Source organism: Enterobacter sp. BWH52 (genome assembly GCF_001037565.1).
Classification (GTDB): Bacteria; Pseudomonadota; Gammaproteobacteria; order Enterobacterales; family Enterobacteriaceae; genus Enterobacter; species Enterobacter hormaechei_C.
This window is the reverse complement of the sequence record NZ_KQ089854.1, coordinates 4,100,556-4,158,226: the sequence shown is the minus strand read 5'-3', so window position 1 is coordinate 4,158,226 and position 57,671 is coordinate 4,100,556. Positions and strand designations below refer to the sequence as shown.

At 55.2% G+C, this 57,671-nt stretch carries 50 protein-coding genes (1 of these 50 only partly in view); 25 read left to right on the top strand and 25 right to left on the bottom strand.

What is annotated here, in order from left to right:
* The 3 genes from SK47_RS19585 to SK47_RS19575 all read right to left on the bottom strand — a co-directional run.
* Positions 1-176, bottom strand: the 5' portion of a protein-coding gene (locus tag SK47_RS19585; RefSeq protein WP_003860364.1) for a lipoprotein. Its footprint begins 46 nt before the window's first position; only the first 176 of its 222 coding nucleotides appear in the window; its start codon is at positions 174-176; its stop codon lies off the left edge, out of view.
* A 248-nt stretch (positions 177-424) separates the two neighbouring features.
* Positions 425-3,538 carry an efflux RND transporter permease subunit gene (locus SK47_RS19580; protein ID WP_023314926.1) on the bottom strand — a complete coding sequence of 1,038 codons (3,114 nt, stop codon included), beginning with the start codon at positions 3,536-3,538 and terminating at the stop codon, positions 425-427.
* A 4-nt stretch (positions 3,539-3,542) separates the two neighbouring features.
* A complete protein-coding gene (locus SK47_RS19575) occupies positions 3,543-4,688 on the bottom strand; it encodes an efflux RND transporter periplasmic adaptor subunit (RefSeq protein WP_048244959.1) in 1,146 nt (381 codons plus the stop codon).
* 398 nt (positions 4,689-5,086) lie between these two features.
* Between SK47_RS19575 and envR the strand changes: the two genes are divergently transcribed.
* The gene (gene envR, locus SK47_RS19570) at positions 5,087-5,734 is read left to right on the top strand and encodes an acrEF/envCD operon transcriptional regulator (protein ID WP_023314924.1); all 648 of its coding nucleotides are present in this window, start codon (positions 5,087-5,089) and stop codon (positions 5,732-5,734) included.
* Here the strand turns inward: envR and SK47_RS19565 are convergent.
* From SK47_RS19565 to SK47_RS19500, 14 genes are all read right to left on the bottom strand, one after another.
* Positions 5,729-7,813 (bottom strand): putative bifunctional diguanylate cyclase/phosphodiesterase, encoded by a 2,085-nt coding sequence (locus SK47_RS19565; RefSeq protein WP_045337062.1) that lies wholly within the window; start codon positions 7,811-7,813, stop codon positions 5,729-5,731. The genes envR and SK47_RS19565 overlap by 6 nt on opposite strands.
* Positions 7,814-7,953: 140 nt before the next feature.
* The gene (locus SK47_RS19560; protein ID WP_003860373.1) at positions 7,954-8,118 is read right to left on the bottom strand and encodes a DUF2556 family protein; all 165 of its coding nucleotides are present in this window, start codon (positions 8,116-8,118) and stop codon (positions 7,954-7,956) included.
* Between the two features lie 178 nt (positions 8,119-8,296).
* Positions 8,297-8,593, bottom strand: coding sequence for a DNA-binding transcriptional regulator Fis (gene fis / locus SK47_RS19555; RefSeq protein ID WP_000462905.1), 297 nt, complete (start codon positions 8,591-8,593; stop codon positions 8,297-8,299).
* A gap of 23 nt (positions 8,594-8,616) precedes the next feature.
* Positions 8,617-9,582, bottom strand: a complete 966-nt coding sequence (dusB, locus tag SK47_RS19550; protein WP_048244958.1) for a tRNA dihydrouridine synthase DusB — start codon at positions 9,580-9,582, stop codon at positions 8,617-8,619.
* 329 nt (positions 9,583-9,911) lie between these two features.
* A complete protein-coding gene (locus tag SK47_RS19545; protein ID WP_048244956.1) occupies positions 9,912-10,652 on the bottom strand; it encodes a carbonic anhydrase in 741 nt (246 codons plus the stop codon).
* Between the two features lie 137 nt (positions 10,653-10,789).
* Positions 10,790-11,671 (bottom strand): 50S ribosomal protein L11 methyltransferase, encoded by an 882-nt coding sequence (gene prmA, locus SK47_RS19540; protein WP_017382703.1) that lies wholly within the window; start codon positions 11,669-11,671, stop codon positions 10,790-10,792.
* Positions 11,672-11,682: 11 nt separating this feature from the next.
* The gene (gene panF, locus SK47_RS19535) at positions 11,683-13,134 is read right to left on the bottom strand and encodes a sodium/pantothenate symporter (RefSeq protein WP_023323805.1); all 1,452 of its coding nucleotides are present in this window, start codon (positions 13,132-13,134) and stop codon (positions 11,683-11,685) included.
* Positions 13,124-13,366, bottom strand: coding sequence for a YhdT family protein (locus SK47_RS19530; RefSeq protein WP_032660528.1), 243 nt, complete (start codon positions 13,364-13,366; stop codon positions 13,124-13,126). Before SK47_RS19530 ends, panF begins: the two co-directional genes overlap by 11 nt.
* 108 nt (positions 13,367-13,474) lie before the next feature.
* Positions 13,475-14,824 carry an acetyl-CoA carboxylase biotin carboxylase subunit gene (gene accC, locus SK47_RS19525; protein WP_003860388.1) on the bottom strand — a complete coding sequence of 450 codons (1,350 nt, stop codon included), beginning with the start codon at positions 14,822-14,824 and terminating at the stop codon, positions 13,475-13,477.
* 10 nt (positions 14,825-14,834) lie between these two features.
* A complete protein-coding gene (gene accB, locus SK47_RS19520) occupies positions 14,835-15,299 on the bottom strand; it encodes an acetyl-CoA carboxylase biotin carboxyl carrier protein (RefSeq protein WP_003860389.1) in 465 nt (154 codons plus the stop codon).
* A 21-nt stretch (positions 15,300-15,320) separates the two neighbouring features.
* Positions 15,321-15,773 carry a type II 3-dehydroquinate dehydratase gene (aroQ, locus tag SK47_RS19515; RefSeq protein WP_003860391.1) on the bottom strand — a complete coding sequence of 151 codons (453 nt, stop codon included), beginning with the start codon at positions 15,771-15,773 and terminating at the stop codon, positions 15,321-15,323.
* Positions 15,774-16,007: 234 nt separating this feature from the next.
* Positions 16,008-16,607 carry a protein-methionine-sulfoxide reductase heme-binding subunit MsrQ gene (gene msrQ, locus SK47_RS19510; protein ID WP_003860393.1) on the bottom strand — a complete coding sequence of 200 codons (600 nt, stop codon included), beginning with the start codon at positions 16,605-16,607 and terminating at the stop codon, positions 16,008-16,010.
* Positions 16,608-17,609, bottom strand: a complete 1,002-nt coding sequence (msrP, locus tag SK47_RS19505) for a protein-methionine-sulfoxide reductase catalytic subunit MsrP (protein ID WP_003860395.1) — start codon at positions 17,607-17,609, stop codon at positions 16,608-16,610.
* Between the two features lie 77 nt (positions 17,610-17,686).
* A complete protein-coding gene (locus SK47_RS19500; protein WP_048244954.1) occupies positions 17,687-18,661 on the bottom strand; it encodes an acrylyl-CoA reductase (NADPH) in 975 nt (324 codons plus the stop codon).
* A gap of 183 nt (positions 18,662-18,844) precedes the next feature.
* Between SK47_RS19500 and csrD the strand changes: the two genes are divergently transcribed.
* From csrD to tldD, 8 genes are all read left to right on the top strand, one after another.
* Positions 18,845-20,785, top strand: a complete 1,941-nt coding sequence (gene csrD, locus SK47_RS19495; RefSeq protein WP_032665687.1) for an RNase E specificity factor CsrD — start codon at positions 18,845-18,847, stop codon at positions 20,783-20,785.
* A 282-nt stretch (positions 20,786-21,067) separates the two neighbouring features.
* Complete coding sequence (mreB, locus tag SK47_RS19490) at positions 21,068-22,111, top strand: rod shape-determining protein MreB (RefSeq protein WP_000913396.1); 1,044 nt, start codon at positions 21,068-21,070, stop codon at positions 22,109-22,111.
* Positions 22,112-22,173: 62 nt separating this feature from the next.
* Complete coding sequence (mreC, locus tag SK47_RS19485) at positions 22,174-23,190, top strand: rod shape-determining protein MreC (RefSeq protein ID WP_003860400.1); 1,017 nt, start codon at positions 22,174-22,176, stop codon at positions 23,188-23,190.
* Positions 23,190-23,678 carry a rod shape-determining protein MreD gene (mreD, locus tag SK47_RS19480; protein WP_048244952.1) on the top strand — a complete coding sequence of 163 codons (489 nt, stop codon included), beginning with the start codon at positions 23,190-23,192 and terminating at the stop codon, positions 23,676-23,678. The genes mreC and mreD overlap by 1 nt, the downstream gene beginning before the upstream one ends.
* Positions 23,679-23,687: 9 nt before the next feature.
* Positions 23,688-24,281: a Maf family protein gene (locus SK47_RS19475; protein WP_003860403.1), complete on the top strand. Its 594-nt coding sequence runs from the start codon at positions 23,688-23,690 to the stop codon at positions 24,279-24,281.
* The gene (gene rng, locus SK47_RS19470; RefSeq protein WP_003860405.1) at positions 24,271-25,740 is read left to right on the top strand and encodes a ribonuclease G; all 1,470 of its coding nucleotides are present in this window, start codon (positions 24,271-24,273) and stop codon (positions 25,738-25,740) included. The genes SK47_RS19475 and rng overlap by 11 nt, the downstream gene beginning before the upstream one ends.
* A gap of 42 nt (positions 25,741-25,782) precedes the next feature.
* Positions 25,783-29,589: an AsmA2 domain-containing protein YhdP gene (yhdP, locus tag SK47_RS19465; RefSeq protein ID WP_048244949.1), complete on the top strand. Its 3,807-nt coding sequence runs from the start codon at positions 25,783-25,785 to the stop codon at positions 29,587-29,589.
* 83 nt (positions 29,590-29,672) lie between these two features.
* On the top strand, positions 29,673-31,118 hold the full coding sequence (gene tldD / locus SK47_RS19460; protein WP_003860414.1) for a metalloprotease TldD: 1,446 nt from the start codon (positions 29,673-29,675) through the stop codon (positions 31,116-31,118).
* A gap of 49 nt (positions 31,119-31,167) precedes the next feature.
* Here the strand turns inward: tldD and aaeR are convergent, their stop codons facing one another.
* Positions 31,168-32,094 (bottom strand): HTH-type transcriptional activator AaeR, encoded by a 927-nt coding sequence (aaeR, locus tag SK47_RS19455; RefSeq protein ID WP_003860415.1) that lies wholly within the window; start codon positions 32,092-32,094, stop codon positions 31,168-31,170.
* A 179-nt stretch (positions 32,095-32,273) separates the two neighbouring features.
* Between aaeR and aaeX the strand changes: the two genes are divergently transcribed.
* The 5 genes from aaeX (at position 32,274) to SK47_RS19430 (ending at position 37,249) form a co-directional block, all read left to right on the top strand.
* Entirely contained in the window at positions 32,274-32,477 is a 204-nt protein-coding gene (gene aaeX, locus SK47_RS19450) for a p-hydroxybenzoic acid efflux pump operon protein AaeX (RefSeq protein ID WP_003860416.1), read from the top strand.
* Between the two features lie 7 nt (positions 32,478-32,484).
* A complete protein-coding gene (gene aaeA / locus SK47_RS19445; RefSeq protein WP_003860417.1) occupies positions 32,485-33,417 on the top strand; it encodes a p-hydroxybenzoic acid efflux pump subunit AaeA in 933 nt (310 codons plus the stop codon).
* Positions 33,418-33,422: 5 nt separating this feature from the next.
* A complete protein-coding gene (gene aaeB, locus SK47_RS19440; protein ID WP_003860418.1) occupies positions 33,423-35,390 on the top strand; it encodes a p-hydroxybenzoic acid efflux pump subunit AaeB in 1,968 nt (655 codons plus the stop codon).
* Between the two features lie 86 nt (positions 35,391-35,476).
* Entirely contained in the window at positions 35,477-36,931 is a 1,455-nt protein-coding gene (locus SK47_RS19435) for an NAD-dependent succinate-semialdehyde dehydrogenase (RefSeq protein ID WP_048244948.1), read from the top strand.
* Between the two features lie 45 nt (positions 36,932-36,976).
* The gene (locus tag SK47_RS19430; RefSeq protein ID WP_048244946.1) at positions 36,977-37,249 is read left to right on the top strand and encodes a barstar family protein; all 273 of its coding nucleotides are present in this window, start codon (positions 36,977-36,979) and stop codon (positions 37,247-37,249) included.
* 59 nt (positions 37,250-37,308) lie between these two features.
* Here SK47_RS19430 and yhcN read toward each other — a convergent pair whose 3' ends face one another.
* Both yhcN and argR read right to left on the bottom strand, forming a co-directional pair.
* Positions 37,309-37,572 (bottom strand): peroxide/acid stress response protein YhcN, encoded by a 264-nt coding sequence (yhcN, locus tag SK47_RS19425; RefSeq protein ID WP_003860426.1) that lies wholly within the window; start codon positions 37,570-37,572, stop codon positions 37,309-37,311.
* A gap of 378 nt (positions 37,573-37,950) precedes the next feature.
* Complete coding sequence (gene argR / locus SK47_RS19420; RefSeq protein ID WP_003860428.1) at positions 37,951-38,421, bottom strand: transcriptional regulator ArgR; 471 nt, start codon at positions 38,419-38,421, stop codon at positions 37,951-37,953.
* A gap of 397 nt (positions 38,422-38,818) precedes the next feature.
* Between argR and mdh the strand changes: the two genes are divergently transcribed.
* The gene (gene mdh / locus SK47_RS19415) at positions 38,819-39,757 is read left to right on the top strand and encodes a malate dehydrogenase (protein ID WP_003860429.1); all 939 of its coding nucleotides are present in this window, start codon (positions 38,819-38,821) and stop codon (positions 39,755-39,757) included.
* 51 nt (positions 39,758-39,808) lie between these two features.
* Here the strand turns inward: mdh and degS are convergent, their stop codons facing one another.
* From degS to zapG, 3 genes are all read right to left on the bottom strand, one after another.
* Complete coding sequence (degS, locus tag SK47_RS19410) at positions 39,809-40,876, bottom strand: outer membrane-stress sensor serine endopeptidase DegS (RefSeq protein ID WP_003860430.1); 1,068 nt, start codon at positions 40,874-40,876, stop codon at positions 39,809-39,811.
* A 92-nt stretch (positions 40,877-40,968) separates the two neighbouring features.
* A complete protein-coding gene (gene degQ / locus SK47_RS19405; RefSeq protein WP_003860431.1) occupies positions 40,969-42,336 on the bottom strand; it encodes a serine endoprotease DegQ in 1,368 nt (455 codons plus the stop codon).
* A gap of 170 nt (positions 42,337-42,506) precedes the next feature.
* Entirely contained in the window at positions 42,507-42,905 is a 399-nt protein-coding gene (gene zapG, locus SK47_RS19400; protein ID WP_003860432.1) for a Z-ring associated protein ZapG, read from the bottom strand.
* Between the two features lie 189 nt (positions 42,906-43,094).
* On the opposite strand from zapG, the gene zapE reads away from it, so the two are divergent.
* The 10 genes from zapE (at position 43,095) to nanQ (ending at position 51,680) form a co-directional block, all read left to right on the top strand.
* The gene (gene zapE / locus SK47_RS19395; protein WP_048244944.1) at positions 43,095-44,219 is read left to right on the top strand and encodes a cell division protein ZapE; all 1,125 of its coding nucleotides are present in this window, start codon (positions 43,095-43,097) and stop codon (positions 44,217-44,219) included.
* Positions 44,220-44,511: 292 nt separating this feature from the next.
* Entirely contained in the window at positions 44,512-44,940 is a 429-nt protein-coding gene (gene rplM, locus SK47_RS19390; protein WP_003860434.1) for a 50S ribosomal protein L13, read from the top strand.
* Positions 44,941-44,955: 15 nt separating this feature from the next.
* A complete protein-coding gene (gene rpsI / locus SK47_RS19385) occupies positions 44,956-45,348 on the top strand; it encodes a 30S ribosomal protein S9 (protein ID WP_003860436.1) in 393 nt (130 codons plus the stop codon).
* Between the two features lie 306 nt (positions 45,349-45,654).
* On the top strand, positions 45,655-46,293 hold the full coding sequence (gene sspA, locus SK47_RS19380; RefSeq protein WP_003860438.1) for a stringent starvation protein SspA: 639 nt from the start codon (positions 45,655-45,657) through the stop codon (positions 46,291-46,293).
* 5 nt (positions 46,294-46,298) lie between these two features.
* Complete coding sequence (gene sspB / locus SK47_RS19375; protein WP_026080566.1) at positions 46,299-46,796, top strand: ClpXP protease specificity-enhancing factor; 498 nt, start codon at positions 46,299-46,301, stop codon at positions 46,794-46,796.
* 102 nt (positions 46,797-46,898) lie between these two features.
* Positions 46,899-47,681 carry a transcriptional regulator NanR gene (gene nanR / locus SK47_RS19370; RefSeq protein WP_022651924.1) on the top strand — a complete coding sequence of 261 codons (783 nt, stop codon included), beginning with the start codon at positions 46,899-46,901 and terminating at the stop codon, positions 47,679-47,681.
* A 122-nt stretch (positions 47,682-47,803) separates the two neighbouring features.
* Positions 47,804-48,697: an N-acetylneuraminate lyase gene (nanA, locus tag SK47_RS19365; RefSeq protein WP_022651923.1), complete on the top strand. Its 894-nt coding sequence runs from the start codon at positions 47,804-47,806 to the stop codon at positions 48,695-48,697.
* 112 nt (positions 48,698-48,809) lie between these two features.
* Positions 48,810-50,300, top strand: a complete 1,491-nt coding sequence (locus tag SK47_RS19360; RefSeq protein WP_022651922.1) for an MFS transporter — start codon at positions 48,810-48,812, stop codon at positions 50,298-50,300.
* Positions 50,301-50,346: 46 nt separating this feature from the next.
* Positions 50,347-51,216, top strand: coding sequence for an N-acetylmannosamine kinase (locus tag SK47_RS19355; protein ID WP_032645685.1), 870 nt, complete (start codon positions 50,347-50,349; stop codon positions 51,214-51,216).
* A complete protein-coding gene (gene nanQ, locus SK47_RS19350; RefSeq protein WP_032660510.1) occupies positions 51,213-51,680 on the top strand; it encodes an N-acetylneuraminate anomerase in 468 nt (155 codons plus the stop codon). Before SK47_RS19355 ends, nanQ begins: the two co-directional genes overlap by 4 nt.
* Positions 51,681-51,714: 34 nt before the next feature.
* Here the strand turns inward: nanQ and gltD are convergent, their stop codons facing one another.
* Both gltD and gltB read right to left on the bottom strand, forming a co-directional pair.
* A complete protein-coding gene (gene gltD / locus SK47_RS19345; protein WP_017382721.1) occupies positions 51,715-53,133 on the bottom strand; it encodes a glutamate synthase subunit GltD in 1,419 nt (472 codons plus the stop codon).
* A gap of 9 nt (positions 53,134-53,142) precedes the next feature.
* Entirely contained in the window at positions 53,143-57,603 is a 4,461-nt protein-coding gene (gene gltB / locus SK47_RS19340) for a glutamate synthase large subunit (RefSeq protein WP_048244942.1), read from the bottom strand.
* Positions 57,604-57,671 lie beyond the last annotated feature (68 nt).

Below are 57,671 nucleotides of genomic sequence, written 5' to 3'. Positions count from 1 at the left end.
GCGGCGCCACCAGCAATCGCACCTGCTGTTTCCCAGTTATCCTGGGTAGTGCCCTTCATACAGGTATTGGTGTGAACCAGTCGCCCCTGATCGTCGTATACCGGTACACATGGGGAATCGTGCGCGCAACCAGCAAGCAGCGCAGCGAGAAGTGCAACGGAAAGGAATCTTTTCATGATGTTACCTCAATATGATCGCCTATTCGCTAAAGAGCCGATGCGGCAATTAACGAATCGATGATTATTTTACCACCGCACTAATACCATGCAGCACGTGGAATAATCTCAATTTGTGTGGATTGTAAAAATTATGAAGAAAAAAGCGCGGGCAGTAATTATTAATGGAGGAAATGTGAAGAGGGGATGTGTTTTTACATTGTTTTCAGGAAATAAAAAAGGCACCAGAGGTGCCTTTATGATTTTCATTAATCCTTGTGCTTTGTAAATCGTCTCCGGACAACCACAAAGAAAACAGGAACAAAGAATATGGCCAACAGGGTGGCTGAGAGCATCCCGCCCATCACGCCCGTCCCGACCGCATTTTGTGCACCACTACCTGCACCGCTGCTGATGACCAGAGGCATAACACCAAGGATGAATGCCAGGGAAGTCATCAGGATAGGACGCAGACGCATACGCGAGGCTTCAAGCGTGGCTTCGATAATCCCTTTGCCTTCTTTATCCATGAGATCTTTGGCGAACTCAACGATCAGTATGGCGTTCTTGGCTGATAAACCAATTGTTGTAAGCAGACCAACCTGGAAGTAAACGTCATTGTTCAGCCCTCGCATTGATGCAGCCAGAAGCGCACCGATCACCCCCAGAGGCACAACCAGCATGACCGAGAATGGAATTGACCAGCTTTCATAGAGAGCCGCCAGACACAGGAACACCACAATAAGTGAAATGGCGTACAGCGCCGGAGCCTGATTCCCGGAAAGTCGTTCCTGATAAGACATCCCCGTCCAGTCGTAGCCGATGCCGGACGGCAGTTTTGACGCAAGGTTTTCCATCAGCGCCATTGCCTCACCGGTACTTTTGCCTGGTGCAGACTCACCGAGGATCTCCATTGATGGCATCCCATTGTAACGTTCCAGACGCGGTGAACCGTACACCCAGTGAGAGCTGCTAAAGGCAGAGAAAGGCACCATTTCGCCGTTAGCGCTACGCACATACAGGCCGTTAATGTCTCCGGGTAGCATACGGAAGCGAGCATCAGCCTGGACATAAACTTTTTTCACCCGTCCGTGATCGATAAAGTCGTTCACATAGGTGCCACCCAGGGCTGTTGAAATAGTCTGATTGACGTCAGACACGCTCACACCCAGCGCCTGTGCCTTCTCCTGATCGACGTCCAGCTTGAACTGTGGCGTATCTTCCAGTCCGTTAGGACGCACGCGGACCAGTAAGTCAGGATGTTCTCTCACCATGCCCAGCAGCTGGTTACGCGCCTGCGTTAACTGCGTATGTCCCAGGTTTGCCTGGTCTATCAGTTCAAAGTCAAAGCCTGTTGCGGTACCCAGTTCAATAATGGCAGGCAGGTTAAACGGAAATACAAGGCCGTCTTTGATCTGGCTGAACGCTTTCGTCGCGCGGCTGACAATCGCCTCAACGCCGTTTTCCTTGCCCGGACGCTCTTCCCATGGCTTCAGGCTGACGAAAGCGATACCGGAGTTCTGACCCTGTCCGCTAAAACTAAACCCGTTTACGGTAAAGACCGATTCAACGTTCGCTTTCTCTTTCGTCAGGTAATAATCCTGAACCTGATCGAGTACCTGCTGGGTACGCATCTGCGTCGCCCCTGCCGGCAACTGAACCATCGTCATAAACACACCCTGATCCTCTTCCGGCAGGAAGGAGGAAGGCAGGCGCAGGAACAGAACTGCCATGCCGCCGACGATGATGACGTAAACCAGCAGATAGCGGCCGGTCTTACGTAAAATGCCGCTCACGCTGTTGCTGTAGTGCTCCACACTCTTATCAAAGAGCGCGTTAAACCAGCCGAAGAAACCACCTTTCTTTTCATGATGTTCGCTGGAAACCGGTTTGAGCAGCGTTGCACAAAGAGCAGGCGTTAATATCAACGCCACCAGTACCGACAAGGCCATCGCGGAGACAATGGTCAGCGAGAACTGGCGATAGATAGCCCCGGTTGAACCACCAAAGAATGCCATCGGAATAAATACCGCCGAAAGCACCATGGCAATGCCCACCAGAGCGCCCTGGATTTGCTCCATTGACTTCTGCGTCGCCTCTTTTGGCGGCAGCTTGTCCTCAACCATGACGCGTTCTACGTTCTCGACTACCACGATGGCGTCATCGACGAGAAGACCTATCGCCAATACCATCCCGAACATCGTCAGGGTGTTAATGGAGAACCCGAACGCAGCCAGTACCGCAAAGGTGCCCAGTAACACCACGGGAACGGCGATAGTGGGAATAAGCGTTGCCCGCAGGTTTTGCAGGAACAGGTACATCACCAGGAACACGAGAACAATCGCTTCAAACAGCGTCTTCACCACTTCATGGATGGAGATCTTCACGAAAGGTGTGGTGTCGTACGGATACACGACTTTCAGACCCTGAGGGAAGAAGGGCTGCAACTGCGCCAGTTTACTCTTGATGGCGGCAGCGGTATCCAGCGCGTTTGCGCCAGTCGCCAGCTTGATCCCCAGCCCCGTTGCTGCCTGGCCATTGATTTTGGTGACCATGTTGTAGTTTTCGCCACCCAGCTCAATGCGTGCCACATCTTTCAGGTGGACCATTGAACCGTCCTGGTTCACCTTCAGCGTCACACGACCAAACTCCTCCGGCGATTTCAAGCGTGTTTGAGCAATAATTGAGGCGTTCAGTTGCTGCCCTGGTACGGACGGCGTTCCTCCCAACTGGCCCGCAGCAATCTGGTCGTTCTGTGTTTTCAGCTGGTTAATGATATCCAGCGGCGTGAGCTGATATTTGTTCATCGCGTTGCTGTCCAGCCAGATGCGCATTGCATACTGGGCACCGAACAGTTGCACGTCACCGACGCCGGAAGTACGGCTGATCGCATCTTTTACGTTAGAAGCGACATAGTCGGAGATATCATCCTGCGTGAGATTTTTATTGTCCGACACAAAGCCTGCAACCAGCAGGAAGCTGCTGCTGGATTTCTCCACGCCAATCCCCTGCTGCTGCACTTCTTGCGGCAGCAGCGGCATGGCGAGCTGGAGTTTGTTCTGAACCTGCACCTGCGCGATATCAGGATCCGTACCCGACTCGAACGTCAGCGTAATGGTGACGTTACCGGCGGAATCACTGGTGGACGACATGTACATCAAATTATCGATACCGTTCATGTTCTGTTCGATAACCTGAGTTACGGTGTCCTGTACCGTCTGGGCATCAGCGCCAGGGTAGGTTGCTGTCACCGCCACCGCTGGCGGCGCAATGGTCGGATATTGCGCCACCGGCAGTTTTAAAATGGCCAGCCCGCCCGCAATCATCAGAATGATGGCGAGCACCCAGGCGAAAACAGGCCGTTGAATAAAGAAATTAGCCATGTCGTTATTCCTTAACTGGCTGGAGTCCGGCGGTATCAGGAGTAGCCACGACGGTAACGCCAGGGCGAACTTTTTGCAGGCCGCTGATAATGACGCGGTCGCCGTTTTTCAGGCCTTCCGTGATCAGCCAGCGATCGCCAATCGCCTGCGGTGCAACGACAGTGCGCGATTCCACCTGGTTTTTATCGTTTACCACAAGCACAGTGGCATCCCCGCGCGGTGTACGGGTTACCCCCTGCTGGGGAACAAGAATGGCATCAGGTTGTGTACCTTCGTCAATGCGTGCACGGACAAACATACCCGGTAACAGCATATGCTGAGGGTTAGGGAAGAGGGCGCGAAGGGTGATTGAGCCGGTACTTTCATCTACCGTGACATCAGAGAACTGGAGCGTTCCTTTCAGTGGATAAGGCTGGCCATTTTCCATCAGCAACTCGACGCTGCTGGTGTCTCCCTTTTGCAGGCTCGTCTGCTGCTTCAGACGCATAAAATCGCTGCTGGATTGCGTCACATCGACATAAATGGGATCGAGCTGCTGAACCGTCGCCAGTGCAGTCGACTGACCATTAGTAACCAACGCCCCTTCGGTGACGCTGGATTTACCTATACGCCCGTTGATTGGGGATGTGACTTTGGTATAAGCCAGGTTGATCCGCGCGCTTTCAACGCCAGCCTTCGCGGCAACGACGCTCGCATCCGCCTGCTGGGCGGTTGCCACCGCCTGATCGTACTCCTGCTTGCTCACATATTGCGTACCGACCAGCGGAACGTAACGTTTCACCGTCAGATGAGCGATATTGGCCGCCGCCTGTGCTTTTACCAGTTCACCTTTCGCATTGTCGTAGGCTGCCTGATACGTGGCCGGATCGATCTGATAAAGGGATTCACCCGCTTTGACGTCGCTGCCTTCGGTAAAATTACGGTGCAGAATGATACCACTTACCTGGGGACGAACCTCCGCAACACGATACGCGTCAGTTCTGCCAGGCAATTCTGTCTTTACGGCCAGTGGCGCGCTTTTAACAATATGAACACTGACCTGAGGAGCTTGCGCATGCTGCTGTGGGTTTTCTTGCCCATCGCACCCGGTGAGCAGCGCGGCACAGACAATGAAACCGGATAAGGGTAAGCATCTGAAGTGATTCGTCATTACTGTTCCTTAAACTACCCCTGAACCGATATTTGTCATGAATCGGTGAAAGGGTGTGAGGCAAAAAAAGAAATGTAGCTGCGTATAATAATGAGGGTATTTAATGTTTTTTAATTTATAAGTGCTGATGGAGCTTTTAAAAAGTAAAAATCGGAATCTGACCCAGTGCATTCGGCACTCTATTTCTGTCAGGATAATCAACGAAATGCTTTTTGGTGAAAGCTATACATATGTTTTATGTATTTAATATATTCAATTTATTCACGAGGCTTATAAATTAAACGAATTGACTTTTTTTGTGCAAAACTAATACGGATTTTGGTTAATACTTTGTCTGACACGACCACGGCAATATCCTTTGATAACGTATCAATCTTGTAAGTAACGAGTAGCAGGTAATGGCGCGCAAAAAGAAAGAAGAGGCTCAAAAGACCCGCCAGCAGCTGATTGAAGCCGCTATCAGGCTATTCGCGACGCGTGGCGTGGCCAGCACCACGCTTACCGACATTGCCGATGCAGCTCAACTCACTCGCGGGGCGGTTTACTGGCATTTCTCGAGTAAAGCGGAAATATTTAACGCAATATGGGAACAGCAATTGCCGCTGCGTGAAATCATTCGTGACAGGCTAATGCTTTCCGAAAATGACGACCCTTTGTTAATGCTTCGTGAACAATTTATTGTTGCGCTGCAATATATTGCGAGCGAACCCCGACAGTATGCGCTTTTACAAATTCTGTATCATAAGTGTGAATTTCATGACGATGTGATTTCAGAATGTGAAATACGCAAGCGGATCGGTTTAAACGATGATTATCTTCGCAAGACGCTTAAGCGATGCATTGCTCATAACATTATCTCTTCGCAAACTAATATTGAACTGGCGCTGATTGTTTTCCATGCCTTTTTTAGCGGAGTCATTAAAAACTGGTTAATGGATAACACCAGTTTTAATCTGTACAAACAAGCGCCGGCGCTGGTGGATAATATTCTGGCGACACTAAATATCACCCGAGTGGCGCCAGTGGTTTACGATACAGCCTTATGACTGCGCCCGGGGTGGCGACATCTCCCCGTGCTGGCACTGTTCCATAATAGCTTGCGCGGTAATTGGTTTGCCCAGCAGATAACCCTGTAGCGTATTGCATCCCAGTTCTGTCAGGAAGGTCTGCTGCGCTGCGGTTTCGACCCCTTCCGCCACGACCTTCAGATTCAGCGTTTTTGCCAGGGCGACAATCGCCGAGACAATTGTCGCATCTTCGCTCTCTCCACTTAACTCTTTCACAAAAGCGCGATCGATTTTCAACTCGCAGGCGGGAAGCCGCTTAAGATAGAGAAGGCTTGAGTAACCTGTACCAAAATCGTCTATTGAGGCTTTTACTCCCGCATCCGTCAGCGCTGTCAGGACGCGTACGCTTTCGTCCGGATTGCTCATTGCCGTGGTTTCAGTCACCTCCAGGATCAACATGCCGGGCGGCACGCTATGGCGCGTCAGACAATCGAGAACCGTTTTAACCAGCGACGGCTGTTCGAACTGCAACGTAGAAAGATTCACCGCCATTGACCAGTCCGTGTGGCCCTGAAGATGCCATTCACGCAGCTGGCGGCAGGCCTCGTCGATTACCCAGTTTCCAATCGGAATAATCAGCCCTGTTTTCTCTGCCAGCGGTAGAAACAGGTCGGGGGAGAGTAATCCCTGTTTGGGATGCTGCCAGCGTAACAGCGCTTCGAACCCGATGACCGGCCCGGCAGGGGCGTGGAATTTAGGTTGATAAAGCAGGCGTAACTCATCACGGTCGATGGCCTGCCACAGATCATTCATCAGCTGTAGATGCGTCTGCGCCAGCGTATTCATTGACGGCTGGAAGAAGTGATAGCCGTTGCGACCCATATGTTTCGTGTGGTACATCGCAGCATCAGCGTTAAACATTAGTTCACGATCGGTTTTGCCATCGTGTGGATAGAGCGCAATGCCAATGCTCAGGGTGACCATCAGTTCGTAAGGATCGAGATGGAACGGGCTATCAATGACGCGCACCAGTGAATTTGCCAGTGAGGCAGCATCATCCGGGGTGGCGGTTTCGGCCAGCAGCACGAATTCATCCCCACCGATACGCGCCAGCGTGTACTGACCTTTCAACTGCAACAGCAAACGCTGAGTCACCGCTACCAGAAGCTTGTCACCGACATCATGACCATAGGCATCGTTGACGGTTTTAAAGCCGTCGAGATCCATAAACATCAGCGCGAAAGGGCTTCCTTCGCGATCGGCCTTGCTGATGGCCTGATCGAGGCGATCCTCAAGCAGAATACGATTGGGTAATCGCGTCAGCGTATCATGCAACGCCAGCTGTGCGAGTTCACGATTAGCTTCTGCCAGTGATGAGGCCAGCAGCGAGGTACGAGCCTGAAGGCGGGCATCGAACATCGACACCAGCAGCGTAATCCCCAGAATAGCGAGCGCGACCACGCTAACCAATATCGCCAGCCAGCTCCCGTTAATGCCATGATGGTGGACCATCGTCGACATCGGAAATTGTGCTGCTTCCATGCCAGCGTAATGCATGCCAGCGATAGCGATGCCCATGGTGATCGCCGCCCCCAGCCGCATCAACGCCATTCGTGCGGCTTCCTGACGTAAACGGAACGTCAGCCAAAGAGCGGCCAGTGAAGCGGCAAGGGCTATGACCACAGAGATAGCCACCCACGTTTTATCCCAGACAATACCCGGTGTGACCTCCAGGGCAGCCATACCGGTGTAGTGCATGGCAACAATGCCCGTTCCCATCACGACGGCGCCAGGCAGCAGCCGGCGCAAACGTAGCTGCTCGCCGCTAACGAGCCACAGGGCAAACATTGACGAGCTAATGGCGATAACCATCGAAAGCAAGGTCAGGGCCGCGTTGTAACTCATGCTCATGGAAAGATCCATCGCCAGCATACCGATGAAATGCATCGCCCACACGCCAATCCCCATCGAAACACCGCCACCTGCCAGCCAGACGCGTGCAGCGACGCCCTGGCTTCCGGCAACGCGCGCAGCCATATTCAGTGCGGTATAGGCGGCAAGAATGGCAACAACAAAGGAGATGACTACGAGGATTTGGTTGTATTGGCTAACCAGCATGGTCTGTTCACTCGTGTGAGACGTTAAGCAAGAGCGGTTGGAAAGGGGACAGACATTATCATCGTCAGGAAATGACGAAAAGTGATTTAAGCCCCTGTTTTTATTGGGTGTTAACAGGGTTTTATACAGGATGGAAGCGGTTAGTCCAGCTCTGAGCAGTTGACCAGTTTAAGCGGGTTCACGGAATTCATATTGCGACATTTATCGGTTTCAGTGCTCATCAGTTCAATCCACTGCATCAGCAGCGCATCGAAAATGAAAACAGAGACAGCAAAAACGACCAGCCACCAGTATTTACGAATCATGTGTCATTCCGCGAAAAGAGAGCCTGTAAGTTGGTGGAAATATACACGAAAAGCGGGCGTTGAAAAGTGGGGAAAGGGAAGGTTTACAAAGCGTTGACGGTTGCTCGCCCGAACGATAAAAAAGGCGCTTCCCCATGCCGAAGAGCGCCTTTTTAAACAAGCAGTTAGCTAATCGAAATTAGTTCATGCCGTATTTTTTCAGTTTCTTACGCAGGGTACCACGGTTGATGCCCATCATCAGGGCAGCGCGGGTTTGATTACCACGGGTGTATTGCATCACCATGTCCAACAGTGGCTGTTCAACTTCAGCCAGTACCAGCTCATACAGGTCATTAACATCCTGACCGTTCAGTTGAGCAAAATAGTTCTTCAGTGCCTGTTTAACCGAGTCACGCAGGGGCTTTTGAGTCACCTGATCCTGAGAGTTAACGGTAGAAACGGTCAGTACGTCAGAATTTACGCGTTGTTCGAACATAGTTCTGTCAGCTCTTTATTTCATTACGCAAGATTTTCGAAGTATGCCTCCAACGCCTCCAGCTGTTCGCTGGCATCCTCAATGGCGTTGAATGTGCGCCGAAACTGGTCATTTGGAGCGTGCTCCTGGAGATACCAGGAGACGTGTTTACGCGCAATTCGGTACCCTTTTGCCTGGCCGTAGTGGTCATGCAATTCCCGAACATGCGAACAAAGCAAGCGCTTGACCTCTGCCAGAGGCAGCGGGGCAAGCAGCTCCCCAGTGTCCAGATAATGCTGGATTTCCCGAAAGATCCAGGGTCTTCCCTGAGCGGCACGTCCTATCATCAGAGCATCAGCTCCCGTATAGTCGAGCACAGCTCTGGCTTTAAGCGGGTCAGTAATGTCGCCATTCGCGATAACCGGAATGGAAACTTTCTGCTTAACTGCCCGAATGCTGCCGTATTCAGCTTCACCGTTGAACAAACAGGCGCGAGTGCGTCCATGAATGGTCAGGGCCTGAATGCCACAGTCTTCGGCCAGTTGGGCAATCTCTACGCAGTTACGGTGTTCCGGCGACCAACCCGTGCGAATCTTCAACGTAACAGGAACGTCCACTGCGCTGACAACCGCCGTCAGGATTGACTTCACCTGGTCGGGGTATTGCAGAAGGGCTGAACCTGCAAGCTTGCGATTCACCTTTTTGGCCGGGCAACCCATATTGATATCAATAATCTGGGCGCCACTTTCCACGTTAATACGCGCGGCATCTGCCATCTCTTCAGGCACGCTTCCGGCAATTTGCACGGTGCGGATACCTGGTTCATCCACGTGCACCATCCGAAGGCGGGACTTGTCGCTTTCCCAAACCTGCGGGTTAGACGACATCATCTCGGAAACGGTTAATCCTGCTCCCATCTCGTAGCACAGCGTCCTGAACGGCCGGTCGGTAATACCTGCCATTGGGGCTGCGATCAGGCGATTTCTGAGCTGGTGGTGTCCGATGCGCATGAGTTAAGAAATGACCATACTGTGACTGCAAGGCGGCGTATATTACGCATTTTTTGCACGAGATGAAAGGCCAAACTTTGAACAATCCTCTGTTGTAGATCAAGGAATCGCCAGTCATTCTTTTGGGATAAGATTATTCGCTATTTAAATCATTGTGTTATGAATAAATGAACATTTTGTGGGCGCTTACAATTTCCCGTAACTTCTCATCATTTCTGAATAAATGGATCAATTGTTCGGGATAATCTGCTGCTATAAGCAGCAGATTATGGCGCTTCTTGGCGATCTGCGTCGCATTTCAGCACAGGATATCAACGTAAAAAATCGACTTATTCAACAACCAGACGGCCATGAAGCGGCTGAACCGGGCGGCTGTTTTCGTGGTGCAGGGTGTGAGTAAATTTTTGCAGCTGTTCAGCAGAGACGGTCAGCGGATGCTTGAGGACCAGCCACGTTACCCCTTCTGAACACGGTGGGGTGGTCAGAGAGCCGCTAAAACGCCAGTAAGTTTTATCCGCGGGCAGTAATTTATTCATATCGAGGGTTGGCTTAATCATGACGTTCTGGTCAACCTGTCCCGGCATCACGCCCCAGAGTTTATCCAGTTCAGTGTTTGCAGCGCCCTGATCGAACATAACGGCAACGACCGTCAGTTCGCCGTCAGCGTTTTTATGGACCAGATGCATTTCCATTGCGTATTTTTTACCGTGCACCGTGTTTTCGGATGGTGCATGGAAATGGAACTGCTGTAACGTCCAGCGCTGTTTATCAAGCGTGATGCTGTCGCGTGTATCGGCATTTTCACTCGCCTGGATAGTATGGCCGTTATTTGTCAGAATGACCGGGCCGTCGATATAGTGCGTTTCCAGCGGAGAGATGTGGGCTTTGACCGTGTTATCTATGTTGACCGGCGACTGATAAATTCCGCTTTTACACGTCTTGTACGCCTCGTCCAGTTCGCCCCAGTGTTCCGGTGCGCCTTCTCCTTGATAGCTCCAGTGTGATGCGTAAGCCGTAGCCGAAATCATGCTCAGCGCCAGCAGCGCTGCCTTGCCTGAAATGTGTTTCATCATATTCTTCCTGTGAATTTTATTATCCAAATCAATAATTAACATTGTGATTTGTGGGGTTATTTTATCGAAGAAAGGAAGAAGGCGGGAGAGAAAACCGAAGGGAAAAGGCGTGGTCAGACGACCACGCCAAACGCTTATTTTTTACGACCGGTGATGCGACACCACTCTTCTTTCTCGACCACCGGGTCGAGCGCAAAGAGATCGGCGTAGGCTTCACAGACGCTGTCTGCCTGGCTGGCAAGGATACCGGACAGGCCCAGCAGACCGCCTTCAACCGGCAGCACGCTGATTAACGGCGCCAGCTCGCGTAATGGGCCAGCCAGGATATTCGCGACCACCACATCGGCTTTCATCGCCTCTGGCTGTGCATCGGGCAGATACAGTTCAAGGCGATCGGAAACGCCATTACGCTCGGCGTTATCACGGCTGGCCTGAATCGCCTGCGGATCGATGTCGATCCCGATGGCTTTTGCCGCGCCCAGTTTTAGTGCTGCGATAGCAAGGATCCCGGATCCGCAACCGAAGTCGATCACGGTTTTGCCTTCCAGATCCAGGCCATCCAGCCATTGCAGGCACAGGGAGGTTGTCGGGTGGGTACCGGTGCCGAACGCCAGACCCGGATCCAGCATCACGTTGACGGCGTTTTCATCGGGCACTTCACGCCAGCTTGGGCAGATCCACAGACGCTGACCAAACTGCATCGGATGGAAGTTGTCCATCCACTCGCGTTCCCAGTCTTTGTCTTCCAGCTGTTCAATTTTATGCGCGAAACCCGCGCCCAGCAGCGGATGGTTTTCCAGAATCGCCACGACCTCTTTCATATCGGTTTCTGCATCGAACAGGCCGATAACGTCCGTATCACCCCACAGGCGCGTTTCGCCTGGCAGCGGCTCAAAGACCGGCGTGTCATGCGTGTCCTGGAAGGTGATAGAGACCGAACCGGCCTCCATCAGCGCATCACTCAGTTCTTCGGCGTTCGCGCCGGTTGTGTTCAGTTTTAATTGGATCCACGGCATGGCAAAACTCTTTATTTGTCAGTAGAAATCAGGGCAGTTTGTGGCACCGGTCGACCAAAACGGTTTCCCACCACAAACGCCAGTAAACTTAACAGTAACGAAGGCACGATCGGATGGAAGCCCAGATACTGAATTTTAAACGTAGCGAGAACGGCATACAGGACGCCCCCGACAATCATGCCGCTTAATGCACCCGCGGCATTCGCGCGTTCCCAGTACAGCCCCAGCACCAGCGGCCACAGGAAAACGGCCTCCAGCCCGCCAAAGGCGAGCAGGTTTAGCCAGATGATCATCTCCGGTGGACGCCACGCGGCCAGCAACAGTAACGCCCCCAGCACCAGGGTAATCACCGCCGACATACGCTTGAGGCGTCGCTCATTTTCGACCTGTTCAGGGCGCAAATTCAGATAGAGATCTTTAATGATCGTAGCGGAACTTTGCAGCAACTGAGCGTTGATGGTCGACATAATGGCCGCCATGGGTGCGGCGAGGAAAATCCCGGCGGCAAACGGCGGAAGCACTTTCACCATCAGGGTCGGAATGACCAGATCCGGTACGGTAAGGTCAGGGATAACCGCGCGGCCCAGCGCGCCCGCCAGGTGCATACCAAACATCAGGATCGCCACCACAATTGTCCCGATAATGATCCCGCGGTGCACCGCTTTGCTGTCTTTATATGAGATGCAGCGCACGGCAGTATGCGGCAGGCCAATCACGCCAAAGCACACCAGCACCCAGAACGAGGTCATAAAGGTTGGAGAGAGGATGTCATCCGCCCCCTGCGGCGAGACCAGTTTCGGATCGATCGCTTCCAGGGTTTCAACCGCATGGCTCAGGCCCCCTGCGGCATGCACGATACCCACCAGCAGAACGAGAGTGCCAATGAGCATCACCATCCCCTGCATCGTGTCGTTGAGTACGCTGGCGCGGAACCCGCCAAACGCGGTATACAGCGCGATACTCACACCGAAAATGACCAGGCCCGTCTCATAGGGGATACCGGCTGCCGTCTCCAGCAGACGTGCGCCGCCGATAAACTGCACCGTCATTGCGCCAATAAACGCCACCAGCAGACTCAGGCTTGCCAGCCATACCAGCAAGCGACTCTGATAGCGAGCAAACAGCATATCGTTCAGCGTTACGGCATTGTAGCGACGGGCCAGAATGGCAAACTTTTTACCCAATATGCCCAGAGAGAGCCAAATGGCAGGCAGCTGGATCATGGCCAGCAGTACCCAGCCCAGCCCGTACTTATAAGCGGCGCCCGGGCCACCGATAAACGAGCTGGCGCTGATGTAAGTAGCGGTCAGCGTCATGGCCAGCACGACGCCACCCATTGAGCGGCTCCCGAGGAAATACTCGTTCAGAAAGGTGCCGGTCGAACGTTTACGCATCGCATAAACCGACAGGCCAAACACCAGGAACAGGTAAGCGATAAGGGGCAGAATGACTTCAAGCTGCATCATCGTCCTCCAGTGAAATATCGCGATAGATGAATTTCACCATCGCCCAGCACAGCAGGATAAACACCAGCGGCAGCAGCAGGCAGGCCATTTCAAACCAGTGCGGGAGGCCGGTAATGCCAATCGCCGAATCAGGTAAGTAAGCAGTTACTAACCATGCGGCGAGATAGAGAAGGGTCAGCCACAGCGCGCAGCGCGCTTCTTTATGGGCCTGAACAAAACGTTTGTCCATTTTTTGTCCCTTGTGGATGAAGAAAGCGGGGATTGTACATGATGGGGCTTAGCGATCCCCAGAAATAAAAAAGGCCGGATAATCCGGCCTTTTAGCAACACTGATCTCTTACTTCTCGTTCAGACCGAGTTTTTTCTCCAGGTAATGGATGTTAGTCCCACCATTCTGGAAGTGCTCGTCGCTCATAATGCGCATCTGGAGATCAACGTTGGTTTTGATCCCGTCGATGATCAGCTCCTGAAGGGCGTTCTTCATGCGGGCAATGGCCACGTCACGGTTTTCGCCGTAGCAGATCAGCTTACCGATCATTGAGTCATAGTACGGCGGTACGGTGTAACCGGCGTAGATATGGGACTCCCAGCGCACACCAAAGCCACCCGGCGCGTGGAAACGCGTGATTTTACCCGGGCTTGGCAGGAAGGTGTTCGGGTCTTCGGCGTTGATACGGCACTCTACCGCATGGCCTTTAACCACAACTTCTTCCTGTTTGATGGACAGCGGCTGACCGGCTGCGATACGCAGCTGTTCTTTAATCAGGTCAACGCCGGTGATCATTTCGGTAACCGGGTGTTCAACCTGAATACGGGTGTTCATCTCAATGAAGTAGAACTCGCCGTTTTCGAACAGGAACTCAAAGGTACCCGCCCCGCGATAGCCGATATCGACACACGCTTTGGCGCAACGCTCACCGATGTAGCGACGCAGTTCCGGCGTAATGCCCGGCGCTGGCGCTTCTTCGACGACTTTCTGGTGACGACGCTGCATGGAGCAGTCACGTTCTGCCAGATAGATCGCGTTACCCTGACCGTCAGCCAGCACCTGAATTTCGATGTGGCGTGGGTTTTCCAGGTATTTTTCCATGTACACCATGTCATTGCTGAAAGCCGCTTTCGCTTCCGCTTTGGTCATGGAGATGGACTGCGCCAGTTCAGCATCGCTGCGTACAACGCGCATACCGCGACCGCCGCCGCCGCCGGACGCTTTGATGATCACCGGATAGCCAATGCGTTTAGCATGGGCGCGGTTAGCATCCATATCGTCGGTCAGCGGGCCGTCAGAGCCCGGTACGGTTGGCACGCCAGCTTTTTTCATCGCGGTGATGGCAGACACTTTGTCACCCATCAGGCGAATGGTGTCAGCTTTCGGGCCAATGAAGATAAAGCCAGAGCGTTCAACCTGCTCAGCAAAGTTGGCGTTCTCAGAGAGGAAACCATAACCCGGGTGAATCGCGACCGCGCCAGTGATTTCGGCGGCGCTGATGATCGCCGGGATGTTCAGATAGCTTTTTACGGACGGAGCCGGACCGATACAGACCGTCTCATCCGCCAGCAATACGTGTTTTAAATCGCGATCCGCGCTTGAATGCACGGCCACGGTCTTGATGCCCAGTTCTTTACAGGCACGAAGAATACGCAGTGCAATCTCGCCACGGTTGGCGATAACAATTTTATCCAGCATGTTCGCCTCGTTACTCGATGACGACCAGCGGCTCGTCAAATTCTACCGGCTGACCACTTTCGACCAGGATCGCTTTCACAGTACCTGATTTGTCTGCTTCGATCTGGTTCATCATTTTCATGGCTTCAACGATGCACAGGGTATCGCCTACGTTGACTTTCTGACCCACTTCGATGAACGCCTTCGCGTCCGGGCTCGGGGTGCGGTAGAAAGTACCAACCATTGGGGAACGTACGATGTGACCACTGATTTCTGTTGCAGCCGCAGGTGCCGCTTCTGCTGCCGCTGGCGCAACGGCTGCGGAGAGCGCAGGCTGCTGCACTGGCGCAGCATAAGCTTGCTGCATTACCGGGAAGCTAGCGGCTGGGGCTGCACGGCTGATGCGTACAGACTCTTCGCCTTCAGAAATTTCCAGTTCGGAGATGCCTGATTCTTCAACCAGCTCGATCAGTTTTTTAATCTTACGAATATCCATGAGTGGGTTCCGTACTCTTGTTTAGTGTGATTGTGACAAGCGTTTTACCGCTGTCTGTAAAGCGTATGAATAGCCGTCTGCACCCAGCCCACAAATCACGCCAGCGGCGATATCTGACAGGTAGGAGTGGTGGCGGAACGGCTCTCGGGCGTGCACGTTACTCAGGTGGATCTCGATAAACGGGATACTCACCGCGAGCAGTGCGTCGCGTATAGCAACACTGGTGTGCGTAAACGCGGCCGGATTGATCAGGATATAGTCCACAGTGTCTTTAGCCTGATGAATACGGTCGATGATTGCGTACTCCGCGTTAGACTGAAAATGGTCCAAATCCACATTCAGCGACGCTGCTTCCGTACTCAGACGGTTAACAATTTCGCTCAATGTTAGCGTGCCGTACTTCTCTGGCTCACGGGTGCCGAGCATGTTCAGGTTCGGTCCGTTTAAAACTAAAATTTGGAATTTATCAGCCATTATGCCGCTATCTCCTGCGATTTTCGGGTAAAAAACAACATATACCCTCAAAGCGCAATTGTCACCCTTTCAGAGGCCTAAAACCCCTGTCCGGAAAACCGAAGTCGCACATTATAACGATTTCGTAGCATTTGGCAGCTAAATACTGGTCTTATCAGGGAAGATTATCAACCGCTATCCGAAAAAGATTCGCGGTTGATAAATAATCTGCGGGAAAACGCACAGTTTCGTGAACTATCGCAACCACTGGCGGAACTTCTTGTAACGCCACGCTAAAAGGGCCAGGGCCAGCAGGGCGTAGATGACCGGCTGAGGGGATAAAATCTTCACCGACCACAGGTAATGAATAGGGGCGAGGATCGCGACAAGATAGACGAAGTTATGCAGTAGTTGCCAGCGTCGACCCAGTTTTCGCTGCGCATACTGCGTGGATGTCAGCGTCAGCGCCAGTAAAACCAGCCAGCTTACGATACCCAGCGTCAGATAGGGACGCGTCACTAGTTCGCTGCCAAGGAGTGCCAGGTTGTTAATGCCCAGTTCCAGCAGGGCGTAGCTGGTGAGATGCAGCGTTGCCCAGGCGAAACACCATAGCCCTAAAAGCCGACGGGTGCGTATCAATAATGGCTGTTTAGCGTAGCGCGCCAGCGGTGAGACGAGCAAGGTCGCCAGCAAAAATTTCAGAGCCATCCGACCCGTAAAATGCTGAATATCTTTCGCCGGATCGGCACTGAACTGTCCCTGGCTGGCTGCCCAGAAGAGCCAGATAAAGGGGAGCAATCCGGCTAAATGCAGGAGTACCTTCAGCCAGGTTATCTGCTTTGCCGTTAAACGCACTTAGAAGTTCTCCCGTAAGTTCAGACCACGGTAGAGGGATGCCACCTCATCCGCATAGCCGTTAAATAGCAGCGTTGGCTGGCGTTTAACATCCAGCGCGCCGCCGGAACCGATAAAACGTTCTGTTGCCTGCGACCAGCGCGGATGGTCAACGTGCGGGTTAACGTTGGCAAAAAAACCATACTCGTCAGGCGCTGCCAGGTTCCAGGTGGTGGGGGGGCGTTCACGGGTGAGCTTAATGCTGACGATCGATTTGATGCCCTTGAAACCGTATTTCCACGGTACGGTCAGGCGAATGGGCGCCCCGTTTTGCGGCGGCAGCGCTTTGCCATAAACCCCGACGGTGAGCAGCGTAAGCGGATGCATGGCTTCGTCGAGACGTAAACCTTCAACGTAGGGATACTCCAGCCCGCCGCCGATAAACCGATCCTTCTGGCCTGGCATCTCGTCCGGGGCATAGCGCGTCTGGAAAGAAACATACTTCGCGTTGCTGGTGGGCTCAACCAGCGCCAGCAGTTTATGCAAAGGGAAACCTACCCACGGCACCACCATCGACCAGGCTTCCACACAGCGCATACGGTAAATGCGTTCTTCAAGGGGGAAGCGGGTGGTGAGGTCATGATGATCCAGCGTCAGCGGTTTTGCCACCTCGCCATCTATCTTCAGCGTCCAGGGATCGGTTTTCATGCTCCCGGCGTTGGCGGCAGGATCGGCCTTATCAAGACCAAACTCATAGAAGTTGTTATAGCCGGTGACTTTATCTTCCGGCGTCAGCGTCAGTTTATTCTGCCACTGTGCCGGTTTGGTGAAGTCAAGCGGTGCGCCGGAGGGGGCTTTCGGGCGATCGTTGCCCTTAAACCAGTCGAGCAGATCGGCATGGGCCGCAGGGGTGAGCGTCAGGGCAGTGGCGCTGATGCCAAGCATTTTCAGGATCTGGCGGCGCTGTAGCATAAAGACAGATTCAGACGTTACGTCGGCTTCCGTCAGTTTTCGGGTTTTCATGGCATCCTCCGTCAGGCGTTTTTCTAAGCATGACGGAGGAGGAGGGTTAGCGCGAATATGTCACGAAAATTTGAAGATTAGGCGATTTTAACCAGCGCACGACCGTGGAACTGGTTGTCCATGATTTTATTGGCGAACTCTGGCGCCTGGCTCAGGGTGATCTCAGTGGCGCTCTGCTCATAGAATGAGGCTGGCAGATCCTGCACCAGACGTTCCCAGGCCTCAGCCCGCCGCTCGGCTGGGCTCATGACCGAATCGACACCCTGAAGACGCACGTTACGCAGAATAAATGGCATCACCGTCGTCGGCAGGGCAAAACCACCCGCCAGACCACAGGCCGCCACGCAGCCGCCGTAATTCATTTGCGCCAGCACCTTCGCCAGCACTTCGTCGCCGACGGTATCTACTGCGCCAGCCCAGACCTGTTTTTCCAGCGGGCGGGTCTCGGCGAATTCGTCGCGGCTCAGAATACGGCTTGCGCCCAGCTGACGTAGATAATCATGCGTACTTTCGCGGCCAGAGACGGCGGCGACCTGATACCCCAGCTTGTGCAGCAGCGTGACGGCCGTGCTGCCCACGCCGCCGCTGGCGCCGGTGACGACAATTTCGCCCGAGTCAGGACGAATCCCGGCCTCTTCCAGCGCCATCACGCACAGCATGGCGGTGAAGCCTGCCGTGCCGATGATCATCGCCTTACGACCGTCCAGGCCTTTCGGCATCGGGACCAGCCAGTCACCTTTGACGCGCGCCTGTGCTGCCAGTCCGCCCCAGTGGTTTTCACCTACGCCCCAGCCGGTGAGCAGCACCTGCTGTCCGGCGTGAAAACGCGGATCTTCACTGGTATGCACGCGGCCTGCAAAGTCGATTCCTGGCACCATCGGGAAATTTCGGATGATTTTACCTTTTCCCGTAATCGCCAGTGCATCCTTATAGTTCAGGCTGGACCAGTCGATATCTACGGTCACGTCGCCCTCCGGCAGGCGGTTCTCCTCAATGGCTTGCACCGAGGCAACGGTTTTGCCGTCCTGCTGTTCTAAGATCAAAGCCTGCATACAGGGTCCTCACTAGGTTTGATGATGGGAAAATATGTCCTGATGACTATACTCGCTCAATGAAACGCAGTGCCGATTTAACGCAATAAATTGCCAGATACACCAGGTTTGATAGTATGTCGCATTTAAAATGCAAGTTAGTGCTCACTTGCCCCCCCTTCAACCCACGGAGTAATCTCAAGGATGCGATTAACGACGAAGTTCTCAGCTTTTATTACCTTGCTGACGGGGCTGACCATATTTGTCACGCTAATCGGCTGCTCGCTGAGCTTTTACAATGCCATCCAGGATAAGCTGGTTAACCGGGTTGAATCGGTTGCATCGGTTATCGACACTCGCCTGATAACGTCCTCCTTCCCGGCGCTTTCGCGTGAGCTGGATGAGTTAATGGTGCCTGTGGATATAGTGCAGATCGACATTAAACAGGGGAAGCAGACCGTTTTCAGCCATACCCGCCAGGGCAGCTATCGTCCTGCCGGCACGGTAGATCAGTATCGGGACGTCACGGTTAATTCACTTAAACATCCGGGTATGACAATTCATCTGATGTACCAGGATCCGATGAGCAACTATTTACGCTCGCTTATGACCACCGCGCCCTTAACCATCGCCGTTGCTTTTATCGTACTGCTGATTTTCCTCGCCGTTCGCTGGCAGCGTCGTCAACTTTCCGGCCAGGAACTGCTGGAAACACGCTCCGTGCGGATACTGAATGGCGAGCGGGGTCCGCAGGTGCGGGGATCGGTTTATGAATGGCCATCACGCACCAGTAGCGCCCTGGACGTGCTGCTCTCCGAAATCCAGTTTGCCAGCGATCAGCGTAGCCGTATGGACACGTTGATTCGCTCTTATGCCGCGCAGGATAACAAAACGGGCCTCAACAACCGTCTCTTCTTTGATAATCAGCTGGCTACGCTTCTTGATGACCCCGAAAAGGTGGGTACGCATGGCGTGGTAATGATGATTCGCCTGCCCGACTTTGATCTGCTCCGTGATACCTGGGGTCAGCGCGTGGCGGAAGAGAACCTCTTTACGCTGATTAACCTGCTGTCCACCTTTATTATGCGCTACCCCGGCGCGTTACTGGCACGCTACCACCGCAGCGATTTTGCCGTCTTGCTGCCGCATCGCACCTTAAAGGAGTCCGAGAGTATCGCCAGCCAGCTGCTGAAAGCCGTCGATGCGCTGCCCCAGAGCAAAATGCTCGACAGAGACGATATGGTGCATATGGGCATCTGTGCCTGGCGCGGCGGTCAGTCGACGGAGCAGGTGATGGAACATGCGGAAGCGGCCACGCGTAACGCCGTATTGCAGGGGGCGAACGGCTGGGCAGTCTATGATGATACGCTGCCGGAGAAAGGGCGCGGCAACGTGCGCTGGCGAACCCTGATTGAACAGATGCTGAGCCGGGGCGGACCGCGCATCTATCAAAAACCGGCGGTCATGAAGAGTGGTCATGTCCATCATCGTGAGCTGATGTGCCGTATTTTTGATGGCACCGAAGAGGTTATCTCCGCGGAATATCTGCCCATGGTGTTGCAATTCGGATTGTCCGAAGAGTATGACCGTCAGCAAATCACCCGCCTCATTCCGTTTTTATCGTACTGGCCTGAAGAAAATCTGGCTTTACAGGTGACCGTCGAATCGCTGATCCGTCCGCGCTTCCAGCGCTGGTTACGTGACACGTTAATGCAATGCGAAAAATCGCAACGCAAACGCATTATTTTTGAACTTGCAGAGGCAGATGTAGGTCAACACATCAGCCGGTTGCGCCCGGTGGTGCGTTTAATCAATGCGCTTGGAGCTCGCGTGGCGGTAACCCAGGCGGGTCTGACGCTGGTGAGCACCAGCTGGATCAAAGAGCTGGATGTTGAATTATTGAAGCTGCATCCGGGTCTGGTAAGGAATATTGAAAAACGCACGGAAAACCAGCTGCTGGTACAAAGCCTGGTGGAAGCGTGCAAAGGAACGCAAACGCAAGTATTTGCCACAGGCGTACGTTCACGAAGTGAATGGCAGATGTTGACAGAGCGCGGCGTGACGGGCGGTCAGGGGGATTTTTTTGCCGCCTCTCAGCCGCTTGACACCAATGTGAAAAAATATTTGCAAAGATACTCTGTTTGACCTGCCGTTTACTTTGTTTTCACGTAGAATATCGCGCCTGTAGCTTTGAGTAAGACGAGCATAAAAGCCAGTGAACGACCTTTAATGGGTTACAAGTGAAAGTGAGGGACGCTGCTGTTTACTCAGCCCTGAGGGATTCAGGGGATGAATTTGTAACAAAGGAAACGTGCTGCACTAATTTCCACCGTAGCAGACGATTTTTGCGCCTTGTCGCTGCTGCGTGTGGTTGGTAAAGTAAGCGGATTTTGTTTTCCGCCCCAGCTTTCAGGATTATCCCTTAGTATGTTGAAAAAATTTCGTGGCATGTTTTCCAATGACCTGTCCATTGACCTGGGTACCGCGAATACCCTTATTTATGTAAAAGGACAAGGCATCGTATTGAATGAGCCTTCCGTTGTGGCCATTCGTCAGGATCGTGCCGGCTCGCCAAAAAGCGTGGCCGCAGTAGGTCATGATGCGAAGCAGATGCTGGGCCGTACGCCGGGCAACATCGCCGCGATCCGCCCAATGAAAGACGGCGTTATTGCTGACTTCTTCGTGACCGAAAAAATGCTTCAGCACTTCATCAAGCAGGTTCACAGCAACAGCTTCATGCGCCCAAGCCCGCGCGTGCTGGTGTGTGTGCCGGTTGGCGCGACCCAGGTTGAACGCCGTGCAATCCGTGAATCTGCTCAGGGTGCCGGTGCGCGTGAAGTCTTCCTGATTGAAGAACCGATGGCTGCGGCAATTGGTGCGGGTCTGCCGGTTTCTGAAGCAACCGGTTCTATGGTGGTGGATATCGGTGGCGGTACCACTGAAGTGGCCGTTATCTCCCTGAACGGCGTGGTGTACTCCTCTTCCGTGCGTATCGGCGGCGACCGTTTCGACGAAGCTATCATCAATTACGTTCGCCGTAACTACGGCTCTCTGATCGGTGAAGCGACCGCAGAGCGCATCAAGCACGAAATCGGTTCTGCCTACCCGGGTGATGAAGTGCGCGAGATCGAAGTTCGCGGTCGTAACCTGGCGGAAGGCGTGCCACGCGGATTCACCCTGAACTCCAACGAAATCCTGGAAGCGTTGCAGGAGCCACTGACCGGTATCGTGAGCGCGGTGATGGTTGCGCTGGAACAGTGCCCGCCAGAGCTAGCCTCCGATATTTCCGAGCGCGGTATGGTTCTGACCGGTGGTGGTGCGCTGCTGCGTAACCTCGACCGCCTGTTAATGGAAGAGACAGGTATTCCTGTCGTAGTTGCAGAAGATCCACTGACTTGCGTCGCCCGTGGTGGTGGCAAGGCGTTGGAAATGATCGACATGCACGGCGGCGACTTGTTTAGCGAAGAGTAGTCGGGTGTGAGAGGGTAGCAATTTGCTACCCTTTCTCTCTGACGCGAGAATACGCATAGCCTATGAAGCCAATTTTTAGCCGTGGCCCGTCGCTACAGTTTCGCCTGATCCTGGCGGTTCTGGTTGCGCTCGGGGTCATTATTGCCGATAGCCGCCTCGGTACGTTCAGCCAGATCCGAACGTACATGGATACCGCCGTCAGTCCTTTCTACTTTATTTCAAATGGTCCCCGTGAACTGCTCGACTCCGTGTCGCAAACGCTCTCATCGCGTGACCAGCTCGAACTCGAAAACCGTGCGTTACGCCAGGAACTGCTGCTGAAAAACAGCGAGCTGCTGATGCTGGGGCAATATAAGCAGGAAAACGCACGCCTGCGTGAACTGCTTGGCTCGCCGCTGCGCCAGGATGAACAGAAAATGGTCACCCAGGTGATCTCCACCGTAAACGATCCGTACAGCGATCAGGTGGTGATTGATAAAGGCAGCGTGAACGGCGTATACGAAGGTCAGCCTGTCATCAGCGATAAAGGCGTCGTGGGCCAGGTTGTGGCGGTTGCCAAACTGACCAGCCGCGTGCTGCTGATTTGCGATGCCACCCATGCACTGCCGATTCAGGTGCTGCGTAACGATATTCGCGTGATTGCCGCCGGTAACGGCTGCACGGACGATCTGCAACTGGAACATCTGCCCGCCAACACGGATATCCGCGTGGGCGACGTGCTAGTGACGTCCGGTCTAGGCGGTCGTTTCCCTGAGGGCTACCCGGTTGCGGTTGTCTCTTCCGTGAAGCTCGACACTCAGCGTGCCTACACCGTGATTCAGGCGCGTCCAACGGCTGGCTTGCAGCGTTTGCGCTACCTGCTGCTGCTGTGGGGCGCCGATCGTAACGGAGCTAACCCGATGACCCCGGAAGATGTGCATCGCGTGGCGAATGAACGCCTGATGCAGATGATGCCGCAGGTACTGCCTGCGCCGGATGCGATGGGACCACCTGCACCCGTACCGGCTCCGGCGACGGGGTTAACGCAGCCGCTGCCGGATGCGCCGCCACCGCCGCAAGTCTCGGGTGGAGGGCAGTAGTGGCCAGTTATCGTAGCCAGGGGCGCTGGGTAATCTGGCTCTCATTCCTCGTTGCACTGTTGCTGCAAATTATGCCCTGGCCGGACGACATTCTTGTTTTCCGGCCAAACTGGGTATTGCTCATTTTGCTCTACTGGATCCTTGCCCTGCCGCACCGCGTAAATGTCGGCACAGGTTTTGTGATGGGTGCCATACTGGATCTTATCAGTGGCTCTACGCTTGGCGTCCGCGCCTTATCCATGAGCATTATTGCGTATCTCGTCGCACTCAAATTCCAGCTCTTTCGTAACCTTGCGCTCTGGCAACAGGCGCTGGTGGTGATGTTGTTGTCGCTCGCTGCGGATATCATTGTTTTCTGGGCAGAGTTTTTAGTGATCAACGTCTCTTTCCGACCGGAAGTGTTCTGGAGTAGTGTAGTAAACGGTGTGCTCTGGCCGTGGCTGTTCCTGCTGATGCGTAAAATTCGCCAGCAGTTTGCCGTGCAATAAAAGGTTTCTATGACGTCTTTGTATCTTGCCTCCGGTTCTCCGCGTCGCCAGGAACTGCTCGCGCAGTTGGGTGTCTCCTTCGAACGCATCGTTACCGGTATTGAAGAAAAACGCGCTGAGGGTGAAAGCGCTCAGCAGTATGTCTCTCGTCTGGCGCGTGAAAAAGCGCAGGCGGGCGTGGCATGCGTGCCGCGTGACTTACCGGTGCTGGGTGCGGATACCATTGTCATTCTCAATGGTGAGGTGCTTGAGAAACCCCGCGACGCAGACCATGCGGCGCGGATGCTGCGTAACATGTCCGGACAAACCCATCAGGTGATGACGGCGGTAGCGCTGGCAGACAGCCAGTACGTTCTGGATTGCCTTGTGGTAACGGAAGTGACGTTCAGAGTCCTCACCGACGAGGAGATCGCCGGCTATATCGCCAGCGGTGAACCTATGGATAAAGCAGGTGCATACGGTATTCAAGGGTTGGGTGGCTGTTTTGTCAGGAAGATAAATGGCAGCTATCACGCCGTAGTCGGCTTACCGCTGGTGGAAACGTATGAGTTGCTGAGCAATTTTAACTCACTGCGTGAGGGAAGGGATAATTATGACGGCTGAATTGTTGGTAAACGTAACGCCATCGGAAACCCGTGTGGCCTACATTGATGGTGGCATTCTTCAGGAAATTCATATTGAGCGTGAAGCGCGACGCGGAATCGTAGGCAATATCTACAAAGGTCGTGTCAGTCGTGTCCTGCCGGGTATGCAGGCGGCTTTTGTAGATATTGGGCTCGATAAGGCGGCGTTTTTACATGCCTCCGATATCATGCCGCACACCGAATGTGTGGCAGGCGAAGAGCAAAAGCAGTTTGCCGTGCGCGACATCTCTGAGCTGGTGCGTCAGGGCCAGGATCTGATGGTGCAGGTGGTAAAAGATCCGCTGGGCACCAAAGGCGCGCGTCTGACCACCGACATCACCCTGCCTTCACGCTACCTGGTGTTTATGCCGGGGGCGTCGCACGTCGGCGTGTCACAGCGTATTGAGAGCGAAAGCGAGCGTGAGCGCCTGAAAAAGGTGGTCAGCGCCTACTGCGACGAGCAGGGCGGGTTTATTATCCGTACCGCGGCGGAAGGGATCAGCGAAGAAGATCTCGCCTCGGATGCGGCCTACCTGAAGCGCGTCTGGACCAAAGTGATGGAGCGTAAAAAACGCAACCAGACCCGCTACCGGCTGTACGGTGAGCTGGCGCTCGCTCAGCGCGTATTACGTGATTTCGCCGACGCCCAGCTTGACCGCATCCGCGTGGACTCCCGTCTGACGTACGAAGCCTTACTGGAGTTCACCGCCGAGTACATCCCGGAAATGCCGGGTCTGCTGGAGCATTACACCGGACGCCAGCCGATATTTGACCTCTATGACGTTGAAAACGAAATCCAGCGTGCGCTGGAGCGTAAGGTTGAGCTGAAATCGGGTGGCTATCTGATCATCGATCAAACCGAAGCGATGACCACCGTCGATATCAACACCGGCGCGTTTGTCGGCCATCGCAACCTCGATGACACCATCTTCAACACCAACATCGAAGCGACGCAGGCCATCGCGCGTCAGCTTCGCCTGCGTAATCTGGGCGGCATTATCATCATCGACTTTATCGATATGAATAATGAAGATCACCGCCGTCGCGTGTTGCACTCTTTGGAGCAGGCGCTGAGTAAGGACCGCGTGAAAACCAGCATCAATGGCTTCTCGCAGCTCGGTCTTGTGGAAATGACCCGGAAACGGACCCGCGAAAGCGTGGAACATGTCCTGTGTAATGAGTGTCCAACCTGCCATGGACGCGGAACGGTAAAGACGGTGGAGACGGTCTGCTACGAGATCATGCGTGAAATTGTCCGTGTCCATCATGCCTACGACTCAGACCGTTTTCTGGTCTATGCTTCCCCTGCGGTGGCGGAGGCCCTGAAAGGGGAAGAGTCGCACGCGCTGGCGGAAGTGGAAATCTTTGTCGGCAAACAGGTAAAAGTGCAAATTGAGCCGCTCTATAACCAGGAGCAGTTTGACGTCGTCATGATGTAAACGCAGTTCGCTGCGAGATTTAAGGCTGACAAGGAGAGACGCGTGAGGCGATTGCCGGGGATTTTACTGCTTACAGGGGCAACGCTGGTCGTGATTGTCGCGTTGCTCGTGAGCGGGCTGCGTCTCGCCTTGCCGCATCTGGACAGCTGGCGTCCGCAGATCCTGGCAAAAATCGAATCCGCCACCGGCCTGCCGGTGGACGTGAGTCATATCGAGGCAAGCTGGCAGAACTTTGGCCCGACGCTAGATGCGCGGGATATCCACGCCAGCCTGAAAGATGGCGGCCACCTCAAAATCAAACGCGTCACCCTGGCGCTGGATGTCTGGCAAAGCCTGCTGCATCTGCGCTGGCAGTTTCGCGATCTCACCTTCTGGCAACTTCAGCTGATGACTAACACGCCGCTGCAAAGCGGCGACAGCGATCGAGGGCTGGAAACCAGCCGTATCAGCGATCTGTTCCTGCGGCAGTTCGATCATTTCGATCTGCGCGACAGCGAAGTAAGCTTTATTACTCTTTCCGGTCAGCGCGCTGAGCTGGCGATCCCTCAGCTGACCTGGTTAAACGGGAAAGATCGCCACCGCGCCGAGGGGCAGGTGAATCTCTCCAGCCTGAACGGGCAGCACGGGGTTATGCAGGTGCGGATGGATCTGCGTGACGACAATGGCCTGCTGAACAACGGCAGGGTCTGGCTACAGGCGGACGACGTGGACGTGAAGCCGTGGCTCGGTGAGTTGCTACAGCAGAACATGCAGCTGGAGACCGCGCGCTTCAGCCTGGAAGGCTGGATGACGCTGACGAACGGGGCGTTCGCCAGCGGCGATATCTGGCTTAAGCAGGGGGGCGCGAGCTGGAAAGGGGAAAACCATCAGCATCAACTTTCCGTCGATAACCTCACCGCACACGTGACGCAGGATAAAGGCGGCTGGCAGTTCGCCATTCCGGATACGCGCATCTCCATGGATAACAAACCCTGGCCGCGCGGCGCGCTGACGCTGGCGTGGATGCCGGAACAGGACGTCGGCGGGATAAACGGTAAACGCAGCGACGAGCTGCGTATCCGCGCCAGTAACCTGGATCTGACGGCGATCGAAGGGCTGCGTTCAATGGCCGCAAAACTTTCACCGGAGCTGGGCGAAATCTGGCTGGCGACGCAGCCGAGCGGGCAGATAAACCGACTGGCGCTGGATATTCCGCTCCAGGCTACGGAAAAGACGCGTTTTCAGGCGGCATGGAAAAATCTCGCATGGAAACAGTGGAAATTGCTGCCGGGTGCCGAGCACTTCAGCGGTAAACTGGAAGGAAGCGTGGAAAACGGCAGGCTGACGGCAGAAATGCAGGACGCGAAAATGCCGTACGAAACGGTCTTCCGTGCGCCACTGGAGATCGAAAAGGGAAATGCCACTCTCAACTGGCTGAAGAATGACAAAGGTTTTCAGCTCGATGGCCGCGATATTGATGTAAAAGCCAAAGCGGTACATGCCCGTGGTAATTTCCGTTATCTACAGCCTGAAGGCGATGAGCCGTGGCTGGGTATTCTGGCGGGCATCAGCACAGATGACGGTTCGCAGGCGTGGCGCTACTTCCCGGAAAACCTGATGGGGAAAGCGCTGGTGGACTATCTCAGCGGCGCTATTCAGGGCGGCCAGGCGGATAACGCCACGCTGGTCTACGGCGGCAACCCGCACCTGTTCCCGTATAAGCACAACGAAGGCCAGTTCCAGGTTCTGGTGCCGCTACGCAACGCCACCTATGCCTTCCAGCCAGACTGGCCGGCGCTGAAGAATCTGGATATTGAACTCAACTTCCTGAATGACGGCTTGTGGATGAAGACGGACAGCGTCGCGCTGGGCGGCGTAACGGCAAGCAACCTGACGGCAAACATCCCGGATTATTCCAAAGAGAAGCTGCTGATTGATGCGGATATTAAGGGGCCGGGTAAAGCGGTTGGCCCGTACTTTGAAGATACGCCGCTGAATGACTCCCTGGCAGCCACCCTTCAGCAGTTGCAGTTAGATGGCGATGTGAATGCTCGCTTACATCTGGATATCCCGCTGGACGGTGAATTGACCACCGCCAAAGGCGACGTTCGCCTTAATAACAACAGCCTCTATATCAAGCCGCTGGACAGCACCCTGAAAAACCTCAGCGGTCAGTTCAGCTTTGTTAACGGCACGCTGAAAAGTGAGCCGCTTAAAGCGACCTGGTTCAATCAACCCGTTAATATCGATTTCTCCACCACCGAGGGCGATAAAGCCTACCAGGTGGCGGTCAATATGGACGCGAACTGGCAGCCGTCACGCATGGATGTTCTGCCGAAGCCGATTGAGAATGCGGTGGACGGTGCGGTGTCATGGAATGGCAAGGTCGCCATCGACCTGCCTTATCATGCCGGTGCGCGCTATAACGTCGACATTACGGGCGATCTAAAAAACCTCAGCAGCCAGCTTCCCGCGCCGCTGAATAAAAAAAGCGGTGAAGCATTGCCCGTCAACGTTAAGGTTGCGGGCAACCTTAACAGCTTCGATTTAACCGGAAACGCGGGCGGAACAAACCACTTCAACAGCCGCTGGCTGCTTAACCGCAAGCTGACGCTGGACAGGGCGATCTGGACGACGGACAGCCGTACCACGCCGCCGCTGCCGGAGCAGGCGGGCGTTGAACTGAATCTCCCGCCGATGGATGGCGCAGAGTGGCTGGCACTGTTCCAGAAAGGTGTCGGGCAAAACGTCGACCAAACGGCGCAGTTCCCGCAGTCCATTACCTTGCGCACGCCTGCGCTGACGCTGGGCGGGCAGCAGTGGAACAACCTGAGTATTGTCTCCCGGCCGACGGTAAACGGCTCAAAGGTCGAGGCGCAGGGGCGTGAGATCAACGGTTCGTTGATCATGCGCGATCACGCGCCATGGCAGGCGGCTATCCGTTATCTCTATTACAATCCGACCTTTACGGCGTCTAAAGCAGAGTCGACAAGCACTTCTCCTGTCAGTGGCAGTGGGACGTCGCGCGTGGATTTCAGCGGCTGGCCCGATCTCCAGCTGCGCTGCGCGGAGTGCTGGCTGTGGGGACAGAAATATGGCCGTATCGACGGTGATTTTGCCATTCAGGGAAATACGCTGAGCCTCTCTGGTGGGCTGGTGGATACCGGCTTTGGCCGCATGACTGCCGCGGGCGAATGGGTGAACAAACCGGGTGAACAACGCACCTCGCTGAAAGGCGATATTAAAGGCAATAAGCTGGACGCCGCGGCTAACTTCTTCGGCATTAGCACGCCGCTTCGCGGATCGTCCTTCGATGTGAATTACGATCTGCACTGGCGCGCTGCGCCGTGGACACCCGATGAAGCTTCGCTTAACGGCATCCTGAAAACCAACTTCGGTAAGGGTGAGATTGCCGACGTGAGCACGGGGCGCGCCGGGCAGATCCTGCGTCTGCTGAGTTTTGATGCGCTGCTGCGCAAGCTGCGCTTCGATTTCAGCGACACCTTCAGCGAAGGTTTCTACTACGATTCCATTCGCAGTACGGCGTGGATCAAAGACGGCGTTCTGCATACGGACGATACGTTGGTGGATGGCCTGGAAGCGGATATCGCCATGAAAGGCTCGGTCAACCTCGTGCGTCGCGAACTGGATATGGAAGCCGTGGTGGCGCCGGAAATATCCGCAAGCGTGGGCGTTGCGGCGGCCTTTGTGGTGAACCCGATTGTCGGTGCGGCGGTGTTTGCCGCCAGTAAAGTGCTGGGGCCGCTGTGGAGCAAGGTCTCTATTCTGCGCTATCGCATTACCGGTCCGGTCGATAAACCGCAGATTAACGAGGTGCTGCGCCAGCCGCGCAAAGAAGCACCGCAATGATTTGACGTGGGCAGGTAATTGCCTCACTCTCAATAAATACGATCTTTATACCGCCACGGGCGGCAACGAACGAGTAGCAATAGATGAGTCTGAACCTGGTAAGTGAACATTTGCTCGCAGCGAACGGCCTGAGCCATCAGGACCTGTTCTCCATTCTTGGTCAACTGACCGAACGCCGCCTCGACTACGGCGATCTCTATTTCCAGTCGAGCTATCACGAATCCTGGGTTTTAGAAGACAGCATCATTAAAGATGGCTCTTACAACATCGACCAGGGCGTCGGCGTGCGCGCCGTCAGCGGGGAGAAAACCGGTTTTGCTTATGCCGATCAGATTAGCCTCGCCGCACTTGAGCAGAGCGCGCAGGCCGCGCGCACCATTGTGCGTGATACCGGAGATGGTCGCGTGAAAACGCTGGGTGAAGTGCAGCACGCTGCGCTCTATACCAGCATCGACCCGCTGCAAAGCATGAGCCGCGAAGAGAAGCTCGACATCCTGCGTCGCGTGGACAAAGTGGCTCGCGCGGCGGATAAACGCGTGCAGGAAGTCTCTGCCAGCCTGACCGGTGTTTATGAACTGATCCTGGTGGCGGCGACGGACGGTACCCTGGCGGCGGATGTTCGCCCGCTGGTGCGTCTCTCTATCAGCGTGCAGGTTGAAGACGACGGCAAGCGCGAGCGCGGCTCAAGCGGTGGCGGCGGTCGTTTTGGCTACGACTGGTTCCTCGGCGACGTTGACGGCGAAGCGCGCGCGGATGCGTGGGCAAAAGAAGCCGTGCGCATGGCGCTGGTCAACCTGTCTGCCGTGGCGGCTCCTGCCGGTACGCTGCCGGTGGTTTTGGGCGCAGGCTGGCCTGGCGTGCTGCTGCACGAAGCGGTCGGTCACGGCCTTGAGGGTGATTTCAACCGTCGCGGGACGTCCGTATTCAGCGGTCAGATGGGGCAGCTTGTCTCCTCCGAACTGTGTACCGTGGTGGATGATGGCACCATGCTCGACCGTCGCGGCTCGATTTCTATCGACGATGAAGGCACGCCGGGCCAGTACAACGTGCTGATCGAAAACGGCGTACTGAAAGGCTACATGCAGGACAAGCTTAACGCGCGCCTGATGGGCGTAGCGCCAACGGGTAACGGTCGTCGCGAATCCTATGCGCACCTGCCGATGCCGCGCATGACCAACACCTACATGTTGCCGGGCAAATCCACGCCGCAGGAGATTATCGAATCCGTTGATTACGGGATCTTCGCGCCAAACTTTGGCGGCGGTCAGGTGGATATCACCTCCGGCAAATTTGTCTTCTCTACCTCAGAGGCGTATCTGATTGAGAAGGGCAAAGTGACCAAAGCGGTGAAGGGCGCAACCCTGATTGGCTCCGGCATTGAGGCCATGCAGCAGATTTCCATGGTGGGTAACGATCTGAAGCTGGATAACGGCGTGGGCGTTTGCGGCAAAGAGGGCCAGAGCCTGCCTGTGGGCGTCGGTCAGCCTACGCTGAAAGTAGATAATCTGACGGTGGGCGGCACGGCGTAAATTTTCCCCCGCACCCTAACCCTCTCCCCAACGGGGAGAGGGGAAAAGCCTACTCTTTCCTTCTGCCCCGCATGCCCTGAAACAGCTCCGCCACTTCCACAAAATAGTCCGTCAGATAGTTAATACAGACCTGCACCTTCAGCGGCAGCTTGTCCTTTTCCGTATAGAGCGCGTACACCGGACGCGGATCGGACTGGTAGCGCGGGAAGAGGATCTCCAGCACGCCGCTGTTGATCTCGTTGATCACCCACATCAGCGGTACGTAGGCGATCCCGGCCCCGGCCACCAGCCAGCGTGAGATGGTCATCGGATCGTTGGTGACGAAGCGGCCTTCAGGCAGCAGTTTAGTGGAAAGCCCTTCCGGCGCGATCAGTTCAAATTCGTTATCTGGCCGAACGCTGTATTCCAGCCACGAGTGGTTGCTCAGATCGGCAGGTTTCTCCGGCACGCCATACTGTGCCAGGTAGCTTTTCGAAGCGCAGACCACCATCGGCATGCTGCCCAGTCGACGCGAGAACAGGCTAGAGTCCTGCAACGCGCCAACGCGGATCACCACGTCTAACCCATCGGCAATCAGGTCCGGTGCCGGAATGCCCGTAACCAGATTAACGGTTAAACCGGGATACTCTTTCAGCATTTCCGCCGTCATGGCAGCGAGAACATTTTGTGCCATAGTTGAAGAACACCCGATACGCAGCGTGCCGATAGGCGTGTTGTTAAAGGCATAGAGCTGCTCGTGAACGTCCTGCACTTCATGCAGCATTCGACGGCAGCCCTGATAGTAAATTTTACCCGCTTCCGTCAGCCCGATGCTGCGGGTGCTGCGGTTGAGCAGCTTCACCTGAAGCTCATCTTCCAGTTTTGACACTGTCTGGCTAATGGATGAGACGCTCATTTGTAGCTGACGTGCTGCGGCGGTAAAAGAGCCTTGCTCAACCACTTTCGCAAAGACGGACATGCGTTTTAGACGTTCCATTATTCACTCTGGCTTAAAAGTGATTTAGATCACATATGATAGATAACAGCATAACAGTTACGTTAATATATTATTAATTACATAACGGCAGCGCCACTCTCGCCCGGCAATTCTTGCTCTCCTGCGGCGGCGCGAGCTTAAAAATCCAGTAACCTGCACTCTCTTTAATCAAGGTCAACATGAGTCTGTTTCCCGTTATCGTGGTGTTCGGTTTGTCGTTCCCACCGATATTTTTCGAGCTTCTTTTATCACTGGCGATCTTCTGGCTGGTGCGCAAGGTGCTGGTCCCTACCGGGATTTATGATTTCGTCTGGCATCCTGCATTGTTCAATACCGCGCTGTATTGCTGCCTGTTCTATTTAATATCGCGCATGTTTGTCTGAGGTTGATGTGAAAACGCTAACAAGAAAAATCTCCCGCACTGCCATCACCATGGCGCTGGTCATCCTGGCGTTCATCGCTATTTTTCGCGCCTGGGTTTATTACACCGAATCCCCGTGGACGCGCGATGCGCGTTTCAGCGCGGAGGTGGTCGCGATAGCGCCCGATGTCGCCGGTCTCATTACGGCAGTCAACGTCCACGATAACCAACTGGTGAAAAAAGATCAGGTGCTGTTCACCATCGACCAGCCGCGCTATCAAAAAGCACTGGAAGAAGCGGAAGCCGACGTGGCGTATTACAACGCGCTGGCCTCTGAAAAACGCCGTGAAGCAGGACGCCGTAACAAGCTGGGCATCCAGGCCATGTCCCGGGAAGAGATTGACCAGTCCAATAACGTGCTGCAAACCGTGCTGCATCAGCTGGCAAAAGCGCAGGCGACGCGCGATCTGGCGAAGCTCGATCTGGAACGTACCGTTATCCGCGCCCCGTCCGATGGCTGGGTGACCAACCTCAATGTCTATGCGGGCGAGTTTATCACGCGCGGCTCTACGGCCGTGGCGCTGGTGAAACAGAACTCTTTCTACGTCCTCGCCTATATGGAAGAGACCAAGCTGGAAGGCGTGCGTCCGGGCTATCGCGCCGAAATCACGCCGCTCGGCAGCAACCGGGTCCTGAAGGGAACCGTGGACAGCGTGGCCGCGGGGGTGACCAACTCCAGCAGTACCAATGATTCAAAAGGGATGGCGACCGTCGATTCTAACCTCGAGTGGGTTCGTCTGGCGCAGCGCGTACCGGTACGCATTCGTCTGGATGAGCAGCAGAGCAACCTCTGGCCCGCAGGCACCACGGCGACGGTGGTGATCACGGGTGAAAAAGACCGTGATGCCAGCCAGGATTCTATCTTCCGTCAAATCGCCCATCGCCTGCGCGAGTTTGGTTGATCGCTATGGGCATTTTTTCCATCGCCAGCCAGCACATCCGCTTCGCCGTGAAGCTGGCATGCGCCATTGTGCTGGCGCTGTTTGTTGGCTTCCATTTCCAGCTTGAAACGCCGCGCTGGGCCGTTCTGACCGCCGCGATCGTCGCCGCCGGTCCTGCCTTCGCGGCGGGTGGCGAACCTTACTCCGGGGCAATTCGCTATCGCGGGATGCTGCGTATTATCGGCACCTTTATCGGCTGTATCGCCGCCCTGACCATTATCATCCTGATGATCCGCACGCCGCTGCTGATGCTGATTGTATGCTGTATCTGGGCGGGTTTTTGCACCTGGGTCTCTTCGCTGGTGAAGGTGGAGAACTCGTACGCCTGGGGTCTGGCGGGATATACCGCGCTGATTATTATCATCACCATTCAGAGTGAACCGCTGCTTGCTCCGCAGTTCGCCGTGGAACGTTGCAGCGAGATTGTCATTGGTATCGTCTGCGCGATTGTCGCAGACCTGCTCTTCTCTCCGCGATCCATCAAGCAGGAAGTCGATCGTGAGCTGGACGCGCTGATTGTTGCTCAGTACCAGCTCATGCAGCTGTGCATTAAGCACGGCGACAGCGAAGAGGTCGACAAGGCCTGGAGTGCGCTGGTGCGCCGCACGCAGGCGCTGGAAGGGATGCGCAGTAACCTCAATATGGAGTCTTCCCGCTGGGAGCGGGCCAACCGTCGTCTGAAAGCGATCAATACCGTCTCGTTAACGCTGATCACCCAGGCGTGTGAAACCTACCTGATTCAGAACACCCGCCCCGAAGTGGTAACGGATACTTTCCGCGAACTGTTTGATGAGCCTGTGGAGACGGTGCAGGACGTGCATCGACAGCTTAAACGCATGCGTCGTGTGATTGCGTGGACAGGAGAACGGGATACGCCAGTCACCATTTATACCTGGGTAGGCGCCGCAACGCGCTACCTGCTCCTGAAACGCGGCGTGATTAGCAACACCAAAATCAGTGCGGCGGAAGAAGAGGTGTTACAGGGCGAAGTGGTGATCAAACCTGAATCCGCCGAGCGCCATCATGCGATGGTTAACTTCTGGCGTACCACCCTGGCCTGTATACTCGGCACGCTGTTCTGGCTGTGGACCGGCTGGACGTCTGGCAGCGGCGCGATGGTGATGATTGCCGTCGTCACCGCGCTGGCGATGCGTCTGCCCAACCCGCGCATGGTCGCGATCGATTTTCTGTACGGCACCATTGCGGCGTTACCCATTGGCGCGCTCTACTTCCTGGTGATTATTCCCTCGACGCAGCAAAGCATGCTTTTGCTCTGCATCAGCCTGGCGGTGATGGCGTTCTTTATCGGGATTGAGGTACAAAAACGCCGTCTGGGATCGTTAGGCGCACTGGCGAGTACGATTAACATCATCGTGCTGGATAACCCGATGACCTTCCATTTCAGTCAGTTCCTGGATAGCGCACTAGGTCAGCTGGTGGGCTGTTTCCTGGCAATGATGGTGATCCTGCTGGTGCGGGATAACTCTCAGGCGCGGACAGGGCGCGTGCTGCTGAATCAGTTTGTATCGGCCGCCGTATCGTCCTTGACCACCAACACCGCGCGGCGCAAGGAGAACCACCTGCCGGCGCTCTATCAGCAGCTGTTCCTGTTGCTGAATAAATTCCCGGGCGATGTCGCCCGCTTCCGCCTGGCGTTAACCATGATTATCGCGCACCAGCGTCTGCGGAACGCGCCAGTGCCGATCAACGACGATTTGTCCGCCTTCCACCGCCAGCTACGGCGCACGGCGGACCATGTGATATCGGCATCCAGTGATGACAAACGTCGCCGCTACTTTAAGCAACTGCTGGAGGAGCTGGATATCTACCAGGAGAAACTGCGGATCTGGGAAGCGCCGCCGCAGGTTACCGAGCCGGTAGAGCGGCTGGTGTTTATGCTGCACCGCTACCAGAATGCGCTGACAGACAGCTAACGAAGAGAAAACCGACGCCAAAAGCGTCGGTTTTTTTGTGGCTATACTTATTCTTGCAGGTTCAAACATTCAGGAAGGGAGGACACATGACAACCCAGGCTCTTCAGGACAGTATTCTTTTTCAGACCGGGTATCTGGTCAACGGTATCTGGAAAACACTCGACACCACGTTTGATGTGCTAAACCCGGCCACGGGCGAGGTCATTGCGAAAGTGGCGAAAGCAGGAAAAGCCGAAACCGAAGAGGCCATTGTGGCCGCGACGAAGGCCTTTCCCGCATGGCGCGCAAAAACGGCAAAAGAGCGTTCCGCGATCCTCTATCGCTGGTATGAACTGATTATCGAGAACAAAAGCTGGCTCGGGCGGCTGATGACTACCGAGCAGGGCAAGCCGCTGAAAGAGGCTGAAGGTGAGGTGGACTACGCTGCTAGCTTCATTCAGTGGTTTGCCGAGCAGGCCAAGCGCGCCAACGGTGAAATCATTCCTCCGGTTAAACCTGGCTCCCGTATTCTGGCCACTCGTGAACCTGTCGGGGTGGTTGCTGCTATCACGCCATGGAATTTCCCGATGGCTATGCTCACCCGTAAGCTCGGCCCGGCGCTGGCAGCAGGATGTACCGGCGTGATCAAACCTGCAAACAACACGCCGCTGAGCGCCTTTGCGCTGCTGACGCTGGCGAAGCAGGCCGGTGTGCCGGATGGTGTGCTGAATGCGGTCGCGGGGAGCACCTCAGAAATTAGCGACGCCATTATGGCCAGCCATGACGTGCGCAAAATCTCGTTTACGGGTTCAACCGCCGTCGGGAAAACGCTGGTTCGCAATTCCGCAGAGACCATGAAAAAGGTATCGATGGAGCTGGGCGGTAATGCGCCGTATATCGTTTTCGAGGACGCGGATATTGATGCCGCCGTCAAAGGCGCGATCGCCAATAAGTTCCGTAACGCCGGGCAGGTCTGCGTCAGCGTAAACCGTTTCTATATTCAGGAGACGGTCTATGACAAGTTCGTCAATCAACTTGCCGATGCGGTGAAGGCGCTGAAGGTGGGTAACGGTCTGGACGAGGGCGTCGTTGTCGGCCCGCTGATTGAGCCTTCGGCTGTCGAGAAAGTGCGTGAGCACGTCGAAGATGCGGTAGCGAAGGGCGCCACGGTGCTGGCTGGGGGTAAACCGCACGAACTTGGCGGCAACTTCTGGATGCCAACCGTACTCGGTAACTGCCATGAAGGCATGAAGCTGGCAGAAGAGGAGACCTTTGGTCCCGTAGCCGCCTGCTTCCGCTTCACGTCGGAAGACGAAGTGGTTATGCGCGCTAACAATACGCCTTACGGGCTGGCGGCCTACTTTTATACCCAGAATCTTTCGCGCGTGTTCCGCGTCTCACAGGCCATTGAGAGCGGCATGATCGGAATTAATGAATGTGCGGTCTCGACCGAACTGGGTCCGTTTGGGGGCGTAAAAGAGTCCGGGCTGGGCCGCGAGGGGTCCGTGCTGGGGCTGGAGGAGTTTCTGGAAGTTAAAACCCTGCATATCGGGGGATTATAATAGACAGGGCGGCATTTGCCGCCCGCCTGTACCGGGTGGCTGGCAATGAAAATTTATACCTTTGATTTTGACGAAATTGAGAGTCAGGAAGTCTTCTATCGCGAGTTTATTCGGGCGTTCGACCTGGAGCGGGGCAGCGTAAGCAATCTTGATATGCTGTGGGATGTGGTTACCGGCGACAGGCTGCCGTTACCGCTGGAAATCGAATTTACCCATCTGCCTGAAAAACTGCGCAGACGCTTTGGCGCATTGATTTTATTGTTTGATGAAGCGGAGGAGGAGCTGGAAGGGCAACTGCGTTTCAACGTGCGCCAGTGATAAAAAAGCCCCTGACCGGGAGGTCAGGGGCAAGTCGTATGATGAGATACGACGAGGGTTTATTTGTACAGTTCTGCGGTAGCGTGCCAGTGGTCGCCACTGCGCGCTTCGATGATGCGATAAGATGACGCACCCTGTTCTTCCGCTTTTTTGTTCAGCATTTCGTGCATGTCCATCGGAGACGTACCGATGGCACCAACAGAAACAGTCCCGATAGCCTGACGGGATTGTGCCTGTTCGGCATTAATGGTGTCGGCTGCAAACGCACCGAATGACAGGACTGACAGTACGCTCAGGGTAGCTACAGTGGTTTTAATTTTCATGATTATTTACCTCGTCAATTATTTTACTGGGGTCTTTGTTCTGTGACCCTCATCACAAAATCAAGTATACACTAATCACGCTAAAAATTAATACCAGGCTAATGGTTTCCTCTGTTATTACGTGTTAAAAAAATCATTTTTTATAACGCGAATGCATAAAAAAGGACGCCACAATGCAAGGTTTATGGTTTTTTCTTTCCTAAATCAAAGGGATAGATCAATTTGATTTTTTGTGCGGTTTGGCGGCAGATCATTCACTGAATGAATGTTAACAGGCGGTAAAAAGCACTATTTGCAAAAACAGCAGGCAGAGAAAAGCAGGGTAAAACGCGGAAGCAGCAGAATGATCCCCGCAGTCAGGCGCTACGGGGCAGACAATTACAACTCCTGTTCGAACAGGACCAGAATCGCTTCGTAGAGGTCTTTCACCGAGAAACCATTTGCCGGGGTGGTAAAAATGGTGTCATCACCGGCGATGGTCCCGAGGATCCCCTCTGCTTTACCCAGCGAGTCCAGCAGGCGGGCAATCAGCTGGGCTGCGCCCGGGCTGGTGTGGATCACGACCACGGCATCGTTATAGTCGATGTCCAGAACCAGGTTTTTCAGCGGGCTGGAGGTCGTTGGCACGCCAAGTTCAGCAGGCAGGCAATAAACCATTTCCATTTTGGCGTTGCGCGTACGCACCGCTCCAAACTTGGTTAACATGCGAGAGACCTTCGACTGGTTGATGTTGTCGAAGCCTTGTTCCTGCAACGCCTGAACAATTTCTCCCTGAGAACTGAATTTCTCTTCTTTGAGTAGCGCTTTAAACGCCTTCACTAATTCTTCTTGCTTAGACGAGCTTCGCATAAGTCACCCGGAATATGACGATAGAAACAACATTATTATGCATGTGGATGAATTTTTATGCAAATTATCTACCTGACGCCAGGCTGAAATAATGTTATGAAAGGGAGAGATTTTATCAGATTTCGTTATCGGAAAACATGCCTGGGTCACGCCGCGCAAATAACCTTAAAAGTAAATTAAATGTTATCAAAATGATGTTGTTTTGGTGGCGTGGCAGGGTGTATTGTAACCCCCTCTTAATTCGTTGTTGCCTACAGCCCGATAGTATTCAGGTGAAGGTGAAAGACGTGCGACCTCAAATTCTTTAGCGATGAAAATTGTAATTAATGACGTGCTGAATTATGGTCGCCGCAACGGAGTTACAGATACTTAAGTTAACCATAATAAGGAGTTTAGGATGAAAGTCGCAGTCCTCGGCGCTGCTGGTGGTATCGGCCAGGCGCTTGCCCTACTACTGAAAACCCAACTGCCTTCAGGCTCAGAACTCTCCCTGTACGATATTGCTCCGGTAACCCCAGGTGTGGCGGTTGACCTGAGCCACATCCCGACAGCTGTGAAAATCAAAGGCTTCTCCGGTGAAGATGCGCGTCCTGCGTTGCAGGGTGCCGACGTGGTGCTGATCTCCGCGGGTGTTGCACGTAAACCGGGTATGGATCGTTCAGACCTGTTCAACGTCAACGCGGGCATCGTGAAAAACCTGGTTCAGCAGATCGCTGAAACCTGCCCGAAAGCGTGCATCGGTATCATCACCAACCCGGTGAACACCACCGTTGCCATCGCAGCAGAAGTACTGAAGAAAGCAGGCGTTTACGACAAGAACAAACTGTTCGGCGTAACTACGCTGGATATCATCCGCTCCAACACCTTCGTGGCTGAGCTGAAAGGCAAGCAGCCAACGGAAGTGGAAGTGCCGGTTATCGGCGGTCACTCTGGCGTGACCATCCTGCCTCTGCTGTCGCAGATCCCGGGCGTGAGCTTCACCGAGCAGGAAGTGGCTGACCTGACTAAACGCATTCAGAACGCAGGCACCGAAGTGGTGGAAGCGAAGGCGGGTGGCGGTTCTGCAACCCTGTCTATGGGGCAGGCGGCGGCACGTTTCGGCCTGTCTCTGGTTCGCGCGTTGCAGGGCGAAAAAGGCGTTGTTGAATGCGCCTATGTTGAAGGCGACGGTGAACACGCGCGCTTCTTCTCTCAGCCGCTGCTGCTGGGTAAAAACGGTGTTGAAGAGCGTAAGTCTATCGGCACGCTGAGCGCGTTTGAGCAAAACGCGATGGAAGGCATGCTGGATACGCTGAAGAAAGACATCACGCTGGGCGAAGAGTTCGTTAACAAGTGATCTTGTCCCGGTAAAAAAAACGGAGCGCTAAGCTCCGTTTTTTTATGCCCGTCAGTTAGTGGCCGGGTATTCCTGGATGGTGACCTGGATCGTCAGCTTCTTGTCATTACGCATGACTTCAACAGGGATGATGGAGCCCGGGCGAATCTCAGCCACCTGGTCCATGGTTTCCAGCGCAGAGACCGCTGGCGTACCGTTGACGGAAAGGATAACGTCGTTCACCTGGATACCTGCATTAGCCGCCGGGCCGCCAGGCGCCACTTCGTTGACCACAATCCCCTGGATCTGATCGATACCACCGCCCTGCGTATGCATCGGCGCGATTTCACGCCCACCAATACCGATGTAGCCACGGATCACGCGGCCATCGCGGATCAGCTTGTCCATGATCTTGGTCGCCAGCTGGAATGGAATGGCAAAGCCAATCCCTTCCGGCGTTTCGCCGTCGTTGCTCTTGTCGAAGGAGAGGGTGTTAATGCCCATCAGTTCGCCCAGAGAGTTCACCAGCGCACCGCCGGAGTTACCGTGGTTGATCGAGGCATCGGTTTGCAGGAAGTTCTGCCGCCCTGACGGGTTCAGGCCGATTCGACCGGTCGCGCTGATGATCCCCTGAGTGATGGTCTGGCCCAGGTTGTACGGGTTACCGATCGCCAGTACCACATCGCCGATATGCGGCGTTCGTTTGCGATTAATCGGGATAGTCGGCAGACCGCCGGTGGCGTTGATCTTCAGCACCGCCAGATCGGTCAGGCTGTCCGACCCCACCAGCAGGGCTTCAAACACGCGGCCATCCTGCAAGGCGACGATAATCTGGTCGGCATCGTTAATGACGTGTTTATTGGTGATGATGTAGCCCCGGTCATCCATGATCACACCGGAACCGAGCGTGCGGATCTCCAGCTGGTTATGAGCAGAACTGTTAAGCCCGCGGTTATAGACGTTAACCACGGCGGGGGCGGCACGGCGTACCGCCTGATTGTACGTCGCAGGCGTTTCATCCGTGCTGTCGAACTGAGGAGCCGACAGTTTGTTGAACTGGCGTAAAGATGGCATAGCCACCAGCAGCAGACCGGCAACGATCAAACCAATGACAATTGAACGAAAGAGCTTTAAAAGCATGATGCGTGTGTCGTTAAAAAAGGAACGGTTTGCAGCATAACATGAGTTATCCGGACATCACACGCAGCGGCGATGCCCGGAGTCGCAAATGGTTAACGCAGTAAAATGTAGAGGGTATCGTTGCCACGGATAATTTGCAGGGCAATGACCGCCGGTTTACTCTCCAGCACCTTACGCATTTCGGCAATAGACTGCACGCGAGTACGGTTCACGCCCACGATCACGTCGTCCTGATGCAAACCTGCCTGCGCGGCCGGGCTGCTCTTCTCAACGGTAGTGACAGAAATGCCTTTCGTGCCGTTTTTAAGCTGACCATCGCTCAGCGTAGCGCCCTGTAGAGCCGGGGAGATCTGTTCTGCGCTGGCGGAAGAGGAGGTGCTCTTGTCCAGCGTCACTTCCACGGTCAGCGGTTTGCCCTCGCGGATCAGGCCCAGCTTCACTTTAGCGCCAGGCTCCGTGGTGGCAATACGCGAACGTAATTCAGCGAAGCTGCTCAGCGGTTTATCGTTCAGGCTGACAATAACGTCACCGGATTTCACGCCCGCTTTCGCAGAGCCTGAGTTGGGCAACACTTCGCTGACAAACGCCCCGCGCTGGACGTTGAGCTTAAAAGCTTTGGCGATATCGGCGCTCATCTCCATGCCTTTGATGCCCAGCAGACCGCGCTTAACCTCGCCAAACTGAATCAGCTGTTGAGACAGAGTTTTCGCCATGTTGCTCGGAATGGCAAAACCAATCCCGATGCTGCCGCCGCCTGGCGCGAGGATAGCGGTGTTGATGCCGATCAGCTCACCGTTCAGATTAAGCAGCGCACCGCCGGAGTTGCCCCGGTTGATGGAGGCATCGGTCTGGATAAAATTTTCCAGCCCTTCGAGATTCAGGCCGCTGCGCCCCAGAGCGGAGACAATTCCGGAGGTGGCGGTCTGGCCTAAGCCGAACGGGTTACCGACCGCGACAGCAAAATCACCGACGCGCAGCTTATCGGAATCAGCAATGGCGATCTGGGTCAGGTTGCTGGGGTTTTGTACCTGTAGCAGGGCGATATCACTCTGATCGTCACCGCCGATCAGTTTGGCGTCAAACTCCCGGCCATCGTTCAGCTGAACGCTGATTTTATCGGCCTGGCTGATCACGTGGTTATTGGTCAGGATATAGCCCTTAGCCGCGTCGATAATCACCCCTGAGCCCAGACCTTCAAACGGCTGAGCCTGCTGATCCGGCGCGTCTTCGCCAAAATATTTCTTCAGCTCTTCGGGAATACGCTGGCTTTGGCGTGCCGTCCCTTCCACCTGAACGCTGACTACCGCAGGCAGGACTTTTTCAAGCATCGGCGCAAGGCTGGGAATGGCTTCTTGTCCAGGCACCTGCGAAGGCAGTGCCGCACTGACGGGGAAGGACGCCGAGAGAGATAACCCGACACTTAACGCTAAGGCGCTCAACAGCTGGTTTTTTTTCTTCATCGATGCTGACTCTCGTATCCTGGAATGAAAAAGAACGGCCCCAAAAACATCTTGATGTTATTGAATTTTCAACCGCTGAACAATGAGGTGTTTGACTAAATAATAGCTGGGGACGGGAAGAAAGGACGGGCGCATAAGGTGCGCCCGTAAAATTTATTCAGGTTGTGCGATTAATCGCGTTTTACGCCACCGCGCAGCAGGCCGGACGCGCCGTCTGAATAGTCGCGTGGCATCTGAACCGGTGCCTGATCGTTACCGGCTTCAGAGTCCGCCAGACGATTGCGGAAGGGGTTGGTCTCCGCGGTCATTTCCGGCAGCAGGCTGCTGGAGCTTTTCGCCATGTGCTGGTAGAGCTGGCGATAATCTGTCGCCATGTTGTCCAGCAGCTCAGCGCTACGGGCAAAGTGGCTGACCAGCTCTTCGCGATATTCTTCCAGTTCGGCTTTGTTCTTTTCCAGTTCGTATTGCAGTGACTGCTGCTGACGCAATTTGCGGTTACCGAAACGCATGGCCACAGCACCAATGATGATGCCGACGACTAAACCGATTAGCGCATATTCCCAGGTCATGAACTTCTCCCGTTGTCTTGTTGTTCCGTAGGGTGTTGGCTCGGCTCCTGCCTGTGCCTGATTATGCCACTATAACCGCTATTTCCGCAGAAGTGGAATCCTGACGTATCATCGCGTAGTGTAGAACGGCCTTTTTTTCATCAGCCACGCGCGCTGGTGAGGTTTAACTAAAGGAATAACAACAACATCATGCAAAACCTGTCCCCTTCATCGCGTTACCAACTGGCCCTGAGCGAGGGCACACACCAGCCGGATGATGTCCAGCGTGAAGCGGTTAACCGCCTGGACACGATTTATCAGGAAATTCTGGCGAAACCCGCCGATGCGGTGCAGAGCAGTGGGCTGAAGGCGGCATTCGGCCGTTTACTGGGCAAAAAAGAGCCCACGGTAAACGCACCGGTTCGTGGATTATATATGTGGGGTGGCGTTGGGCGGGGTAAGACCTGGCTGATGGACATGTTCTACCAGAGCCTGCCCGGCACGCGTAAGCAGCGTCTGCACTTTCACCGTTTTATGCTGCGGGTCCATGAAGAGCTGACGGCGCTCCAGGGCGAAACCGACCCGCTGGAGATTGTGGCCGATCGTTTCAAGGCGGAAACGGACGTGCTCTGCTTCGACGAGTTCTTTGTTTCCGATATTACGGATGCCATGCTGCTGGGGGGCCTCATGAAAGCGCTGTTTGCGCGTGGGATCACCCTGGTGGCGACCTCAAATATCCCGCCGGATGAGCTTTATCGCAATGGTCTTCAGCGGGCGCGTTTCCTGCCAGCCATAGATGCCATTAAACAGCACTGCGACATCATGAATGTCGATGCCGGCGTCGATTATCGTCTGCGCACATTAACGCAGGCGCACCTGTGGCTTTCACCGCTGAACGCCGACACAGCCAGCGAGATGGATAAACTGTGGCTGGCGCTGGCAGGGGCGCCGCGGGATAAGGTGCCAGCGCTGGAGATTAATCATCGCCCGTTGTCGACGCTTGGCGTAGAGAACCAGACGCTGGCCGTCTCGTTTGCAACGCTCTGCGTGGACGCCCGCAGCCAGCATGACTACATTGCGCTTTCACGTCTGTTCCATACCGTTATGTTGTGGGATGTACCCGTTATGACCCCACTCATGGAGAGCGAAGCGCGCCGCTTCATCGCGCTGGTAGATGAGTTTTACGAGCGCCACGTTAAGCTGGTGGTCAGCGCCGAGGTGCCTTTATATGAGATCTATCAGGGCGAGCGCCTGAAGTTTGAGTTCCAGCGCTGCCTGTCGCGCCTGCAAGAGATGCAGAGCGAAGAGTACCTCAAGCGTGAGCATATGCCGTAACAAATGCTCCCCTCTCCCCGTGGGAGAGGGGCTGGGGGTGAGGGCACCAGACCGCACAGTACGGAACCCCGAAAAACCCATTCCAAATCACATTTAAGGGTCGATCTTTGACCTCAACTTCTCTATAATCTTGCGACCCCACGTTACGAGAAGGTTTTTTTCCCGAAACTTTCTATGTGTCGGCATGTGCTATTCGAAGGGGTAGGTTTGCCGGACTTTGTCGTGTGAACCTCAACTGACTAAACGTTTGGGTGTTCACCAACGTGTAACTTATTATTTGGGTAAGCTTTTAATGAAAACTTTTACAGCTAAACCAGAAACCGTACAGCGCGACTGGTATGTTGTTGACGCGACCGGTAAAACTCTGGGCCGTCTGGCTACTGAACTGGCTCGTCGCCTGCGCGGTAAGCATAAAGCGGAATACACTCCGCACGTTGATACCGGTGATTACATCATCGTTCTGAACGCTGACAAAGTTGCTGTTACCGGCAACAAGCGTACTGACAAAATGTACTACCACCACACCGGCCACATCGGTGGTATCAAAGAAGCGACCTTTGAAGAGATGATTGCCCGCCGTCCTGAGCGTGTGATTGAAATCGCGGTTAAAGGCATGCTGCCAAAAGGCCCGCTGGGTCGTGCTATGTTCCGTAAACTGAAAGTTTACGCAGGCAACGAGCACAACCACGCGGCACAGCAACCGCAAGTTCTTGACATCTAATCGGGATTATAGGCAATGGCTGAAAATCAATACTACGGCACTGGTCGCCGCAAAAGTTCCGCAGCTCGCGTTTTCATCAAACCGGGCAGTGGTAAAATCGTAATCAACCAGCGTTCTCTGGAACAATACTTCGGTCGCGAAACTGCCCGCATGGTAGTTCGCCAGCCGCTGGAACTGGTTGATATGGTAGAAAAACTGGATCTGTACATCACCGTTAAAGGTGGTGGTATCTCCGGTCAGGCAGGTGCGATCCGTCACGGTATCACCCGCGCTCTGATGGAGTACGACGAATCCCTGCGTTCTGAACTGCGTAAAGCTGGCTTCGTTACTCGTGACGCGCGTCAGGTTGAACGTAAGAAAGTGGGTCTGCGTAAAGCACGTCGTCGTCCACAGTTCTCCAAACGTTAATCCATTCTGCTTACGCAGAACGATTGGCGAAAAACCCGCTTCGGCGGGTTTTTTTATGGATAATACGCAGGTTATCCACAGTAACATTTCATATATCTTCTCTTTTTCCACATTTCCGGAATCCCCTCACCACAAAGCCATCAAAATCTGGTAAACTATCATCCAATTTTCTGCCCAAATATCGGTGAATACTCGATTTTTGTTCGATTCTTGAACAATGTGTCTTCTCTGGGATGGGCGATACATCATCTGGCTGGCCCGTTGGGCTGGTAGCAGTAAAAATTCTGAATATACCTGGAGGTTTTCATGGCTGTCGCTGCCAACAAACGTTCGGTAATGACGCTGTTTTCTGGTCCTACTGACATTTATAGCCATCAGGTTCGTATCGTGCTGGCCGAGAAGGGTGTCAGTTTTGAGATCGAGCATGTGGAAAAGGATAACCCGCCTCAGGATCTGATCGATCTCAACCCGAGCCAAAGCGTACCGACGCTGGTGGATCGCGAGCTGACCCTGTGGGAATCCCGTATCATTATGGAATACCTGGATGAGCGTTTCCCGCATCCGCCGCTGATGCCTGTTTATCCTGTTGCGCGTGGTGAAAGCCGCCTGTACATGCAGCGTATCGAGAAAGACTGGTACTCGCTGATGAACGTTATTGTCAACGGTTCCTCTTCTGAAGCGGATGCTGCACGTAAACAGCTGCGTGAAGAGCTGCTGGCGATTGCGCCGGTATTTGGTCAAAAGCCTTTCTTCCTGAGCGACGAGTTCAGCCTGGTAGATTGCTACCTGGCTCCGCTGCTGTGGCGTCTGCCAACCCTGGGCGTAGAGTTCAGCGGTCCTGGCGCGAAAGAGCTGAAAGGCTACATGACTCGCGTCTTTGAACGCGACTCTTTCCTGGCATCCTTAACTGAACCGGAACGTGAAATGCGTCTCGGCCGAGGCTAATGACTGTGGAAATGTCACAACTTTCACCACGCCGTCCGTATCTGCTGCGCGCCTTCTATGAATGGCTACTGGATAACCAGCTCACGCCGCACCTGGTTGTGGATGTGACGTTGCCGGGCGTGCTGGTTCCAATGGAATACGCGCGCGACGGACAGATTGTACTGAATATTGCGCCACGCGCAGTGGGTAACCTGGAGCTGGCGAACGACGAAGTGCGCTTTAATGCGCGCTTCGGCGGCGTGCCGCGTCAGGTTTCCGTGCCGCTGGCAGCTGTGCTGGCTATCTACGCCCGTGAAAACGGTGCGGGCACCATGTTTGAGCCGGAAGCGGCTTATGATGAAGAGGTTGCCAGCCTGAATGATGATGAGGCATCCGATGAACGCGAAAGCGACACGGTAATGTCTGTCATCGATGGCGATAAACCCGATCATAATGACGACACCGATCCGGATGACGAGCCACCACCACGCGGTGGTCGTCCCGCACTGCGCGTTGTGAAATAAACAAACAGGCCCGACGGGCCTGTTTTGCTTTCCGTCCCTTTTCGCCCCCTCTAATTTCCTGTGTTATGATGAACTGTTTTCCTTCAATGGCACCGGACTGCAATGAAACCGACTGATCTTAAAGCTGAAAACTCTGATGAAACCATTGGCCGCAGCCTGCGCCGTCGGCCGCTGGCGCGCAAAAAACTGTCTGATATGGTGGAAGAAGAGCTGGAGCAGATGATCCGTCGGAAGGAATTTGCCCAGGGAGAGCAGTTACCCTCCGAGCGCGAACTGATGGAGTTCTTCAACGTGGGTCGCCCCTCGGTGCGCGAAGCGCTGGCGGCGCTAAAGCGTAAAGGGCTGGTGCAGATTAACAACGGTGAACGTGCCCGCGTAACCATGCCGTCTGCCGATACCATCATCAGTGAATTGTCGGGAATGGCGAAAGACTTTCTGACCCAGCCCAGCGGTATTGCCCATTTCGAGCAGCTTCGCCTGTTCTTTGAATCCAGCCTTGTTCGTTATGCCGCAGAATATGCCACTGACGATCAGATTGCGCAGCTCACAAAAGCCCTGGAGATCAACAGCCAGTCCCTGGATGACAACACGCTATTTATTCGTTCCGATGTCGATTTTCACCGCGTGCTGGCGGAGATCCCCGGCAATCCGATCTTCAATGCGATCCACGTTGCGCTGCTTGACTGGTTAATTGCGGCGCGTCCTAAAGTGCCGGACGCAGAGCTTTATCAGCATAATGAAGTCAGCTATCGCCAGCATATCGCAATTGTGGATGCGATCCGCCGCCGCGATCCCGATGAAGCGGATCGGGCGTTGCAAACTCACCTTAACAGCGTCTCCGCCACCTGGCACGCTTTCGGCCAGCATTCAAAAGCCAAAAAATAACGATCCTTTAGTGAAGCAGATCGCAATATAAGCGTTCTGTATTCCACTGCTGCTTAATTGATATGGTATAACAGGTATAAAGGTATGTCGTTATAACAAACCCACGATCGATTGAGGTAACTATGGCAACGCAATTACGCGGCGTAATGGCCGCACTCCTGACCCCGTTTAACTCTGAGCAGATGCTGGATAAAGAAAGCCTGCGCCGTCTGGTGCAGTTCAATATTGAACAAGGTATCGATGGGCTGTACGTCGGCGGTTCAACGGGAGAGGCCTTTGTACAGAGCCTTTCGGAACGAGAGCAGGTGATGGAGATTGTGGCGGAAGAGGCGAAAGGGAAAATCACGCTCATCGCCCATGTTGGCTGCGTCAGCACGGCGGAAAGCCAGCAGTTAGCCATGGCCGCCGCCCGCGTCGGTTTTGACGCTGTATCCGCCGTCACACCGTTTTACTATCCCTTTAGCTTTGAAGAACATTGTGACCACTACCGTGCAATTATTGACTCCGCTGACGGTTTACCGATGGTGGTTTACAACATCCCGGCGCTGAGCGGCGTTAAGTTAACGCTGGATCAGATCAACACGCTGGTGACGCTGCCTGGCGTCGGCGCGCTGAAGCAAACCTCCGGCGATCTCTTCCAGATGGAGCAGATCCGTCGCGCGCACCCGGATCTGGTGCTCTACAACGGTTATGACGAGATCTTCGCCTCCGGCCTGCTGGCCGGCGCGGACGGGGGGATCGGCAGCACCTACAACATTATGGGCTGGCGTTACCAGGCGATCGCTAAAGCGGTTCGTGAAGGGGATAACGCCACCGCACAGCGCCTGCAAAGCGAATGCAACAAGGTGATCGATCTGCTTATTAAAGCCGGGGTGTTCCGTGGTCTGAAAACGGTTCTGCACTATATGGACGTGGTATCCGTGCCGCTGTGCCGTAAGCCGTTTGCCCCTGTGGATGAAAAATTCGTGCCTGAGCTGAAAGCGCTGGCGGAGCAGCTAATGGCGGAAAAACGCTAACGCATAGCCGGGGGCGCTTCGCCTTATCCGGCCTACAAAAACATGCTACGTAGGCCGGATAAGGCGCAGCCGCCATCCGGCAAAACGACAGAGAAATCGTCGGGAGAGTGAAATGAGTAAGTCTACCCAAAGCATCCCGTGGTACCGCCATCTTACCCGTCCTCAGTGGCGCGCCTTCTCCGCCGCCTGGCTGGGATATCTGCTTGATGGCTTCGATTTTGTATTGATAGCCTTAGTCCTGACAGAAATAAAAAGTGAGTTTGCCCTGACAACAGTGGAAGCGGCGAGCCTGATTTCGGCGGCCTTTATATCGCGCTGGTTCGGCGGCCTGCTGCTGGGCGCCATGGGCGACCGCTATGGCCGCAAGCTGGCGATGATCACCAGCATCGTGCTCTTTTCCTGCGGTACGCTGGCCTGCGGTTTTGCGCCGGGTTACGTCACCCTGTTTATCGCCCGCATGGTGATAGGCATGGGGATGGCGGGGGAATATGGCTCCAGCGCAACCTATGTGATTGAAAGCTGGCCAAAGCACCTGCGCAACAAGGCGAGTGGTTTTCTGATTTCCGGTTTCTCCGTCGGCGCCGTGGTTGCGGCCCAGGTCTACAGCCTTGTCGTGCCCGTCTGGGGCTGGCGGGCGCTGTTCTTTATCGGCATTCTGCCCATCGTCTTTGCCCTGTGGCTGCGGAAAAATATTCCGGAAGCTGAGGACTGGAAAGCGAAGCACGAAGGCAAAGCCCCGGTGCGCACCATGGTTGATATTCTGTATCGCGGCAAATACCGCGTCATCAATATGGCGATGACGCTGTTTGCCGGTACGGCGCTGTGGTTCTGTTTTGCAGGCGAACTCAACAACGCGGGGCTGGTCGTTATTCTCGGCCTGCTGTGCGCCATCGTCTTTATCAGCTTTATGGTGCAAAGCAGCGGCAAACGCTGGCCGACGGGCGTCACGTTGATGGTTGTCGTGCTCTTCGCCTTTCTCTACTCCTGGCCGATTCAGGCGCTATTACCCACTTATCTGAAAACCGACCTGGCCTATGATCCGTCAACGGTGGCGAAGGTGCTGTTCTTTAGCGGCTTCGGCGCGGCGGTAGGCTGCTGCGTGGGTGGTTTTCTCGGTGACTGGCTTGGCACCCGCAAGGCCTATGTCTGTAGCCTGTTGGCCTCACAGCTCCTGATTGTTCCCGTCTTTGCGATTGGCGGCGCCAATGTCTGGGTGTTGGGCTTGTTACTCTTTTTCCAGCAGATGCTGGGGCAGGGGATCTCCGGGATCTTACCCAAACTCATCGGCGGCTATTTCGATACCGACCAGCGTGCGGCGGGTCTGGGTTTTACCTACAACGTTGGCGCGTTGGGCGGCGCGATTGCCCCGGTGATTGGCGCGCTGCTGTCGCAGGATATGGCGCTGGGCACGGCCCTGGGGTCGCTCTCCTTTGGCCTGACGTTTGTGGTGATCTTGCTTATTGGTCTGGATATGCCCTCCCGCGTTCAGCGCTGGATCAGGCCAGAAGCCCTGCGTACGCATGATGCTATTGACGGTAAACCGCTGAGTGGCGCACTCCCTTTTGGTGCCAGTAAAAGCGGTCTGATCAAACACAAAGGATAAGCTGATGTCATTGCTAAACCAGAAGACAGCAGCGCGAGGCGGTGAAATGACAACCCTGGCTATTGATATTGGCGGCACCAAACTCGCGGCTGCGTGCGTGGAGGGGCAGACCATTACTGCCCGTCGCGAGTGTCAGACGCCTGCCAGCCAGACGCCGGAGGCGTTGCAGGCTGCGCTACAAACGCTGATTGCACCCTTTACGGCGCAGGCAACGCGGGTCGCGGTGGCATCAACCGGGATCATTCACAACGGTATTTTGACCTCCATTAATCCGTCTAATCTGGGCGGGCTGGCGGAATTTCCACTGGTGGAATTTCTCTCGGGAATAACCGATCTGCCGGTGATGGCGATCAACGACGCGCAGGCCGCCGCCTGGGCTGAGTTCTGCGCCTTGCCGGATGATGACGATATGGTCTTTCTGACCGTCTCAACCGGTGTCGGTGGTGGCGTGGTCCTCAATCGAACACTGCAAACGGGCAGCGGCGGTCTGGCTGGACATCTGGGTCACACGCTGGCCGATCCCGCCGGTCCGCGTTGTGGCTGCGGGCGAAGAGGGTGCGTTGAGGCTATCGCCTCGGGGCGCGGCATCGCTGCTCAGGCAGAAGGCGTATTGTCCGGGCTGGATTCGAAAGCGATATTCAGCCTTGCAGCGCAAGGTAATCCACAGGCACAGGCGCTGATTGCGCGTTCAGCGCAGACGCTGGCGCGTCTTATTGCCGATGTCAAAGCCGTGACTGATTGCCAGATTGTAGTTATTGGAGGCAGCGTGGGGCTGGCAGAGGGGTATCTGGGGCTCGTGGAGGCGTATCTGTCGCGGGAGCCCGCCGTCTATCAGGCCGCACTTCGGCCTGCACACTATCGCCACGATGCCGGGCTGTTAGGTGCGGCGTTGTTAGCACATGGAGACGCGTTATGATGCTGGGAGAGTTGCAGTCGCTGGCGACATCTGGCCTGACCGGGGTTCTGATCAATGCCCTCACGCTGGCCGTGGCGGCACGGCCAGAAGAGAAACGCCCTGGTCATTATGAACTCCAGGGCACGGATATCTTTATGAACGTGATGCAGTTTGCCACGCAAGAGCCGAAGCAGAAAAAGGCGGAACTGCACGCACAGTATATTGATATTCAGCTTCTGCTCGCTGGAGAAGAACGCATCTTTTTTGGGGTTATGGGGTCCGCGCGGGCGTGTGAAGAAATGCATAGCGCAGAAGATTATCAGCTTTGTCGCCACATCAATGATGAACAATCCATTGTATTAAAGCCTGGTATGTTCGTGGTCTTTATGCCGAGTGAGCCGCATAAGCCGGGATGTCTTGTTGAATCGGAGGGGGAAATTAAAAAAGCCGTGGTAAAAGTCCGGGCCAGCCTGTTAACCGCATAAAAAAGCCGGATGGGATGTCCATCCGGCTTGTCTCTTACACTTCGAGGAAGTTCATGATCCCATCAGCCGCTTTACGGCCTTCGGCAATCGCCGTGACCACCAGGTCAGAGCCACGAACGATGTCGCCACCGGCGAAGATTTTCGGGTTGCTGGTCTGGAACGCGTTGTCGCTGCCTTCTGGCGCAATGATGCGGCCCTGAGAGTCCAGCTCTACGCTGTGCTTCGCCAGCCACTCCATGCTGTGAGGACGGAAACCAAACGCCATCACCACGGCGTCAGCCGGGATCACGTGTTCAGAACCGGCCACGATCTCCGCGCGACGACGGCCTTTCGCATCTGGCGCACCCATCTCCGTGCGCGCCATCTTCACGCCGCTCACTTTACCGTTGGCATTCACTTCAATACCCAGAGGCTGAATGTTGAACTGGAACTCGACGCCCTCTTCACGCGCGTTTTTCACTTCGCGTTTAGAACCCGGCATGTTCTCTTCGTCACGACGGTAGGCACAGATGACATGCGCCGCATTCTGACGAATGGAGGTACGCACGCAGTCCATCGCGGTATCACCGCCGCCCAGCACCACCACGCGTTTGCCTTCCATACTGACGAACGGCTCATCGGCGGTCTCGCCGTAGCCCATTAGCTGTTTGGTATTCGCAATCAGGAACGGCAGCGCGTCGTACACGCCTGGCGCATCTTCGTTCTCCAGACCACCGCGCATGGACTGATAGGTTCCCACGCCCAGGAACACGGCGTCGTAATCTTTCAGCAGGTCGTCGAGCTGTACGTCGCGGCCCACTTCGGTGTTGAGTTTGAACTCAATGCCCATGCCGGTGAAGATTTCGCGGCGGCGGGTCATGACCTCTTTCTCCAGCTTGAAGGCCGGGATACCGAAGGTCAGCAGGCCGCCAATCTCTGGGTGGCGATCGAAGACCACCGCCTTCACGCCGTTACGGGTCAGCACGTCCGCACAGGCCAGGCCTGCCGGGCCCGCGCCGATAATCGCCACGCGCTTGTCGGTTTGACGCACACCGGTCATATCCGGACGCCAGCCCATCTCGAACGCTTTATCGTTGATATAGCGTTCGATGTTGCCGATGGTCACCGCGCCAAACTCGTCGTTCAGCGTACAGGATCCTTCACACAGACGATCCTGAGGGCACACGCGGCCGCACACTTCCGGCAGGGTGTTGGTCTGATGAGACAGCTCGGCGGCTTCAAAAATACGCCCTTCGTTGGCCAGCTTCAGCCAGTTCGGGATGTAGTTATGGACCGGACACTTCCATTCGCAGTAAGGGTTACCGCAGGACAGGCAGCGGTCTGCCTGTGCTTTGGCCTGGCCTTCTGAAAACGGCTCATAGATTTCAACAAATTCAATTTTACGGATCTTCAGCGGTTTCTTTGGCGGATCAACACGCTGAAGGTCGATAAACTGGTAAACGTTCTGGCTCATCTGAATTCCTTACTGCGCCTGCACGCGCAGCTCTGCTGCGCTACGACTACGGTGACCCAACAGGGCTTTAACATCGCTGGACTTCGGCTTAACCAGCGCGAATTTCGCAGAGAACGCCGGCCAGTTGGCCAGGATCTCTTCGCCGCGCGAAGAACCGGTATGCTGCACGTGTTCGGTAATTAAGCCGCGCAGGTGTTCTTCGTGGATGGCCAGAGTATCAACGTCCAGCACTTCCACCAGCTCAGGGTTCACGCGTTTGCGGAACTCACCGTCTTCATCCAGGACGTAGGCAAAACCGCCCGTCATGCCCGCGCCAAAGTTCACGCCGGTTTTACCCAGGACGCACACAATTCCGCCCGTCATGTATTCACAGCCGTTATCGCCGATGCCTTCCACCACGGTGATGGCGCCGGAGTTACGCACCGCAAAACGCTCGCCCGCACGGCCCGCGGCAAACAGACGACCGCCGGTTGCACCGTACAGACAGGTATTGCCAATGATGCTTGCTTCATGGCTGCGGAAGGCTGAACCAACCGGAGGACGCACCGCCAGCAGACCGCCCGCCATGCCTTTTCCGACGTAGTCGTTGGCATCACCGGTCAGGTATAACTCAACGCCACCCGCGTTCCACACGCCGAAGCTCTGACCCGCGGTACCGCTGAAATGCGCGGTAATCGGATCCGACGCCAGACCCTGATCACCGTGCGTTTGCGCGATGTAACCGGAGAGAGACGCACCCACGGAACGGTCGGTGTTGCGGATATCAAACCAGAACGTTTTGCTCTGCTTCTCATCCACATACGGCTTCGCCTGTTGCAGCAGCTGTGCGTTCAGCACGCCGTTATCGAACGGCGGGTTGTTCTCGGTACAGTAAACCGCTTTGCCAGGATGCGGCTGAGCGGTTTCCAGCAGCTTGGACAGCTCCAGCTTCTGCTGCTTGGCCGTGAAGCCCTCAAGCTCTTTCAGCAGGTCGGTACGGCCAATCAGATCCACCAGACGCTTCACGCCCAGCTGCGCCATCAGCTCGCGGGTTTCACGGGCGATGAAGTCAAAGTAGTTAGTCACTTTGAACGGCAGGCCGTGATAGTGGTTCTTACGCAGCTTTTCGTCCTGGGTAGCAACGCCCGTTGCACAGTTGTTCAGGTGGCAAATACGCAGGTATTTACAGCCGAGCGCAACCATTGGGCCGGTACCAAAGCCGAAGCTTTCCGCTCCCAGAATCGCCGCTTTGATGATGTCGAGGCCGGTTTTCAGCCCACCGTCCACCTGCAAACGGATCTTGTGACGCAGGCCGTTAGCGACCAGCGCCTGCTGGGTTTCCACCAGGCCGAGCTCCCACGGACAGCCCGCATATTTCACGGAGGAGAGCGGGCTTGCGCCGGTGCCGCCGTCGTAACCGGCGATGGTGATCAGATCCGCATAGGCTTTCGCCACGCCGGTGGCAATGGTGCCAACGCCCGGTTCGGAAACCAGCTTCACGGAGATCATCGCTTTCGGGTTGACCTGTTTCAGGTCGAAAATCAGCTGCGCCAGATCCTCGATAGAGTAAATATCGTGGTGCGGCGGCGGGGAGATCAGCGTCACGCCTGGCACCGAGTAGCGAAGCTTAGCGATGTACGGGGTGACTTTATCACCCGGCAGTTGACCGCCTTCACCCGGTTTTGCCCCCTGAGCGACCTTAATCTGGATCACGTCGGCGTTAACCAGGTACGCAGGCGTTACGCCAAAGCGACCGGACGCCACCTGCTTGATACGGGACACTTTGTTGGTGCCGTAGCGGGCCGGATCTTCACCGCCTTCGCCGGAGTTGGAGTTGCCGCCGATGCTGTTCATGGCTTCCGCCAGCGCTTCGTGGGCTTCCGGGCTCAGCGCGCCGATGGACATCGCCGCGGTATCGAAGCGTTTGAACAGCTCAGACGCGGGTTCAACCTCGGCAATGCTGACCGCTTCCTCACCCGGATTGAGGGCAATGAGATCGCGCAGCGTCGCCGCGGGACGGTTGTTCACCAGCTCAGCATACTGCTGATAATCGCTGTACTCGCCGCTCTGCACCGCCTGTTGCAGCGTGCGCACTACGTCCGGGTTATAAGCGTGATACTCACCCCCGTGGACATATTTCAGCAGGCCGCCCTGTTCCAGCGGCTTACGTGCCAGCCAGGCGCGTTTCGACAGGTTAACCAGATCCTGCTGGAAGTCAGCAAAACCAGCGCCACCGATACGGCTGACCACGCCCTGGAAGCAGAGGTTGGCGACCTCGTTATGCAGGCCGACCGCTTCAAACAGCTTCGAGCAGCGGTAAGAGGCGATGGTCGAGATGCCCATTTTGGACATGATCTTGTACAGACCTTTGTTGATGCCGTTACGGTAGTTCAGCATCACAGCACGGTAGTCTTTGTCGATCGCGCGGGTATCTACCAGGCGTGCCAGCGTTTCGTAGGCCAGGTACGGATAAATCGCCGTGGCGCCAAAGCCTAACAGCACCGCAAAGTGGTGCGGGTCGCGCGCGCTCGCGGTTTCAACGATGATGTTGGCATCGCAGCGCAGGCTCTTGTCCACCAGACGCGTCTGGATAGCCCCCACCGCCATGGGGGCAGGCACCGGCAGACGGTTTTTCGCGATGTTGCGGTCAGACAGCACCAGCAGAACGGTGCCGTTACGTACCATCTGCTCGGCTTTGTCGCACAGCGCGTTCACCGTCTCTTCGAGGCTCTTTTCGGTCACGTCGAAGGTGATATCGAGCGTGTCGGCGCGATAGTGCTCCTCGGTCATGGTGGTGAGCTGTTTGAAATCGGAGTACAACAGGATCGGTGATTTAAAGGTCAGACGGTGCGCCTGGCCTTCGGCTTCACAGAATACGTTCATCTCACGGCCGATGCTGGTGGCCAGCGACATGACGTGGGCTTCGCGCAGCGGGTCTATTGGCGGGTTAGTGACCTGCGCAAACTGCTGACGGAAATAGTCGTAAATAATGCGTGGCTGGCTGGAAAGCACGGCAAACGGGGTATCGTCACCCATTGAGCCGACCGCTTCCTGGCCGTTTTCGCCGAGAACGCGAATAACCGAGTCCAGTTCTTCCGCGCTGTAGTTAAACTGCTTCTGGAAGCTCGCGAGGGTGTCATCGTCCAGCTCGCGGCTGCCCACTTCTTCGTCCGACAGATCTTCAAACGGCACCAGACGACGCACGTTTTTCTCCATCCACTCTTTGTACGGATGGCGGCTCTTCAGATCGTTGTCGGTTTCGGCGGAATGCAGAATACGCCCACCGCGGGTGTCGATCACCATCAGCTCGCCCGGACCGACGCGGCCTTTTTCGACCACTTCGTCAGGCTGGTAATCCCAGATGCCGACTTCAGAGGCGCAGGTGATGAGCTTGTCTTTGGTGATAACGTAGCGCGCCGGACGCAGACCGTTACGGTCCAGGTTACAGGCGGCAAAACGACCGTCGGACATCACGATGCCCGCCGGGCCGTCCCACGGCTCCATGTGCATGGAGTTAAAGTCGAAGAACGCGCGCAGCTCAGGGTCCATATCCGGGTTGTTCTGCCAGGCCGGTGGCACGAGCAGACGCATGGCGCGCACGATATCCATCCCGCCCGCCAGCAGCAGCTCCAGCATGTTATCCATGGAGCTGGAGTCCGAGCCGGTTTCGTTGACGAACGGTGCGGCATCGTGCAGGTCCGGGATCAGCGGGGTCTGGAACTTATAGGTACGGGCGCGGGCCCACTGGCGGTTGCCGGTAATGGTGTTGATCTCACCGTTGTGCGCCAGGTAGCGGAACGGCTGAGCCAGCGGCCAGCGTGGAACGGTGTTGGTGGAGAAGCGCTGGTGGAACAGGCAAATGGCCGATTCCAGACGCAGGTCCGCCAGGTCCAGGTAGAAGCGCGGCAGGTCAGCCGGCATACACAGACCTTTATAGATGTTCACCAGGTTAGAGAGGCTACAGACGTAGAACTCTTTATCGTCCTGAAGACGTTTTTCAATGCGGCGGCGTGCGATAAACAGACGGCGTTCCATATCACGCGGACGCCAGCCCGCAGGCGCGTTGACGAAAATCTGTTCAATACGAGGCAGCGAGGAGAGGGCGATTTCACCGAGCACCCCTTCGTTGGTTGGCACATCGCGCCAGCCGACAATCGACAGGGTTTCACGCTGAAGTTCTTCTTCAACGATGCGGCGTGACGCGGCACCTTTTTCTGGATCCTGATTCAGGAACAGCATACCGACAGCGTAGTTTTTGGCTAAACGCCAGCCGCGCTCTTCCGCCACGATGCGGAAGAAACGATCCGGTTTTTGCAGCAGCAGGCCGCAACCGTCGCCGGTTTTACCATCGGCAAGGATGGCGCCACGGTGCTGCATACGGGCCAGTGCGTGAATAGCAGTACGCACTACCTTGTGGCTAGGTTCGCCTTCTATGTGGGCGATCAGGCCGAAACCACAGTTATCCTTCTCAAGGGATTTATCGTACAACATATCAGTGAACCTCCCCAGGCTCGTCGGGCTTCCCACTGAACTTTACCGTGGCGCACAGGCACAGAAAG

Coding starts and splice junctions, on each gene's coding strand:
- SK47_RS19580 (WP_023314926.1), bottom strand. CDS start 3,538: ATGGCTAATTTCTTTATTCAACGGCCTGTTTTCGCCTGGGTGCTCGCC.
- SK47_RS19575 (WP_048244959.1), bottom strand. CDS start 4,688: ATGACGAATCACTTCAGATGCTTACCCTTATCCGGTTTCATTGTCTGT.
- envR (WP_023314924.1), top strand. CDS start 5,087: ATGGCGCGCAAAAAGAAAGAAGAGGCTCAAAAGACCCGCCAGCAGCTG.
- SK47_RS19565 (WP_045337062.1), bottom strand. CDS start 7,813: ATGCTGGTTAGCCAATACAACCAAATCCTCGTAGTCATCTCCTTTGTT.
- SK47_RS19560 (WP_003860373.1), bottom strand. CDS start 8,118: ATGATTCGTAAATACTGGTGGCTGGTCGTTTTTGCTGTCTCTGTTTTC.
- fis (WP_000462905.1), bottom strand. CDS start 8,593: ATGTTCGAACAACGCGTAAATTCTGACGTACTGACCGTTTCTACCGTT.
- dusB (WP_048244958.1), bottom strand. CDS start 9,582: ATGCGCATCGGACACCACCAGCTCAGAAATCGCCTGATCGCAGCCCCA.
- SK47_RS19545 (WP_048244956.1), bottom strand. CDS start 10,652: ATGAAACACATTTCAGGCAAGGCAGCGCTGCTGGCGCTGAGCATGATT.
- prmA (WP_017382703.1), bottom strand. CDS start 11,671: ATGCCGTGGATCCAATTAAAACTGAACACAACCGGCGCGAACGCCGAA.
- panF (WP_023323805.1), bottom strand. CDS start 13,134: ATGCAGCTTGAAGTCATTCTGCCCCTTATCGCTTACCTGTTCCTGGTG.
- SK47_RS19530 (WP_032660528.1), bottom strand. CDS start 13,366: ATGGACAAACGTTTTGTTCAGGCCCATAAAGAAGCGCGCTGCGCGCTG.
- accC (WP_003860388.1), bottom strand. CDS start 14,824: ATGCTGGATAAAATTGTTATCGCCAACCGTGGCGAGATTGCACTGCGT.
- accB (WP_003860389.1), bottom strand. CDS start 15,299: ATGGATATTCGTAAGATTAAAAAACTGATCGAGCTGGTTGAAGAATCA.
- aroQ (WP_003860391.1), bottom strand. CDS start 15,773: ATGGCTGATAAATTCCAAATTTTAGTTTTAAACGGACCGAACCTGAAC.
- msrP (WP_003860395.1), bottom strand. CDS start 17,609: ATGAAAACCCGAAAACTGACGGAAGCCGACGTAACGTCTGAATCTGTC.
- SK47_RS19500 (WP_048244954.1), bottom strand. CDS start 18,661: ATGCAGGCTTTGATCTTAGAACAGCAGGACGGCAAAACCGTTGCCTCG.
- csrD (WP_032665687.1), top strand. CDS start 18,845: ATGCGATTAACGACGAAGTTCTCAGCTTTTATTACCTTGCTGACGGGG.
- mreB (WP_000913396.1), top strand. CDS start 21,068: ATGTTGAAAAAATTTCGTGGCATGTTTTCCAATGACCTGTCCATTGAC.
- mreC (WP_003860400.1), top strand. CDS start 22,174: ATGAAGCCAATTTTTAGCCGTGGCCCGTCGCTACAGTTTCGCCTGATC.
- SK47_RS19475 (WP_003860403.1), top strand. CDS start 23,688: ATGACGTCTTTGTATCTTGCCTCCGGTTCTCCGCGTCGCCAGGAACTG.
- rng (WP_003860405.1), top strand. CDS start 24,271: ATGACGGCTGAATTGTTGGTAAACGTAACGCCATCGGAAACCCGTGTG.
- tldD (WP_003860414.1), top strand. CDS start 29,673: ATGAGTCTGAACCTGGTAAGTGAACATTTGCTCGCAGCGAACGGCCTG.
- aaeR (WP_003860415.1), bottom strand. CDS start 32,094: ATGGAACGTCTAAAACGCATGTCCGTCTTTGCGAAAGTGGTTGAGCAA.
- aaeX (WP_003860416.1), top strand. CDS start 32,274: ATGAGTCTGTTTCCCGTTATCGTGGTGTTCGGTTTGTCGTTCCCACCG.
- aaeB (WP_003860418.1), top strand. CDS start 33,423: ATGGGCATTTTTTCCATCGCCAGCCAGCACATCCGCTTCGCCGTGAAG.
- SK47_RS19435 (WP_048244948.1), top strand. CDS start 35,477: ATGACAACCCAGGCTCTTCAGGACAGTATTCTTTTTCAGACCGGGTAT.
- SK47_RS19430 (WP_048244946.1), top strand. CDS start 36,977: ATGAAAATTTATACCTTTGATTTTGACGAAATTGAGAGTCAGGAAGTC.
- yhcN (WP_003860426.1), bottom strand. CDS start 37,572: ATGAAAATTAAAACCACTGTAGCTACCCTGAGCGTACTGTCAGTCCTG.
- argR (WP_003860428.1), bottom strand. CDS start 38,421: ATGCGAAGCTCGTCTAAGCAAGAAGAATTAGTGAAGGCGTTTAAAGCG.
- mdh (WP_003860429.1), top strand. CDS start 38,819: ATGAAAGTCGCAGTCCTCGGCGCTGCTGGTGGTATCGGCCAGGCGCTT.
- degS (WP_003860430.1), bottom strand. CDS start 40,876: ATGCTTTTAAAGCTCTTTCGTTCAATTGTCATTGGTTTGATCGTTGCC.
- degQ (WP_003860431.1), bottom strand. CDS start 42,336: ATGAAGAAAAAAAACCAGCTGTTGAGCGCCTTAGCGTTAAGTGTCGGG.
- zapG (WP_003860432.1), bottom strand. CDS start 42,905: ATGACCTGGGAATATGCGCTAATCGGTTTAGTCGTCGGCATCATCATT.
- zapE (WP_048244944.1), top strand. CDS start 43,095: ATGCAAAACCTGTCCCCTTCATCGCGTTACCAACTGGCCCTGAGCGAG.
- rplM (WP_003860434.1), top strand. CDS start 44,512: ATGAAAACTTTTACAGCTAAACCAGAAACCGTACAGCGCGACTGGTAT.
- rpsI (WP_003860436.1), top strand. CDS start 44,956: ATGGCTGAAAATCAATACTACGGCACTGGTCGCCGCAAAAGTTCCGCA.
- sspA (WP_003860438.1), top strand. CDS start 45,655: ATGGCTGTCGCTGCCAACAAACGTTCGGTAATGACGCTGTTTTCTGGT.
- nanR (WP_022651924.1), top strand. CDS start 46,899: ATGAAACCGACTGATCTTAAAGCTGAAAACTCTGATGAAACCATTGGC.
- nanA (WP_022651923.1), top strand. CDS start 47,804: ATGGCAACGCAATTACGCGGCGTAATGGCCGCACTCCTGACCCCGTTT.
- SK47_RS19360 (WP_022651922.1), top strand. CDS start 48,810: ATGAGTAAGTCTACCCAAAGCATCCCGTGGTACCGCCATCTTACCCGT.
- SK47_RS19355 (WP_032645685.1), top strand. CDS start 50,347: ATGACAACCCTGGCTATTGATATTGGCGGCACCAAACTCGCGGCTGCG.
- nanQ (WP_032660510.1), top strand. CDS start 51,213: ATGATGCTGGGAGAGTTGCAGTCGCTGGCGACATCTGGCCTGACCGGG.
- gltD (WP_017382721.1), bottom strand. CDS start 53,133: ATGAGCCAGAACGTTTACCAGTTTATCGACCTTCAGCGTGTTGATCCG.
- gltB (WP_048244942.1), bottom strand. CDS start 57,603: ATGTTGTACGATAAATCCCTTGAGAAGGATAACTGTGGTTTCGGCCTG.